Consider the following 57,671-nt stretch of genomic DNA (forward strand, 5'->3'; position numbering starts at 1 on the left):
GATGAGCATAGACAATGAGAACGAAGAAGTGAATTAAGGGCATTTGGTGGATGCCTTGGCATGCACAGGCGAAGAAGGACGTGATACGCTGCGAAAAGCCGTGGGGAGCTGCGAATAAGCTTTGATCCATGGATCTCCGAATGGGGCAACCCACCTCAGATATCTAGAAAATCTGTTTTGCTAAACACCTTGATTGTTTTGAACGGTCTGATGGGCTTCCCATACAGACCGCTAGGTCGTCGCCGATCGTTCGGCGCGCCGTCCGCAGGCCTTCGGCCGTGAGGACAGAACAAAACCCGGTATGTCCGGGTTCGAGGGTTCAGCGAAAGAGGTTTCTAGATATCGCAATGAGGTATCTGCACCTGAATACATAGGGTGTAAGAAGCGAACGCAGGGAACTGAAACATCTAAGTACCTGCAGGAAAGGACATCAACCGAGACTCCGCAAGTAGTGGCGAGCGAACGCGGACCAGGCCAGTGGCAATGATGAATAAAGCGGAACGATCTGGAAAGGTCGGCCATAGAGGGTGATAGCCCCTTACGCGTAGAACAGTCATTGTCCTTGAGTAGGGCGGGACACGTGAAATCCTGTCTGAACATGGGGAGACCACTCTCCAAGCCTAAGTACTCGTGCATGACCGATAGCGAACAAGTACCGTGAGGGAAAGGTGAAAAGCACCCCGACGAGGGGAGTGAAATAGAACCTGAAACCGGATGCCTACAAACAGTCGGAGCCCGCAAGGGTGACGGCGTACCTTTTGTATAATGGGTCAACGACTTAGTGTAACTAGCAAGCTTAAGCCGGTAGGTGTAGGCGCAGCGAAAGCGAGTCTGAATAGGGCGATTGAGTTAGTTGCATTAGACCCGAAACCGAGTGATCTAGCCATGAGCAGGCTGAAGGTTGGGTAACACCAACTGGAGGGCCGAACCCATAACTGTTGCAATAGTTCGGGATGACTTGTGGCTAGGGGTGAAAGGCCAATCAAACTCGGAAATAGCTGGTTCTCCGCGAAATCTATTTAGGTAGAGCGTCGACCGAATACCCTCGGGGGTAGAGCACTGGATGGGCTATGGGGACTCACCGTCTTACTGATCCTAACCAAACTCCGAATACCGAGGAGTACTAGTCGGCAGACACACGGCGGGTGCTAACGTCCGTCGTGAAAAGGGCAACAACCCTGACCTCCAGCTAAGGTCCCCAAGTCATGGCTAAGTGGGAAAGGATGTGAGGATCCCAAAACAACCAGGATGTTGGCTTAGAAGCAGCCATCATTTAAAGAAAGCGTAACAGCTCACTGGTCTAAATAAGGGTCTTTGCGCCGAAAATGTAACGGGGCTAAAGCCATGCACCGAAGCTGAGGATTTGCGAGTAATCGCAAGTGGTAGCGGAGCGTTCCGTAAGTCTGTGAAGGCGGACCCGTGAGGGCTGCTGGAGATATCGGAAGTGCGAATGTTGACATGAGTAACGATAAAGGGAGTGAGAGACTCCCTCGCCGAAAGACCAAGGGTTCCTGCTTAAAGTTAATCTGAGCAGGGTTAGCCGGCCCCTAAGACGAGGCGGACACGCGTAGTCGATGGGAACCACGTTAATATTCGTGGGCCTGGTGGTAGTGACGGATCTCGTGTGTTGTTCAACCTTACTGGATTGGTTGGGCGGCGAAGAGGTTCCAGGAAATAGCTCCACCGTATAGACCGTACCCGAAACCGACACAGGTGGTCAGGTAGAGTATACCAAGGCGCTTGAGAGAACTATGTTGAAGGAACTCGGCAAATTGCACGCGTAACTTCGGAAGAAGCGTGACCCTTTTGTACGCAAGTATGATGGGGTGGCACAGACCAGGGGGTAGCGACTGTTTATCAAAAACACAGGGCTCTGCGAAGTAGCAATACGACGTATAGGGTCTGACGCCTGCCCGGTGCTGGAAGGTTAAAGGGAGGGGTGCAAGCTCTGAACTGAAGCCCCAGTAAACGGCGGCCGTAACTATAACGGTCCTAAGGTAGCGAAATTCCTTGTCGGGTAAGTTCCGACCTGCACGAATGGCGTAACGACTTCCCCGCTGTCTCCAACATAGACTCAGTGAAATTGAATTCCCCGTGAAGATGCGGGGTTCCTGCGGTCAGACGGAAAGACCCCGTGCACCTTTACTATAGCTTTACACTGGCATTCGCCAAGGCATGTGTAGGATAGGTGGTAGGCTTTGAAGCAGGGACGCCAGTTTCTGTGGAGCCATCCTTGAAATACCACCCTTATCTTCGTGGATGTCTAACCGCGGTCCGTTATCCGGATCCGGGACAGTGTATGGTGGGTAGTTTGACTGGGGCGGTCGCCTCCGAAAGAGTAACGGAGGCGCGCGATGGTTAGCTCAGACCGGTCGGAAATCGGTCGTCGAGTGCAATGGCATAAGCTAGCCTGACTGCGAGACTGACAAGTCGAGCAGAGACGAAAGTCGGTCATAGTGATCCGGTGGTCCCGTGTGGAAGGGCCATCGCTCAACGGATAAAAGGTACGCCGGGGATAACAGGCTGATGACCCCCAAGAGTCCATATCGACGGGGTTGTTTGGCACCTCGATGTCGACTCATCGCATCCTGGGGCTGGAGCAGGTCCCAAGGGTATGGCTGTTCGCCATTTAAAGCGGTACGTGAGTTGGGTTCAGAACGTCGTGAGACAGTTCGGTCCCTATCTGCCGTGGGTGTAGGAATATTGACAGGATCTGTCCCTAGTACGAGAGGACCGGGATGGACGTATCTCTGGTGGATCTGTTGTCCTGCCAAGGGCATAGCAGAGTAGCTATATACGGAATGGATAACCGCTGAAGGCATCTAAGCGGGAAACCAACCTGAAAACGAGTGTTCCCTATCAGAGCCGTGGAAGACGACCACGTTGATAGGACGGGTGTGGAAGCACAGCAATGTGTGAAGCTTACCGTTACTAATAGCTCGATCGACTTCTTCGTTCCCATTGAATATGTTCATCGAACAAAGTTCGATGACATCATCTTCTGTCCTCACGGGCCAAAGGCCCTGCGGACGGCGCGCGCCATAAGGCGCGACGGACTAGCGTCCTGTATGGCTGCCTCGCTCGGTCTCGAGCAAAGGTGGAATGCGGATCGGTCACAGAAAGACGTGTAAATTAAAACGAAGCGCAAGCTTCCCAGCTTCTCGAAAACAACAGTTTCCATGTGAAAACATGGTCTGTGATCGCTTGGATCAGACGTTGCCTCATATGCGAGGTGACCGTATGGCCAATTGGTGTCCCCTGTGAGCGAAAGCGAACAGGATAAGGTACACCAATCAACAAGCAATCATATGATCCATGCGAAACGCATGGATCATATGTTGCGTTTTGCCGACCTGGTGGTTATCGCGGGGCGGCTGCACCCGTTCCCATTCCGAACACGGCCGTGAAACGCCCCAGCGCCAATGGTACTTCGTCTCAAGACGCGGGAGAGTAGGTCGCTGCCAGGTCTGCAAAACGCAACTCAAAATCTTCTCAATCACTAAAGGGCAAAAATGCCCAAATCAAAAGGCCGCAAATGCGGCCTTTATGCTATAATAAAACAAGTCAACGCGGGGTGGAGCAGCCCGGTAGCTCGTCAGGCTCATAACCTGAAGGCCGCAGGTTCAAATCCTGCCCCCGCAACCACTGAGACTTGAATATTTGACCATTCAAGCCGCTTCACAGAAAGCTCCTCCGCGTAAGCGTCGAGGAGCTTTTTGCGTTTCTGCTCCGTATCGAGTTCACCGGCGCGAAGCTTCTCCAGATAATCGTGCTGCTTCAGTGCCTCGAACTGCTTCTCCAGGATCGTTGCGGCTTCCATCGCCGCGAGGATCGAGGCGATGCGGCCGTGGACTTCGAGGGATGCCGGCTGGTGGCCCGGGGTCTTGCCGATCACCACCTTCTGGATGAACTGGCGCACGAGGTTGATGAAGGGCTGCTTTGTCCCGGTATCGGCGTGTTCGCGCAGGTAATAGAATGCCGAGTTGATGATCAGCTCGACAGCTTCGGGGCTGACTTCCGCCTTCAGCTTCCTGATCTTCTCCCCGAAATCCTCCTCGGTCGGCGCCTGCTTCAGCCGAGCCTCGAGGCCGGCGCGGCGCTCCTCCAGCGTGTCGAGCATATCGTCGAGCGCAGCCAGACGAGGGCGCCCTTCGGCTGCGCGATCGCTGATCTGCTGGATGATCTGGCGCTGTTCCTGTTCGGCAGCCTTCAACTCCCTGCAAATCTGCTGGCGCTCGTCCGGTTCCTTCTTCATCGAGGCAGCAAGGTTCTGGCGCGCCTGTCCGGCGACATCGTCGAACACGCCCATGCCGAAGAAGGCGGCAGGGAGGCAGGACAGCACCCGATCCTCCAGGTTCTTGCGGAGAATGGTCTTCTGGTTGGAGCAGCAGGTACCACCGAGCCCGTCGATTGGCAGCTTGTTCTTGTGGTTCGAGCAGCCGTAACGCTCCTTGGCCATGATGGCGTATTAACCACCGCATTCGGCGCATTCCAGCATTCCGCTCAGCAGGTAGCTCGGTCGGTGTGTCCTGTTCAGCCGATTGGTGGTCGTCCGGGAAAAGTTCTCGAGCGTCGTCAGTTGCCGTTCTTTTACGCGCGCCCAGAGTTCGTCGCTGATGATGCGCATGGACGGCACTTCCGTCACGACCCATTCGCTTTTGTCGTTGAGGCGAGCGGTTCGGCGTTCGGTCTCCGGGTTCTTGCGGTAGTTCTGCTTGTTCCAGACGATCCGGCCGACATAGAGCTCGTTGTAGAGGATGCCGGCCTGCCGCTTGCCGTCACCACGGATCGTATCGTCGCGCCAGTACTTGTGCTGCGGTGCAGGGATATGGCGCGCATTGAGGCTCGCGGCGATCGCCGCGGGACTGACCCCATTCGCATATTGCTCGAAGATCCAGCGCACGATCTCGGCCTGGGCCGGGTCGATCTCGCGCAGGCCCTTGATCCGGTCACCGTTGGCGTCGCGCTGCTGGCCGAGACGGTAGCCGTAAGAGAGGCGAGTGGTTGCGATACCCTTGCGCGCCGCCGTCTTCATGCCTTCTCTTGTGCGGTAGCGGATCTGCTCGACCAGTTCGTGACTGAGCGTGGAGCGCATATGCAGCTCCATATGGCTGATCTCCTGACCAGCCTGCACGGTCCAGATCGCCGTGTCGTGGTAGTTGAGTTCCTTGAGGATTTTTGAGCTGTGCTCGACGTCGCGCGACAGTCGGTCGACGGTGACACAGAGCACGACATCAATCCGCTCGCGCTTTACATGCGCCAGTAGTTGTTGGATGCCGGGACGCGATGTGAAGGAGGTTCCGCTGATTGCGGAGTCGGCATAGGTCTCGACCAGCTTCCAGCCCCTGTCGGCGACAAACGTCTTGCCGAGTTCGATCTGTGTTTCGATCGACACTTCGTTCTGGCGGTCGGTCGAGTAGCGGGCGTAGAACAATACGGTCTTGGTCATCGGGTCTCTCGTATCGAGATGAATTTAGGGGCATCGTAACCGGCGGCGGGGTGCTTGGGAGCCCCGCAGCGATGCCAGATCATCATGGTCTGGCGGTTGGCAGGTACTGGCGGCAATAATTGCCGCAATAAGGAGCCGCTCCTCAGCGCTGGTCAGTAACCCATCGTGGCGCGGTAGGCCGCGGCCGCATCGGTGTTGCCGCCAATCCAACCATGTTGCTGAAGCTTGAGAAGGCTATCGACGACGCCATCGCGCGCGCCGCACCACGTCCAGCCGGTATCGACGGGGCGGATAATGAAGACTTCGGTGGCTGTCACCTTGATCCGCGTCGCGCCTGTCTCTGCCTTGACGGCTTCGCGAAACAGGCGGTCCAATTCCTTGATCCGGCGTTTCTGTTCGACCGTCAGGTTTGCTGACTGGACGCGCTGAAGAGTCTTCGGTGGGATGGGCGTCGTGGGGATACGGTGGGTGAGGACGAACACGCCGTGAACCTGCTTGCGACGCCAGGGTGCCCTGTCGATATCGACCATAAGGCCGCCATTGGTCACGTCGCAAAACAAACCACCACTGATGGCGACGCGATGGTTGTTCAGAAACACGATGCACGGGTGGCCCTGCTGGATGCCCGTGCGGGCTTTTAGGTATGCAGCGAGGGTCGGACGACCTTTGACGTCGTGCCGTTCTCCAGCATAGCCCAGCAATCGCAGGGTGCTCTCGATCTCGTCGTCGTGCATCTTTGTGATCGCAGGAGCGCGACGACGGTCTACCCAGCCAGCCCCATGACGATTGAGCCGCACGGCATCGCGAACGCGGGACATCGGCTCACCCGTGACGGAAGCCATGGCTGCTGTGCCGGAATGCAGCCGGCATTTGGTGTCGTTGTCGACATCGTGGAGGTGATGGGTTTTAACTGCAACGATGGCAGACGGATGCGGGATAATAATCGACATGGAATCTCCTTATAGTCGTGGATCGTCGTCGCTTGCGACGGCGATCCACGCGGAGAACTTCCTCGCGCATGCGGCCGGTGCAGATTCCAAGACCGGAATCGTCCTTGCACTCGATGTCCCGGGACGGCTGGAGCGTGGCGCCGTCGACATGGAAAACGTGAACCATGGGCGCCTCCTTTCCGTTGCGGGCTGGCCTGTTGAACACTTGTCGGTGCCAATAGCGCACAAAGCCCGGCCTTTCTCAAGTGTCCTTAATTGTATGGCTTTCGATGCCAGTTTGCTGAAAGTTACTGGAATTCCCGAAATGGTACGGCTGGAATCGTTGATCTGCGGGGAAACGCCATCAGCGACCCAAACGGCTGTAAGCCATTGTTAAGTATAGAGTTATGAAAACTGTTGCGGATGTGCAACGCACTTGTTGCCGGGGCCTGTCCGTCAATCGTGGATCGAGTGTCGGCCCACGTCCCCCGTGAAAATGCTCGAAACATTCGATTCAGGATAAACGGCGTTTAACCGAGTAATGGGGGGAGGTGTCGCAGAGATTGCAAACGCCGTTAGGCGTTCCCATGGCAGCGTTGGGATGACCAGCGGCCGGAACCGCAGTTGGCAGGTCGAACGAAACTGCTCAGTCGCCCTCGTCGGCACCGTCAGGATAAAGCAGATGGGGCTTGCGGCGGAAGGGCCAGTCGCCGTCTGCGTACTTCTCGACGAGCTCATCGACGACGGTGCGGGATGCGCGTTCATCGAAACCCTGCCGAACAAGCATCTCGATGACGAGAGACCGAAAGGCTTCCAGCGCATCGTGGCTCCCCTTCGCCACCATGCTCGAAATCGACATGAACAGTGCCGTGCGGGCCACATCGTCTCGTCCGGGGCGCTTGGCCTTTCTGTCGGCATCACGCAGCTTCTGCTGTCGCTCGCGCTGTTTGCTGTTACGGATCTCCTCGGACTTTGCTGGCATGCACTCTTCCCCGTCAGGTCTCCGGCTACCGATGCCAGACCGTCGTCGCTGCGGCAACGCCGTTTGCATGGAATCGGAAATCCCGGTTTATGAATCGTTTTTTTTGGGTTCTGAATCAAATGAGCGCAATTTGAGATCAATTGCGGGCACGTTGAGACAGGTCGAGATAACCTGGCGAGGGACAAACGGCGGTCGTGAATCAAATGACCAGCGTTTGGAATCAAAAATATCGGACCTTGAATCAAATGAGCGCAATTTGTCTCGACGTGCGGACACGTTGAAACGACTTGTGGGCAAGCTGACGGAAATCACAAGCGGCTTCCTGTCGCGCTTGCGCCTGCAGGACCATCTCCATTCCGGAATATGAGGCGGCGAACCGAAATCGTCCCGGCCGTTTGCGCGGAATGTGCCATCTCCGGGTGGGAATCAGGCGTTGCCCTTGACGGCGAGACGCTGGCTTCGTGTTTACTTCGTCGCGTGTTCCCGTGACGGAAAAACTACTTCGTGAAGGCCTTAAATGTGGGAGGTCGGCTATCCTGCTCCGGATTCTGGATTTTGCGGTGAAATAAATACGATCAAATCTGAAGTGAAATTTTTTAATAAATATCGTATATATCGATATTGATTGATTAATACGTCGTTTATATTTAAATATAATTGCTGAAAACCACAGAGAAATAAAGATTATAATCGAATATATACTATGAAGATATTTTACTTGAATTTGCATTACATCCGTATTGGCGCGATCATATAGTCATCCGATGCGTTGTTCGTCGGATACATTGTAAACGCGACACACGGAGACTTCCATGCGCACCAGAAATACCAAGAACACTGCGACCGCCGCCCTCTCCTATAACTATGAAGAGGAGGGGATCGGGCACACAACGCGCGATCTGCTCGAAAGCAGTGCTGCCCATATCTTCGACCTCGGGCGCCGCACCACCGAGCAGACTTTCGAGCTCGGCGACCACTTGAGCCGTGCTGCCGACCTGCTGGCCGACGGCCGGTTCGATCATTGGGTAAAGATGCGCTGCGGTCTCGCACCGCGCAGCGCCCGCAATTATACTGCGGTGTACCGCAACCTGACACCCTACCGTGATGAACTGGTCGACCTCTCGGTCGGCGCGACGGTGTTGTTCCACCTGAGTTCGGCAACCGACGATCAGGTCAAGGCGGCTATCGCCTTTGCCGAGGAGAACGGGCGCCTTCAGGTCGTCGACGTAAAGACCATTCTTTCCGGTGGTGAGGAGGGTGGCGACAAGGTCGAGAAGGACGATCAGTTCTGGGTCGGCGGTGTGGCTGGACTGAAAGTGTTGATTGCGGCCAAGATCCGCGATGGAGTGAAGGCGTTCATCGAGCACGTCGTGACGATCTGCAAGGCGGTCGAGGCTGCGCTCAGCAGAAGCCGCGTGATCAAGGAGGCGCTGGCGAAGGAGATCCAGGATATCGCCCGCGTCGCGCGTCAGGAACTGGAAAGCCTGGCCTTGTTCATCGAGCCGGAACTCGATTATGGTCGCAACACCAAGCCCACGAAATTCCCGAAGAAGACCGGCTGGATGGAGGTCAACGACACGCTCTACACATTGGGTGGCGTCGATGGCTGGCCGAAGTCGAAAGACATGCGTGACTGGCTTGCGCTGCATGTGCTCCCGGTGCTCGGCTGGGCGGTGTCCAAAGAGCGGAAGCCGGAATGGCCGCTCGCGGCGCCAACTGCTCCGGCTTCGGAACCGGCGGTTCCGGCAGAGGCGGACAGCGTCGGCGATCGTCACGATGCCGAGCCGGTAATGTCGGACGAGGTCTCTGACGATGCCGATGTCACGGATGAGGTGATCGACCGGTTTGGCGCGGCGCTGGAGGAGGCGACCGGCGGCTTCATGACGGTGAGCCGTGAGGCGCCGCGAAACCGCAGGCAGTTTGCCGAGGTGCCGGCGCTTGGCGATGACAGCGTCGCCGAGGCTGAACTCGTACCCGCCGTCACGCCGTAAGATGCAGTTTGCACGAAGGCCAGTGAAGCGGCCTTCCCGCCAAACTCGAAAGGGCCGCATGTCGGCCCTTTTCCTTTTTCCTGATGATGGCGAGTGAAAACGCGCAGGCCGACCGCTGCGATCACCGGACGCGTTCATCGGCCCGGGCTTCGTGAGCCCGCCGTTAACTATGTACCGGCTTTGTTCTTTTTTGCTCTCCCGGGTCCTTGAGCCCGGCTCCCGGTCCTGCCAGGTTGGGGTCGTTCGGGAGACCGGACACAAAACGGCCCAAGGCAGCGCGCCAACGCTACCAAGGGCCTGACCCTCAGCCTTCTTACGAAAGGAATCGGGCTATGACCACGTTTACCTCTATGACCCCCACAGGGGAAGTTCTCCGTTCGACCGCAGCAGCGGCATCGATGTTCTCCCACCACTCATTCGGTATCGGTGCCTACAGCATCGGCGAGCCGCCCGCATTGCGCCGCCATCCCCACATCGTTCGCTTCCGTGACGTCGAGGCCGATCTCGATCTGCTGATCGACCGCGCCATTGCGGCAATCGCTGAAGGCGAACCCGTCGAGGACGAGATCCTCGGCCACTACGTTCATATCGCCTCACTCGTCCGCGCCGTCTCGTTCCGCGAAGGCAAGCTGCTGGAGCAAGCGGTTGATCGTCTGGCGAAAACCAATCCAAACATCACCGTGCTGACGCAGTCGCTGAAACTGCCGTTGGTCAAGGCGGCGCTCGAAGCCGTCGCCGGAAACGACTGGTCGTCCCTTGACGGCGTGAAGCTCGATTGCGAGGCACCGGCCAAGGGTAGTTACACGCCGGACCTGATCGTCGTAAACCGCGCGCGGCACACGGCCTACATTCTCGACGTCAAGCGTTCGCTCGCCTCGTACGGTGACACCAGCCGCCTCGAAGAGCTGAAGTTCAAGATGATGGCCGGCGCCATGGTGCTGCCCGACTGGCTCTATAAAAACCAGAAGCGCCTGATGGTCGACACTGTCGAGATTGCCATTGTGGATGGCGCCAGCCGCCCGAGCGATCATGCCAACGGCATCTGGGCGCTTTCCGAGATCGACGACCTGCTCGAGATCGACGGTGTCGCCGCCTGCATGGCCGAACTGCGTCTGCGCTTCGGCCGCCGCGTGCAGCAGCTTCTCGAGGCGGAAGCCCGTAAGGCGCTGGGTGTGGTGGCAATTGCCAACTCGGATACGGCGCCCGCCGCTGCCATTATCGCAAACCGGCTGATCGCTCTGAACGGTCCGGCCCGCACTTACGAAGAGGAGCGGGCCATGGCTGCTGATGAAGAGGACGACGGTCACGACCATCTCGGTTGCTTCGACGATCAGGACGAAGAGCCCGAACCGGTCCGTATCCGGGTCGGCTTTGCCCGCCGTCCGCGCCGGCACTGACGCGCCGCTAGCCTAACGGCACTGATCGCGGCCGCGCGTGAAGTGCGTGGCCGGCTTCTCCAGTCCTTTCCATTCCATGAACGCCGGATGCGATGCGCTCCGGCGAGGAGACAGTCATGTCCATCGATACCCACAGCCCGTCTGTGGCCGGCTTCCGTTGCGAAGCGGTCACGACCGACACCATCGCTTTGCCTTGCCTTCACAGCAGGCTCGTCAATATCCCTCTTGTACACTCCGATGACGTGGACCACGGTTCGAGCGATGGCGACGATCCCGCCGTTCTGATCGGGCTGGCTCTCGCCTTCGTCCGGCAAGGTTCTTTGCTGGATGGCCTTCTGCCGGAGCCTCTGATGCTGCGGTTGCGCGCACTTGCCGAGGGCGGCAATGCGGCATGCCGCCTGCTGCTCGACTGGCTGCGAAGCCGCAACCGGGATCTCGGTCGGTCCCGGAACGAACACCTGAGCCTGTCTGGCTCGATCGGTTCGTCGGCTGACGGGCATCCGCCGCGTCGTTCGCCGCGCGAGCGTGTGTTGGCGCGGATCCCGAAGCCCGGTGCCATCGACGGGCGGCGGCGTGGTCGCACGCGTCCGCGGGATCCTATGCCGAACGCCCAAACGGCAATTATTGCCGCGGAGACGGGAGGTCGGATTGATGGATAAGCTTGCTCGTCTGTTTATCCGCCGCCTTCGTCATCTTGCCCGCCGCGAGGCACGCCGGATCGCCCTGCGCAACGGTCTTCTGGAAAGCAAGATCGTCGATGTCGATGGTCATCTCACCTGCCGCTACAGCCCGGCTTTTGACACGACACGACTGACCGGCGATCCGATCCGTGACGATACCTGGTTCCGGCGGAATTTTGCCGATTGGCTTGTCGCACCGAAAGAGACCGGCAATCCCGGGGCGGGTTCCGGTGGCGATGGTGTCGTGACCGCCGGGATCGTTCATCCGCCGCTCGCCTCGCAACTCGTGGCCCTGCCTCGGGCGCGTCGCGGTACAATCGCACATGACGGAGTGCTGGGTAACGGAGTCGATCGGCGTACCTACGCCGTCGGGCTCGTGGATCGGGCAGTCACTCAGCCACTGGTCAGTCACATTGTTGCAACCCTGGTTCTGGCGCGCGCGGCGCGGAGCAGCGGGCGGTCGCTTCGGGAGATCGTTTATACGCTGACCCGTGTGACACCGGTCGTCACCCTCCATGCGCCACTTGCGGGCTTCGAGGGGCAAGTGCTGCGACTCCTGGAGAAATCCCGGCTGGTGCCGGGCGGCCCGTTTGCGATCGTCGATGCGGACCACATGTTCAACGACGATCACTTCGATGTCTTCGAAGGTGAGGCACGCAGGCGCCTGATGACCTTCTCGGGCGCCGGCGTGCATCGTGTCACGGGCAATGCCCTGCGCCGGCGGATGCTCAGTGCGCTGTCGCGTGACTTGTCGATCCTCGCCATCGCGGAAAAGCGATCGGACATTCCCTCGCTCTTGCAGATCTCCGCCGACCTGTCGCTGGAAACGGGAAAGCTCGATCGCAGGTTCGTCACTGATCTGGTCGAGGTGCTTTACCCTGACGAGGCAATCGAGATACTTGGCCTGCCGTCGGATTCCGATGCGCGCTGGTTGTCGCTGGAGGATCTGGTTCTTGCCTTTCGTCCGGGGCGGCATGTTCGCGACGTGCTGCACGTCCTTGCCACGCTCATCGAGCGCAATCGCAGTGACTTCGAGGAAGAGGAGGACGGTGGTGGCGGGAGCGACGACAAGGCATCCGGTTCGGCATCGTCGAGCACATCCACCGAGAAGCCCCAAGGCTCGCACGAAAAGCCGAAATCGTCCGACACCGATAGCAACGGTCGCTGGAAGAAGGACAAGCCGTCGGGCGCTGAGGTGATCCAGCCGGAGCCTTTGCCGACGGTGGGCGAGATCGGCCACAAGCCGCCAATGACCGTCGAAACGCTATCCGGATATGGCAAGGCGAAGGACTGGGCGCTCGATCTCAAGGCAGATCTGGATGATTACCGGGCGAGCATCCTCTCCTGGTCGGAGATGAGCACCAGGCTTTTGCTGTCCGGTCCGCCCGGGACCGGCAAGACCACCTTTGCCCGGGCGCTGTGCAACAGCCTGCAGATCCCGTTGGTCGTCACCTCCGTCTCGACCTGGCTGCAGGGCGGTCATCTCAACGACGTCATCGACAGGATGAGCAAGACATTTGTCGAAGCGCGGGCCATGGCGCCGGCGATCCTGTTCATCGATGAGATCGATGGTATTGGCAAGAGGCAGCCGGCGGAGCGGGAATATGCCGACTATTGGAATACCGTCGTCAACAAGGCGCTGGAACTGCTCGACGGCGCCGTCAAAAACGAAGGGCTGATTGTCGTCGGCGCGACCAACCGGCCCGATCATATCGACGAGGCCATCAAGCGCTCCGGACGATTGGAGACCCATATCGAAATCCCGAAACCTGACGTGCCGACGCTGGCCGAAATCCTGGCTCATCATCTCGGCGACGATGTGACATCGCTGATCCGGGAGCCATTACCAGAAAGCTGGTCGGAAGCCGGGGACGGATTCTCGCTGAAGAGGATCGTTGCCGACTATCTGGAGGAAGACGCAGAAAGTGAACGGAAGGGCGCCAGCCGATGACGGAGCCACAGAATAGCGACTCGGCGGTAGCCACCGCACAGCCGGACCACTCCGTCGACGAAGTCCTGAGGCGACTCGCCACGCGGGCCATGGGGCTGACGGGTGCGGATATCGAGCGCATCGTCCGCGAGGCGCGTTTGAAGGCGCGCCGCAGAAAGCGGGCGATCCGCTATGAGGATATCGAAGAGGGCATCCGCGGTTATCGTCCGCCCGTGCCCCATAATCTGCGATGGCGCTTCGCCTTCCACGAGGCAGGGCATGCGGTCGTGCATCATGCGCTCGATCTCGGCCCCGTTCGCGGTCTCAATATCGATTCCGGCGAGGGCGGCTACAATCTCGTCGGCTTCCACGTCTGGGCGACTGATACCCGCGACTGGTACGAAAACATGCTGACCATGCTCATGGCCGGGCGGGCTGCCGAGCAACTGGTGCTCAAACGTGTCTCGAGCGGTTCCGGAGGCAGTGACGATAGCGATCTGGCGCGGGCCACGCGGCTTGCCTTCGATATGGAGCGCACCCTTGGCTTCGGGAGCGAGCATCCGCTGCTCTATCGGCCCCATCGCGATCCGGGCGCGGTGCTCGACCGTGAACCCGAACTGGCGGCTCGGGTTCATGGAAAACTGGATGCGGCACTCGACCGGGCGGCGGCGATCCTCAGGAGGCGCAGGCCCACCTTCAACGCCCTGGCCAAGGCGCTGTTCGTTGCTCAGGCATTGGATGAAGAGGCCGTGCTAGGAATCATGACGTCTTGAATCGTTCGGGCGATGAGGGGCGGAGGGGCCGCCGTCATGGCAGCGTTATTGAAGGCGCGCGAGCCGCACGAAGTCATGGTAAGCGATCTGGTCAAAGATAAGATCAGCTCTACCGCAATAGGTCGGGAGGTGAGGGCACGCGCCATGCTCGTTCAGCAAAAAAACGCGACGTCCAGTCCAGTGCGAGATTGCAGTCGACCTCAAGGGTCAATTTACTTGCGCGGCTAAGCCGCGCCGCGTTGTTTCCTGTGGGAGCTCATCGATGAAGGTTACAGAGACTTATTTCTTCTGCTACCTCTGATTTTACATGGGGGTTGGGGAACTCGTTTTATGAACGACGTACATTTTTCGGTTAATACACGACTGACAAGACTTCTGGGTGAAACCTATCGATCGAGTGAAGCAGCCCTAAAGGAACTGGTCGACAACGCATGGGACGCTGACGCCAAAAATGTTTGGATCACATTGCCGGCGCCTATGTCGTCTGATCCGATTATCGTCCGCGACGACGGTTCGGGAATGACATCTCTGGAAATGAGGAACGAATACCTGAACATCGCCAGCGATAAGCGGGCACGTACAGGCGAACGGACGCCTCTTCTCAAGCGGAAGGTCAAGGGTCGCAAGGGCATCGGTAAGTTCGCTGGCCTGTCATTGGCAAGTCGGATGGATGTTTCAGCGGTCGCGCGAGGTCGGAAATGCAGCCTGACCATCGACAAACTCGTCCTGGCCGAGAACGAGAACGACTTGGAGGCAGTGCCGCTACCATTCATCGAGGAGGATGGAGGCGAAGCTCCTGCAGGCACTACAATCATTCTGTCCGGTCTCGATAGCCGTTTGAATTTCCCAACGCCGGACCGATTTCGAGAAATCCTCGTGCATGAGTACGGCCGGGAGGAGTCTTTCAAAGTATTTGTGAACGAGGCGCAGCTATCCGTCGACGATGTTCCTGGTGTATCGCGGGAAGTTGAGCAGATGCTTACGGAGAGCGGCTCAGTTCGACTGAAGTTCACAATCGCGGACGGGAAAAAGGCCCCTAAGGCTCCGGGCATAGTGCTGAAGGTGGACGGGAAGGTCGTCGGGAAGCCAATGATGTTTGGCCTAGATGATGACGAGGAAATTCCCTTTAAGTTGTCGAAACGAGTCTACGGAGAGGTGGAACTCGAGGGTAGCGACCACTTCGTAACTGCCGATTGGGGCGGCGTGGTTGAAAATAGCAAGGCGTTCCAGGAAATCCAATCCTATGTAAAATCGATCGTCAAAGAAGGGCTTAGGGAGAGCCACTCTCGCGATATGAACCTTCAGCTAGCTCGATTGAAGAAGCAGTTGGACGCTAGGCTGAAAGACCTCCCCGAACACCGCCGACGCTACGCAGAGGAAGCCCTCCACCGGATTTTGCAGCGTTTCTATCGGGAAAGCGAAGACCGCATTTCGACGATCGCAGAAGTCGCGCTCGACGCCATGGAGCATGACGCCTACTGGGCCGTACTGGAGCGGATAAATGCCACCGATCGGACAGATGTCAGTTCCTTTGCAGCGGCGCTTGAAGATTTTGGGATGGTTGAGCTCTCTGGGATCGCTGCTCAAGCGACCAGGCGAGTGAGATTTCTGGACTACCTCGAGGAGCTTATCGACAACGAAGCGACCCTCGAAAAGGACGTCCATAAGGCCTTCGAGACGAATTTGTGGCTTCTCGGCCGCCAATACGCTCTGATGTCATCGAACTTGACCCTGAAACGGGTCATCGCGAACTATAGTGATAAGGAATTTACGGGCGAGCGGGCCTCGAAACGACCTGATCTTTTGTTGTCGCAGGATTTAGCTGACAGTTATCTTCTGATTGAATTCAAACGCCCCAACCATCCAATTTCTCGGGAAGACATTGCTCAGGCCGAGCAATATCGCGATGACTTGTCAGGGACCATCACCTCAAGCAGTCCGTTAAGGATCTTGATGATCGGTAAGGGCTCTGCAGCCTCTATGGACAAGAGGTATGGGACTGACATGACGACGGTTAGTTCTTACGCAAGCGTGCTTTCGTCCGCTCGCACGGAACTCAACTGGCTGATTTCATCGCTAACCTTCGAATAGGAATTGTCGATGTCACAAACGAAATCCGCGCTATCGTCGCGGCCGGGGCTTGGGACTGTTGTCTGGAGGACTTGGCACACGGCAGCATTTTGAAGTTACAGCCCTGGACGATTCTGTCCGCTCCAGGCCCCGTTCGGCCGTTCTCCATATGACAAACGGACGTTTTCCGCTGAGCAGTTTCAGCGCGCTAGTTCTTGAATAACAGGGCCGGAGGTTCATATCCCATCAAGAGCGCGGTTTGCCTCCTGAAATTGCTTCTCCGCGGCGACGGAGGGGTTCGCGACACAGCCGATGTCGCAGAGATTGGCTTCCCGAGATATTGCACCGGTCCAGCCGCACCTGCCAACTTGGTCGCCCGTCATGCATCGGATATGAACCAGCCTGTTACTTGCGGTGGTGTCGCGGTTTATCCCGACGACATTATTTTCGGTGACAGCGAGGCCGTCATCGTCATTCCTCGAAAATCCGTTGCCGAGATTGCTGACGAGGCTGTCTCGATGGAAGAGCAGGAAGTGTTTCTGAAGGCCGAAATCGAAGCCGGTAGGTCTACCCTCGGCGATTATCCTCCAAATGCGGAAACGCTTACCCGTTTCGACGTATGGCGAGAAAAGTCTTCCATTGGAGCAAGTATCGAACATCCTACGAAGACTGGCGGTGGAGGAAACTGCGCAGCCAGTCTTAACATTGCGAGCATCGCACGTTCAATGAGCGTAGGAGTGCCTCGAACATCGGGACAATCAAAATCTCAGGCACACCTCGGAAAATGGGCAATGATTGCGGGCGGGGTCCGCTAATAATGCGGCACCCACAGCACAACAGCGGTACACGCTCTATGTCGTGCTCGGCGAGACACTTCTGGTTGGTCTCCCGATCGACGTTTGCCGCTCCCATTCCGCAGTCCGGAATGTTTGGCGCAAATGAAGCAGGTCTTTGCGCGAAACCAGTCCGACGAGTATCCGAGTCGACGCACTGACAATTGCGACCCGACCCGTATTCTCGCTCAGCATCAGATCGGCGATATGTCCGACCGGATCGTTCTCATAGCCAACGGTGAAGCTCCTCTGGCCAAGAATTTTTGCAAGCGTCAGACTGGGCTCAAGATCGCTTTGCTGCCAGAGTAGGATATCAGCGCGAGAGACCATTCCGATCAGCTTTCCATCAGCTTCGGTGACCGGATAGCTTCGGTGCTTGTCGGCCGTGGACGTAAAGAACTCGATTGCATCAACGACAGCCATTGATGCAGGCAGGGTATCGACGTTTCGGATCATGATTTCGCCCGCGCGCATGTGTTCAAACATATCGATCCCGTATTCGCGGGTGATATGCTGGCCCCGACGAGCAATCTTTTCCGTGAGGATTGAGCGACGCATCATCAACACGGTGACAGAATATGCGCTTACGGTTCCAATGAGCAGAGGAACCGCCATGGTGAGATCACCCGTGATCTCGACGGCAAAGAATATTCCGGTCAGCGGTGCGCGCATTGTTCCGCCCATCATTGCCGCCATTCCAATCAGAGCCCATATGCCAGGCTCGCCTGGAAGTATCAGACCAACCAGATATCCGAGTGCGCCTCCAAGTATCAAGAGAGGCGCCAGCACACCCCCGGAGGTGCCGGATGACAATGCCACCAACCATATGCCGGATTTTACCAGCAGGATCGCAATGACGGCCTTCGCCACGATGTGATTACCAAGCATATCAGCGATGATGTCGTAGCCCACACCGAGAGCACGTGGCTCGATCAGGCCACCTAGACCAACTACGAGGCCACCGAGCGCGGGCCACCACATCCAGTGAATCGGTAGGGTCTCGAACAGATCTTCAATCTTGTAGAGTAACTTCGTCATGAGCCCTGATTGCAGACCGGAAACGATCCCAAGCACGACACAGAGCAAAAGGCTCCACCAAGGCAAATCAAATCCGAATTGGGTCGGAAAAAGCGGACCCGCATCGAAATAATACGGGCGCCACGTGACCGAAACCGCAGCGGCGACTGCAACAGGGATAAAACTGCGCGGTTTCCATTCGAAGAGAAGAAGTTCGACTGCCAGCATGACTGCCGCGATCGGAGAGCCAAAGATTGCGGTCATCCCTGCAGCAGCACCTGCGACAAGAAGCGTCTTGCGTTCAGCAGAACTCATTTGGAAACACTGGGCAAATAGGGAACCAATGGCACCACCTGTCATGATGATTGGACCTTCCGCACCAAAGGGTCCGCCGCTGCCAATCGAGATCGCAGAAGAAAGCGGTTTCAGGATCGCCACTTTGGGAGACATCCTACTGCCACCGATGAGAATGGCCTCGATAGCCTCAGGGATACCGTGACCTCGGATCTTCTCCGACCCGAACCGAGCCATAAGCCCAATCACAATTCCCCCTAGAATTGGAGCAGCGACCATCCAAACCGATGGCTGAATATTTGCGAAGCTCACTTCGTCAGTACTAACGCGTCCCATCCAGACTACGTTCGTCACGAGTTGAATGAGGCTGACAAGGATCCAGGCAGCGAAAGCGCCTGCAGAGCCGATTAGAACGGCCATCGCGATGAGAATAAGAACTCGTCTGTCCGTGGTGAAGTCACCGGATTGGCGCCGGGATAGGCCGCCGACGAAGTCGTGAGACGCGAAGTTAGGTTCTGGTTCTTTCATCGCCGAATGTCCTTGAAATGAGTTTTCAATGCGAAGGTCGTGGCCATTTACATCGTATTACGATATAAATCAATGAGGGCCGCTGAGTTGCTCGCAGCTTCAAACCAGGCATTGCATTCACCACCCCAAACCATAAAGAAATGGAAGAGATTCAAAAGAAAGGTCGTGTGTCGTGGATAAACCAACCCAGTCGGAATATGAAACGCTTGCGATTTTTCGACATACGCTCCGGAAGTTTTCCGAGTTTAGCACCTCCGCAGCCCAGACTCAGGGTCTGCCGCCACAGCAGCATCAGGCACTCTTGGCGATCAAAGGCCTTGCGCTCGGGGAGGTTATGACTGTGGGCCTCCTTGCGGAACGTTTGATCATCGCGCCGCATACGGCGACAGAGCTTTCTAATCGCCTTGTTTCGGGAGGCTACGTTGTCCGCGAAACAGACCCGAACGACCGTCGACGCCAGACGTTACATCTCACTAAAAAAGCGGACGACATAATGAGGGACCTGAGCGTTATCCACTTGAAAGAGATCAGGGAGATGGCCCCCCAATTAATAAGGATACTAGAGAGGCTGATGCCTGACACTCGGACCTAAATCTAAGGGCCAACACGCATCGCTGTGGCGGTGTGCTTGTTCACGACGGCTGGTGCGAAAACTTGGTTTCTTATGATGCATGTAGAGGACCATACAGCCTACTACCTGTACTCATGTTGAGGGGAAGGGGCCGCATATCCCGCACGCGAATAGATCTATTTTATCCATATATATATATATCAAATTGGTAACAAGAATTAGCTTAGGGAAGAATACATTCTTGCGAGTCATTGTACTTTTCCACCTACAAACGACGCGCCTCCCCCAGTGGGATGCGACTTGACCCGGACAGATTTCGTCACAACTTTCCCTGTGGCATCGAAGTAGAACGCTCTGGCTTTGCACCGTCAGACTATAGGTGAAGAATTGACTTACACAGCGCTTTTTCAAGCCTCACAGCTTGTCAACTTGGACGTCTTTGAACGGCGCCCGATGGTGGCCAAATGCTCACTTGCACGGGTGGCGACAAGTAAGTCCCCGATCATTTCGCAAGTGCTGTTTCAAACTCGGCCACAATCGCCTTGATCAGCTTTCCGGTGATCCTGTCCTTCTGCCAGAGTGCCGTCATCTCCACAGGTGACGTGTCCCAATCCGGCAGAACCCGCGCGAGCCTGCCCGTCGCCAACTCTGTCTCGATCATGAAGTTCGGTAGGTTTGCTACGCCAAGACCTGCAAGGACGGCATCGATCAGGATCGTCTGTCGGTTAGCTGCAAATCCGATCTTGGGATGTGCCGTTGCAGTCTGCCCCGCCGCGTTACGCAAATCCCATTCCACCAGATCACGGCGAATGGACACTGCGGGTACATTCGCGAGATCTTCAGGTCGATTGATATTCGGATGGCTGGCTAGGAAGGCGGGATTGGCTACCAAGGTTCTTGGCAGACTAGCGATCTTTTTAGACATGAGACCTGAATCGGCGAGGGGTGAATAGCCCCGAGTTTCGTAGACACCCTCGGGTTAGATTTTCTGCTGCTTCTCGAACTCGACGGGCGACAGCATCCCGTTCCTGACGTGTTTGCGTTTCGGGTTGTAGAACATTTCGATGTAGTCGAACACGTCCTGGCGTGCTTCATCGCGTGAACGGTAGACTTTGCGCCGTATCCGCTCTCGCTTCAGAAGATTGAAGAAGCTCTCGGCCACCGCATTGTCATGGCAGTTGCCGCGTCGGCTCATCGAGTGAACCAGATTGTGGTGCCTGAGGAACGAGGCCCAGTCCATGCTGGTAAACTGCGAGCCCTGATCCGAGTGGATCAGCACCTTGTCTTTCGGTTTGCGTCGCCACACCGCCATGAGCAGAGCCTGCAATACGACGTCCGTGGTCTGTCGGCTCTGCATCGCCCAGCCGATGACCCGGCGAGAATAGAGGTCGATGACAACCGCAAGGTAAGCGAAACCTTCGCAGGTTCGAATGTAAGTGATGTCCGTGACCCAGGCCTTGTCCGGAGCTGCTACGTCGAATTGCCGGTCGAGCTTATTATCGACGACGACAGACGGTCTGCCGCCATAGATGCCGGGACGGCGTTTGTAGCCGATCTGCGCCTTTATCCCGGCGAGACGCGTCAGGCGCGCGACCCGGTTCGGGCAGCACATCTCTCCCTGATCGAGAAGGTCGTCGTGCAGCTTGCGATAACCGTAGACCTTGCCGCTCTCCCCATGCCTTCAGGAGGAGATCGGTCTGTCGCTTGTCCTCATTGGCTCGCCTGCTCAGCGGGTTCTTCAGCCAGGTGTAAAATCCACTCGGGTGAACCCGCAGAAGGCGGCACATCGTCCGCACCGAAAACTGCAAGCGATGCAAAGCAATGAACGCGTACTTCACTTTGCATCCCTGGCGAAATACGCGGCCGCTTTTTTTAGGATATCGCGTTCCTCAGTGACGCGAGCCAGTTCCTTCTTCAGCCGCCTGATCTCCTCGGCCTCGTCGTTGCCCTTGGAGTCCGACCCAGCAAACTTCTTCTTCCATTCATACAGCGAATGCTGGCTGACGCCGAGACGCTGCGACACCTCAGCCACCGGATAGCCACGCTCCGTGATCTGCCGCACCGCGTCACGCTTAAACTCTTCGCTGAAATTCGATTTGCCCATGATGCTCTTCTTGCCTCAAAATTAGGAAAGAAGGTGTCTACAAATCGCGGGGCTATTCATACCTCGCTTGGCTGAGGCTGACTAGACTTGCAATAAAAGACGAGGCGCATGGCTCTCAGCCCGGCGAGAGCACCCAGGCGTTGAGCGATGCCCTCAGCCGCGACAAAGACGCCGGGACACCCGATGAGATCGAAGACCTGATCGCAGAATACCAGCGCCAGCGCGGCCCGCAGGTGAACATCAGCTACTTCGCCTTCACGGTCACGCCGCGTAATGTCACGCTTGAGCGTTTTGGCTCGACCGGCACGGACGGCCTCCCGCATCCGTTTCACCTTTACTCCATGCGCCAAGCGATCGAGGAGGGTTTCATCCTCGACGTGCTTCAAAACTAATTGACTTACAAGGCGTATTACGCCCTGGAAAAAAGATCGACAACGATCCGGAACTGGATACGCGCCGCGCGCAGCGAAAAGTCGCCCGGTTTGCGGCCCTGCACCCGACCGCCCTGAGCCAGAAGGTCGAGGTGATGGTCGAGCATTTTCAGCGCCATGTCAGGCCGGAACTAGACGGCCAGGCGAAGGCTAACTGCTTCAAAGCTAGCTGGAATAACGACAGCAATTTTATTCTTTGACCCTTGAAGCGGACGGTTCGCTTCCGGCCCCAACTTGGTCATTTATTCCCTCACATGGCGATGTCCACTCTTGGCGGTTCATAGCCGACGAAGGGCGTCACCGAGAAGCGAGGCATTCTAAAAAAGCGCATTCCGCCAGGGATGCAAGGTGAAGTACGCATTTATTGCTTTGAATCGCTTGCAGCTTTCGGCGCGGACGATGTGTCGCCTTCTGCTCGATCAGGGATAGACGTGCTGCCCGAAACGGGTTACGCGTCTGATCCGTCTCGCCAGGATCAAGGCGCAGATCGGCTACAAACGCCGCCCCGGCATTTATGGTGGTAGGCCTACCGTCGTCATAAATCTCTATTCCCATCGTGTGATCGGCTGGCGATGCAGAGCGGCCAGACGACTGACGTCGTATTGCAGGCTCTGCTAATGGCTGAGTGGCGGCGCAAACCGAAGGACAGGGTGCCGACCCACTCGGACCAAGGCTGCCATTTCACCAGCATGGACTAGGCATCATTCCTCAGACACCCCAATCTGGTTCATTCGATTAGCCGACGCGGCAACTGCCATGACAATGCGGTCCCGAAGCGCAAACACGTCAGTAACGGGGTACTGTCGCCCGTCGATTTTGAAAAACGGCTGAAAATCTAGCCCGAGAGTGTCTACGCAACTCGTGGCTATTCAATCTGCGTCTATTGCCAAGAACGTCTGAGCTGCTGCTTAGCCGGCCGCCGATCAATAAAGATAGGTATTCGCATCCTTCTGAGTTTATCTTTGTCCCACCTGCCAATTTACCACTGATGCTGACTATCGTCTGTCGCTCACAGCGAAGAGCTTAACAATTGCTGGTGGTCAAAGGAACATCCTACTCCTCACGAAAGGCTTTCATAACCTGGTCTGTGAATGGCTTCGTCAGGTACGACCACGCGGAGCGCTCAGCCGTGTGAACGAAGACCTCGATTGGCATGCCCGGCATGAGTTTGAGGTCTCTGATGACTTCCTGTTGGTCAATCATATCAACTGTCGCAAGATAGTAGGGCTGACCAGTGGTCTTGTCGACCACGGTTGCTGCCGCGACGAACTCGACAATCCCAAACACCTCGGGAGTGGTTGCACTGTTAAACGCAGTCAGCCGCATCCGGGCGGCCTGTCCTGGCGTGACACGATCAACATCTGCGGGCGGGATCCGGAATTCGACCTTCATGTCGTCAGTTTTGGGAACGACGGACATAATAGTCGCTCCAGCTCCTATGACGCCGTTGATGGTATGGATCTGCAGATCATAGACAAAGCCATCAACAGGTGCGCGTACTTCCATTCGCGACAGTCGGTCATGCGCTGCGATCTCTCGCTCTCCCAGTTCGGCGAGCTTGGATTCAATCGAGACAATCTCTTTTTGAGTTTCAGAGCGCGTCGTCTGGTCGATTGAAAGAAGCTTGATCCGCAATTCACTAATCTCTCCTTCAGCCTCCGCCACCCTGGCCGCCACTTCACCTGTTGTCCCATCGATACGGGCTACCTGCTTCTGGAGGTCGCGAAATTCCGATAACTTGATCAACCCGCCTTTGGCGAGCCTCTCGCTGACGCTGATCTCTTCGGTGATGATCTTCTTTTCAGCTTCGTTCGCTTTTCTCTGCGAGATCAAACCGTCAATCTGGTCTTCGAGCTGAGAGATTTGCATTTCCAACTGCTGTTTCTGATTGAGGATCATTCGGCGGTTTTCCTGAAACAGCTTCGTTTCGTTATGCGCCAGCTCAGGGACGATGGAACCGTCAGAAAATGCAATAGTGTCCTTACCGTCGCGCTCAGCCTCCAGGCGGATTTTCATCGCCCTGAGCTGGGCGAGTTGGCTTCGGATGATCGTCAGTTCAACCCGGGTCTGTGTCTCGTCAAACCTCAGAAGCACATCACCAGCCTTTACTGTGTCTCCATTGGCGACAGGAATGTCAGCGACAATCCCGCCATCACGGTGCTGGATAGTCTTGACCTGATCGGGGACGACGAGCTGACCTTGCGCGATAACCGCACCGGCAAGTTTTGCCTGAACTGCCCATCCACCGACACCAAACACTAGGAATCCTGCCAGAATGCCTGAAACGATGACGCGTGGCGCGATGCCGAACGATTGTGCATTGGATTGCACCTGAGTGTTTGTGTTTTTGTTTTCATACATCATCTCAGCAGACTCCCCGATATGGCTTTTCGCCCTTTTTGTTACGCCCGTGCCAATCCTGCGTCCTCATCGCGAGCCGCAAGAATGAAATCATCTTCTGTCAATGTCTGATGGCTGTAGATCAGCAGCTCGAGATCGTCTTGTTCGCCCGCTAGATCGATGACGGCGCGAACAATGGCTGTCTCGCCGTCGGCAAACTCGCTGTAAAGGCGAATTCGCCGCACATCCTGCTGGTCATCGATCTCGCCCATGATGCGGTCGAACATCAGCCCGCCGATTTCATCTGCGAGATCGGAAAGATCGATCCGATCGCCGATCTGGAAGTCTAGTATCTTGTCTGTTCCTTGCCCGTTGTTGGACACGGTTTCCACCGAGCGGAAAATGAAGACGTCGTTGCCCGCGCCACCCGTCAAAAAATTGATATCCGAATTGGCGACCAGTACGTCGTCGCCGAGCCCTGCAATGGCGACTTCGAAGCCCTCCAGTTGATCCGTCCCTATCTCAACACCTGTTGCTGTGCCACCTTCAAGGTCAATGATGACTGCCGTAATTGTCGCGGAAGCGTCGTAGGTATCGATCCCTTCACCGCCGGAATATTTGTCATCGCCATCGCTTGATCCGTCGCTCGTGTAGAGAACGACTACCGTATCATCGCCAGCGCCACCATTGACGATATCGCTGCCGCTGCCTGCGGTTAGTCGATCGTCGCCAGTTCCTCCGATCAGGAAATTATTCCCGTCATCGCCGGTCAACGTGTCGTTTCCACTGCCGCCGATTGCAGCCTCGAATCCAACGACCTGATCTGTTCCAATCTCAGAACCCGATGCAGTCTCGGCGGCAAGGTCAATGACCACTGCTTCAGAAGCCGACGATGCGTCATACGTGTCGAAGCCATCACCGCCAGAATATGTGTCGTTACCATCGCTAACGGCATTGAGCTGTACTGGTGCTCGCGCCTCCTCGTGTCCAGGGCCAACGACGATGGTGTCGTTGCCGGCTCCAGCGACTACCGCGTCGTTGCCGAGACCGCCCGACAGCATGTCGTTGCCGTCACCGCCATCGAGCAGGTCATTTCCTGCATCTCCGGAAAGGCGGTCGTTGCCTGCGTCTCCGAAGATATGGTCATTGCCGGATCCCCCACTGACAATGTCATCGCCATCACCGCCGGACACAACGTCAGCGCCTTCTTCGCCGTAAATCTCGTCGTTTCCTTCACCACCAAAAATGACGTCGTCGCCCTCGCCACCGAAAATACGGTCGTGGCCGCTCTCGCCGTAGATTGTGTCGTTTCCAGTGCCTCCGATTAGCGTGTCGTTTCCATCGCCGCCATAAATGACGTCGTTCTTTTCGCGTCCGTGGACAATATCGTCCCCATCGAGGGCTGCAATTATGTCTTCCTCGGGGGTTCCCAGTAGGACATCATCGTCATCGGTACCTTCAACGGCGTGTGGCGCCGCTTTTACGAGGTCCAGCATCGCCGTCCCCAGCACAGCTCCGGTTCCATCGCTAATGCCATATGTGAAGGTGACTTCACCTGTGTAGCCACGCTCAGGTGTGTACAGCCATTTACCGTCGCCATAGCTCTGTATGACGCCAGACGAAACCTGCAGGTTTCGGATCGACAAGGTGTCGCCATCCGGGTCGGTTGCAGCCGATGCCAAATTATCAAGAAGGATCAGTGCAGAAAGGTTCATCAAGCCACTATCGAGCAGCACCCGTCCGGCCACCACGGGCAATCTGTTCGGGCGTGTATTGCTTGTAGGAGGCGAACTGCCTCCAGTTGACGGCAGGTCGTGGCCTTTCGGATTTTCATCTGAACGCGGTGCATCAGTTGAAATGCCGCCACGTTCCCAACGGTCGCTTTCGTGCCAGACGATAGGGGTTTCGTTGCCCAAAGCGCCGAGTCGCGTCAAAGGCTCAAAGTGACCGCTGACCTGATGATTGTCGTTTGCGGAAAGCGATTGAAGGAACGAACGAAAGGTGTGATTTTCGAGATTGAGGTCGACCCTTGCGTGGAAGGTGGAGGGTAACTGGATGCCTTCCGCAAAATACCTTACCTTCCGTTCGGCACGGCCAGCTTCCTCTGCAACCTGGCGAAGATACGCGGCGACTTCCTCAATAATGTCGATGTTTGTCGAAGCATCGTTCGAACTCGCGACGGTTTCGGCAGTGGAGTCTTGAATTTGTCGTTCATCCGGCGAATCCGGCGCCTCGACGTGCGTTTCGGAATGAAGCTTTCCAAAAAAAGCGCCGATCGCGGCAAATGCGATTGCCGGGCTCACAATGCTCCAGTAGCGCGGGGCTGGTTTCTCCTGAACCTCAAAGCGGTTCTTTGGCGCTATGGAGGCTGCTACGTCAGGCAGCCCAAGAACAAGTTTGTCTTCCATTGTCTGTTCTCCTCCTGTTGCCTCTATGCGTTGCAACGGAACAAATTCATTCTGCCGGAGTATTGCCTGACGACGCCTGGACGCGTGTATGTTCTGAGCGAAGCAACTGTGGTTGTGGGCCTTTCACAACTTCGTCCTTTGGACCGAACGCTACGAGCTTGCCGTTCTGGACAACGCCGACCATGTCGGCAGATTGCAGTGCGCTAGGGCGGTGGGCGACGACCACCACGATCCCGCCGCGACAGCGCACTGCGGCAATCGCTTTCATCAGTGCTTCTTCACCTTCGGCATCGAGATTGGAGTTCGGTTCGTCGAGTACGACAAGAAACGGGCTGCCATACAACGCCCTTGCAAGCCCGATACGTTGGCGCTGACCGGCGGAAAGCGACATGCCATTCGGTCCGAGCTCCGTCTGATAGCCATTCGGCAGGCGAACGATCATATCGTGGATGCCTGCTGCCCTTGCGGCCTGGAGGATCGTGCGCGCCTCCGGCGTTTCGGCAAAACGCGAAATGTTCTCTGCGATGGTTCCATCCATCAGACAGACGTCCTGGGGCAGATAGCCGACATGTTCGCTGAAGAAGGTTGAAGGCCATTGCTTGAGATCCGCACCGTCAATGCGCACTGAGCCGCGAAGTGTCGGCCAGATGCCGAGGATGGAGCGGGCAAGGGTCGTTTTCCCGCCACCGCTCGGGCCGATCAACGCAAGCGCCTGGCCAGCCTTCAGCTCAAAGCTAACATCACTCAACAGAACCGCACCGCTGTGGGGCGCGACGGTTGTGATACCTTCGACGGTCAATGTTTCCTTTGGAGCGGGAAGGTTCAAAAGTGCTGTCTTGTCGTCGAGAACAGCCAGCGTTTCTTTCAGGCGCGCATGACTGCGCCTAGCCGAGACCATTCCCTTCCACTGCGCGATTGCTTGATCGACCGGTGCAAGTGCGCGTGCGGTCACTATCGAAGATGCGATGATCGAACCAGCCGACAATTCACCTTTGATTGTGAGATATGCGCCAAGCCCGAGAATTGCGGATTGCAGCATCATTCTCAATACCTTCGACAGGCCTGAGAATGTCCCGGAGATATCGGATGTCTTGGTTTGCGTATCCAGATGACGCCGATTGGCGCGCTCAAAACGGCTGACGGCCCGATCAGCGATGCCCATTGAGTGCATGATATCGCTGTTTCGCGCATTGGAATCTATCACTGCATTTCGCAGGACCGTCGACTTCAGCATCTCTTTGGCGTGACGACGTGTCAGAAGTTCCGTGCACAGTGTCAAAAGACCGAGGACCACGGCTCCCCCAACTGTCAGCATGCCGAGCATCGGGTGAAGAAGCCAAACGAATACGAGGTAGATTGGCATCCAGGGCAGATCGAACAGCGCAATTAGTCCAGGGCTCGCTAGAAAGCCGCGGATCGTATCGACGTCACGGCCACGCTCTGTCGCTTCAGCCGTGGAGTAACCATAGCGCGGCATGTCAATGACGACTTTGTGGGCGAGTGGGGCCAGTTGAGTATCCAGTCTTGCCCCAAGCCTCACCAAGATCTGAGACCGAAGAATATCAAAGAGACCCTGGAAAAGATAAAGGCCGATTGCCAGGCCAGACAATGCAACAAGCGTCGACACGCTTCCGCTGGTCAACGCACGGTCATAGATCTGGAGCATGTAAAAGGCGCCGGTCAGGGCCAGAATATTGATGATGCCGGACAGGCCGAAGACAAACATCATCAAGCCACCTAAGCCATTTATTTGGTTTTCTTTTTTGTTGCAGGTGCCACTCATCTGAAATTCCCCCTGGAAACTTTGCCGACATTCGGCGTTAAGTTCGCGGCATGTCGTGGAGTGATTTGGTTGACCCAAGACATCCCATTTCAGTTGCAACGCCGGTGCCAGTCCTCACCGGCGTTGGGAATTTAAAGCGAACGGGGGATGTCCCCCGTTCGCTCTCGGTTGGTCAGGAAACTCCTGTGAAGTCGTTGTTGGTCAGATGGTGCTTTCCGGAAACCGCCAGTTCAAAGTCGGCGTTCCCATCTGCATCGGTGTGACCACGAATGACCGTAAAGTCCTCGCCGTCACGAACTTCATGCGTAATCGCAATACCTCCGGTCGCAGTCAGAGAGGCTGGACTGTTGATTGTGAAGGTCTGCTTACCCGCAACACCTGTGTTGGCATCGATTGCTGAGAAGTCGATCTTGTCGCCCGGCTGAAAGCCGTAAATGCTGTCGCCATTGGCGGCGCTCGTCGTTGTGAAGCGGAAGGTGTCGTTGCCAAGACCGCCATCCATCACGTTCGCAGCATTCGATGCAGTGATCACGTCATGACCTGAGCCACCCACGAAGTTCTCGAAGCCGTAGAACGTATCGTTACCAGTCGTGGCGCTGACTGCAGTTCCGTGTCCCATGAGGCCTGTACCGAGATCTACGGTCAGGTTGGTCGTTGCGACGGAGTAATCAAGGGTATCCTTGCCTCCGTCTCCCCAATACCGGTCATTTCCGTCGCTGGCTGTTGCAAGAACGATATCGTCCCCATCGCCACCCCAGGCCTGGTCGTCACCGGCACCACCTTCGATGGTGTCGTTGCCGGAATCTCCGAAGAGAAGATCGGCCCCGTTATTTCCAAAGAGTACATCGTGACCGGCGCCGCCGTGCAGCTCGTCATCGCCGATGCCACCACTTGCAACATCGTTTCCTGCAGCCGCGACAATCACGTCGTCGCCGTCTTCGCCCCTCAGGATGTCAGAACCGGCATCCCCAGACAGCACGTCCGAGCCTCCACCCGCAAGTATCGTGTCATCGCCTGCTTGCCCGGCGAGTACTTCACCTGCAGCGGTACCGATTAGGGCAAGGGCTGCAATCGGGACAGAGACAACGGGGCCATCGTCATCGTCGTCATCGTGCGAGCAGGTGTCATCGTCATCCTCGCCGCTGCCACTCTCGTTGTCATCGTCGCTATCCTCATCGTCGTTGTCTTCTTCGCCTTCGTCGTCCTCGTCTTCTCCCTGCTCATCGTCATTGTCGTTATCGTCGCCACCGTTGGCGCCGCCGTCATCATCGTCGTCATCGTTATTGTCGTCGTCGTCTTCCTCTTCTTCCTCGTTGTCTTGGACGTTCGGCGAGAAAATATCCTCGTCAAGGTTCGTCAGACCCGTGTTTCGCGCGATGATGTCGGCGAACTCCTGGCCGTCGATGAAGTTTTCGTAGAAATCGAAATCGTCGAAACGCTCCGTATAGTAGAAGCGATCAGCTTCCTGAAGGCGATCGAACTGTTCCTGCAGGACGACCCAGAATGTCTGACCGACCATGCCGCCGTTGATGTGTTTCTCGGCAAGGCCTCCAACCCACAGATCAACGCGATCTATGCCTTTGACAATGCCGGTTCCGTTCGGTTGCATCGCAATCTCGATATCCGGGTTGATCGCTTGGAACGCATCGATTTCACCGGCCTCGAGCACGAGGTCTGGATATGCCTGACGGAACTGGGCGATCACGGTATCAGAGAGACCGTTACGGCTCTGGAAATCTTCCCAGGACGTGTAGGCCGTCATTGCTCCTGCATATCCTAGCGCCTCTGCGACATAGGGGTCTGTGGATGCTGCGAGGTCCATGCGAACCTGGTTGAGCGTTCCAAGTCCGACGTCCCAGCCTCGTGCAACGTTGAAGGCGAACAGGTCGGCGTTGATACGCACAAGGTCGTTTCGTACGGCGTCGACAATGTTGAAGTCGACGGCTTCGGCAGGTTGTGTCGCGATCCCACCGAGGATGGCACTCACACCGGACTGCTCATAGCCTTCCTGTGGCACGTATCCGTATTGCGCAAGCGTGCTGAGCGGCAGTTTGAAGGCACTTGGATCGTTCGTGGGATTGAGGAAGGCATCGAACAATGCCACCTGGGTCGGGTTCCCATCTTCATCGAGGACCGTCATGGTTTGGCCGATCAGCGAATGACCAACCCGATAGACAGCAGCGGCGAATTCATGGCTGATCGCTGCCGTCGCGTTCGGATTGTATTCCGAAAAACCGTGGTCACCGTCTCCTCTAATGCCGCCGATCAGCTTGTCTGCAAACTCGGTGAAGACGACACGCTGATATTCCGCTTCATTGAGCATCTTTGCAGCCTGGAACAACTCCTCAGCAGTTCCGTCGAAGCCGGCTGCCTCAAGGCCTTCGACATGAAAATTATGGTTGCGGGCCCAGATGGTATGCATTGAGGTGAGGGCAATGTTCTCATTCGCCCGGCCATCGCCCGCTACATAGTGATCGAGCAGACTGATGTAGGGGTTGGTGTCGAGAAGCAGTGCGTGCGTGCTACCCATGAAGTCCGAAGCAAGCCCGGACACCATCGCCTCGTTGATCACTCCTGCCGTTACGAGACCCGGGAAATAGGATCTGAAGCTAGCCTGACCTCCTGCAAGCGACGGCGAGTGAAAAACCGTATCGTTTTGCCAGTGATGCAGGATAAGGTCACGCAATGTCGGCATCAACTTGAAGGTCGGGTTGGAGGGATCCGCACCGCCTTGAAGCAAATGTGCCCCCAGACCGCCCGATCCATCGCCTTCGCGCAGGAACTGTCCGACGAGATCATTCGAGCCGTAAGCCTGGTTCTGATCGACGAACGGCGACGTCTTGTTTATGTGCTGCGGAACGCCGTCGTCATAATAGGCGACGGTTGCGCGTGTCAGATCGGCCGGATTGCCGGAGCCGGGAGCACCGATTCCGGGAGCACCGATCTGGATCGTGCCGTTTCCGCCTTTGCCGAGAAAATCCAGGCCGTGGTCGAAATATTGTCCGAACGCCATGAAGAAGATGTTGGCATTGGCTTTAGGCAGGTTTGCTTCCTGCGCGCCCAGAATGTTGCTGATGTTTCGGGGATCGAGCCCGGCAAAGATCGGGTTGATCGCGGAATTTCCGAAGGCGTCCGGCTCGCCGTAGTGCGACTGGGTGATGCGGATAAATGGTGTATCCACAGCACCTGCGTCGGGATCTGCAGCATTATTGCCATGGCCCGAAAGGGTGCGGACACCTGTTGGGACAGGATCATCACCATCGTTGGGAGAAAGACCATTCACGAGTGCTTTCAGACCAGCCAGATCACTTGGTGTGTATTCGAAGTGACCGGAAATATCGTCGCCGTCCTCACCTGAAGTCGCTTCCTGGAAATGGGGCGCGACACTACCTGTGAAAGTGATCGAATGCGTGCCATTCGAAAATGACTTTGTTCCGTTGCCATTGTCCACAAGAGTGTAGCTGGAGAGTTGTTGTCCCGGCGCCAGTTCGACAACGTCCTGAGGACGAAGGGTCCCAACGATCGTATCGTCGCCACCATTGCTGCGGAAGAGAATACGATGTGCTGACATCAATCCGGAGATGTTGACAGTTTCATCATCTGCTCCACCGTTAATGGTGATCGTGTTGAAGCTGAGGTTGGTCGGCGAGAAGTCGCCGATTGCTAGGACCGTGTCGTTTCCCGCATTGGTGTTGATCACGATCTCTTCGATCTCGGTCAGTTCCGCTATGATTGTATTGTTGTTGGGACCATTCCTGGTGATTACGATCTCAGTACCAGCGGCAATCTGGGTAAGCCCTGCGCTGAAAGCTGCAGCACGGGTGTAAACGCGGAAAGTTTCTGCAAGCGGTGACCCATCAATAATGAAAATGTCACCATTTGGCCCCTCAGTGCCTCCATTGACTATATCGTGCCCATTCGGGGGAAGCGATTGGTAGTTAATGATATCATCACCCCCTAGAGCGTTGATCGTGTCGCTCCCCCGGCCCCCGGTTATTATATCTGCGCCGTTGGTTCCATTGACGATAACGCCGCCATTTGCAGCGTTGATGACATCACCTACAACCTGGGTTGCAGCCGATGTAACTTGCTCAGCAGAGCCAAAGCCATCGACGAAGCTAACGACGACACGCACTTGCCGACCTACGTGTGCCTGCAGAGGCGTAAAGTTCGGTGAGTTTGTGCCAGCGTTCGTCCACGTTATGCCATTGGCCGATGTCTGCCACTGGAAGCTGAACGTTCCCAGACCATTTGCGTCGGCAATTCCAGAGGTATTTGCCGTCAAGGTCTGCGTTTCAGTGGGTGAAGTGTCGCTGATAACAGGCGCACCAGTGGCTGCCCTGTTTACAAGGGCAACCTCGACACCGTCCGAAAACCGTGCGGCCTCAATGTTGCGTAGAGTATCGACACCGTCAGACACAAGATTGCGCTCGGTCAACGGATCCACGACATTGCTGACCGTGTTGTGGGTCACCGTGAAACTTCCATCACCATTTCTGACGATCGTGTAGTTTGCACGAATATCGTTGAACTCGGCGGTATCATCACCTGCAAGCGGCGTTGTTGATGAGACAATCTCCCTAACAATATGCAACTGGCTTGGTACGATGGTGCGAGAGATCATCAGCTCAAAGAGCGACTTTCCAGCCCAGGCCGGATTTTCGTCTTCGGTGAAGACGTGTTTGAGGCTGTCGACCGTAGCAATCTGGTTGCCATCCGTATTTTCCGCACCGGCAGGCGTGATGCGGATACGAACGTTGAGCCACGCGTCACCATCGAGGAAGTCATCTCCGCCATTGCCGCGCAGTGAGTCACTACCTGCTCCGCCGAGCAGAATGTTACCCCGATCGAAGGCGGTAATCGCCTCCAGGTTGCCGCTGGCCGGCGCTGCCGCGATAAGACTGCCAAGAAGTTCGCGCAGGCCTTCAATTCGATTGACGCCTGCTTGCGTCAAACCATCGTTGAAGAAGATACCTTCCGTCGTTGCGACGGTGTCGCCGGGTGCCACGTCGCCGAAGACACGATCGTCACCAAGCAATGTGTCGTTGTAGTTCCAACCGGAAAGCGCTTCAGTCTTGTCGAAACGATTGCGAAGGATGTCCTCCTGTTCCGTGGTGAATATCGGGATACGCATATCGGCGTAAGCATCCATCTCCACGTCCTTGAAGATTGCCCAGTCAAAACCGAACATGCCTTCATTACGCATGACGCTTTCGCCTTGCACCATGATGTCGTCGCCGGATTCGGCATCGAAATCGTGTTCCTCATTGCCGGCAAACATGACGTCGTGACCAACGATCGACGAATTGAAGAAAAGTTCGGAGTTGTCTCCAGCCGTGGTGTCAAAACCGCCACCTGCCTCGATCCAGTCGTCGCCCTCATTGCCCATAAGCATATCAACGCCGTCACCGCCGAGGATGAAGTCGTCACCATCGCCGCCGAACACTTCCGTATCGTCGACACCGACAAAGACGACATCTTTGCCAGTTCCGCCCATGACGATATCCATGCCGTTCGAATTGGCGATCACGTCGTCGCCTTCATCGCCCTTCACAAAGTCGCCGGTATCGCCCGAGTCCGTGATGATATCGTTGCCTGCACCGCCGTTAACGAGGTCGACCCCGGCGCCGCTTTCGATGCGGTCGTCGCCGGCGTCGCCCCAGATACCGTCGTCGCCGAAATCGGTGATAATGGTATCGTTGCCTATCGTGCCGCCGACCACGACGTGTTCACCACCGGTGAAGCGAAGGTAATGTCCCGTGGTACCGCTTTGATCGGCGCTGGTGTCAGCGACACTTTCGTCAACGTCAGCAGTGGAGAGATCATCGCGCTGAACTTTACCGAGCCCAAGAGCGGCCATGATCGGATCGTCGCCGACAGGGTCGTCGCCTACCTGGTTCGCCTTGTTGATCTCGAGTACGAAATCGTAATCGGCGAAGACATCGACGCCAAGGTGGCGGGCGATGACGTCGTCGGCGGTACCTCTGATACCGTCAGCGCCAGGCTGGGCAATATCGGTATTCGCCATGATCATCTTGGCAAATGAGTTCTGTTCCAGCATGTTGAGGAAATTCTGGCCCTGTGTACGGGTCAGATAATAGAACCGGTCGCCATCCTGCAGGTTTTCGAGCTGCATTTCGAAGATCGCATTGAATGTCGAGCCGAGCATGCCACCGAAGGGCATCTTCTTTTCGGCAAGGCCGCCAATCCAGAGATCGATCAGGTTGAGGCCCGTTTCCACACCTGCCCATGTCCCTGTGCTGGTGAGATAGGAAACGCGGTCCGCAGGAGCACCAGCCCCGCCCATGACGAGTGCTGTCGCAGCCGCACGTTTTCCGGCCAGCGTGGATTCGCCGGTGATTGTTCCGTGCGTTCCATAGGCTGCAATGAAGTTGATCACGGATGCGGAGTTTTTCAGATTGGCGGCAAAATCAACCCAGTTGTCATAGGGTTTCAGGAATGTGGAGCCGCTTGCCGCGTACAATTGCGCACGGGCGTCGTTGAGTGAAGGCACGCCCGTGTCGCGACCGCGAGCAATGTTGATCGCGCCGAGATCCAGCGGAAGACCAAGCAGATTGTTGCGCAGGGAGCTGACGATAAATTCGTCGATTTCATTCCCATGCTCGACGACCATGCCACGCACGATCGCGCCAGCTGCCTGATCCGCACTGATGGTGCTGTTGAGATCAAACGCGACCGGATTGAGGAAGGCCTCGATGAGATCCAGTTCGGGTTCGGTCGCTGGCGTCTCCGTACCATCCGCATTCAGGAAAACGCGTGGCATACCGTCGGTCAGCATAGAATGCCCGAAGCGGTAAACGGTATGGGCAAATTCCGCGAAGATCGACGGATTGACGTCCGTGACCGAGTTGAAAACAAAGACATCGATCGCGGGCTGAATCTTGCGCGCGAACTCTTCAAATACGAGGTGCTGGTACTGCATCTCGGTTGCGAACCGGGCTGCCTGGAACATGCGCTCGCCGTCCCAGTTCAGGCCTTGTGCATAGGCTAGTTGATCGATCGCGGGAAGATTTTCAAAGCCAGCCGGGAGGCCGCCGATATCGGTCGCCAGCCATTCGTTGATGAAAGCGATATTGCCACTTTGCAGGATCGTCAGCATCTGGGAGTCGACCTGACGATTGTGCTCGGAATGGAAAATGTGATGGACCGCCGTCAGGCCAATATTCTCGTTACCGCGGCCGTCACCCGTGATGAAATGCCGTTCGAGCAACTCATTATCATAAACACCGGATGCGAGGGGGCCGCTGTTGACGACACCGTCGGCGTCCGCAGTTTTCAGCGCGCCGGTCTGGCTGTTAAATGGGTTGGCGTTGTGCGCAATGTCGTCCAGGAAGGCATGGCCGGTACGTAGCGCCAGCGAGGCGAACGTGTTTATAGGCGTTGACGGTGTGCCGGAGACCACTGCATCGTCAGCGGTGTTTGGAATGCCGTCTGCACCGATACCCGTCACAACCTGCGCATAACCTGTCACCGGATGGGGGATGAAATTGCCGTATTGATCGGTGCGGATAAGAGGCAGGTTGACAACATCCGCATCACTCAACTGGATGCCGAGGTACTGAAGAGCGTTAGCCTTGATATCCGCCCATGTCGGAAGGCCACCATGTGTTCCTGCGGGAGAACCTGCAGGGGGAGGGCCATCAAGCAAACGTCCGGTCGCGACGGTGACGCCCCCAACCGTCGCGTATTCACGCAGGAAAACCTGATGCGACGGATGGGAGGTGTAGGTCTGGTTCTGATCAACGAACGGAGTTGTGGTGTTACGGGCCTCGTGATGTGTATCGTCGGCCGTCCCCATAATCCCGTCTGCACCGGGGCCATCGACAGGGTCCGCTCTGGTGATGACCATAAAGCGCAAGCTGGGGGGCAGGTCGTCGGGCGTACCGGCAATTCCATCGGCGCCGAGCACCAGAGGATCGTCCGCCTGCAGTGGAATGAAAACTGAGCCGTTGTTACCCTTGCTAATCAGGTCGAGACCATGGTCGAAGAACTGGCCAAAGAACGTCATCCACGCATTGAACGGCGCCGAGAGACCTTCATCAGGTGCAATGTTCGGGATCGAAGCAAGGTCGGCATTGGTGAGGTATACACCGTTCGTGCCAAGAGGTTCTCCGGGCGCCACGGGTACCATACCAGGGTTAGCCTCCTCCCATGCTGCGACCGCCAGAGGATTGTTGAACCAGGCCGATACCGCAGCCGGATTGTTGATGCTCATGTCGGAGATAAGGTTCGAGATGATGCGCGGATCTGCGTCGGCAACGTTCCCTGTATGGCCGCCATTTGTTCCGGAAGGTGCGCCGACGACACTGTAGTCGGTGTTCGTTACGACGGCCGGGCCTCCGAGTGACATCGTGTCGCCATCGGCATCGTTGCGGAAATTCGGATCAAGCGCACGCGGCATGGCCTGGTCGGCAGCCCCCCAAAGTTCCCGGCCCGCCACGATATTGTTGTAGGTACCGTCGACAGTGCGAAGTCCGACGGGCACATGGGGATCGGGAATGGCGCGAGGCGTTGACGGGTTTCCAAGGTAGACCCCGGTGACAGCATCGTATTGCGACCGGTCGGAAACAACTGTCCCATCAGGGTTGATCCGGATTTCAGTGAGCGGAACACCAGAAGCGTGAACTTCCGCGACCTTGATCTGATGAAGAACAAATGCCAGGTCAGCCTGGTTAAGTGTAAAAGCAGCCATTTTCCCCTCCGAAGCGCCAGCGCGCTAGAACGCGTTACATGGATGGAGGCTTTGAACGTTTCGATTGGCCATCAGGCACAATCCCAATCTCCTCCATTCGCCCGGAAGGAGATTCCCCTAGCCTTCATGCTCTCAGGTTGCAGGAATCGCTTGCGCAAGACCATTTCACATGGTCCAGTTCTTTCAGGCCCGTTGGTCGCAGGAGTTCATCAGACCTTGGTCTGAGAGTTTGTAGTCCAAGGTCGATGTGGCTTGCGGAAATAGGGTAAGCGCATTAAATTGCTGAAATAATTGTATAATTGCAGAAGCATCCAACATCCGAGATTTTTCAAAGATCAAGTCTGCGATGAAGTTCTGCTTCTGATAAGTCCGAATTCGACGAGCTTTGTGGATTAAATATCAGCGGGCTGGGACATGAAAGATTCGCCGTTTGACAACACTGGTGATGACGCAAAATCGCAAAATGGATCGCTTGGAAAATGGAAATCGTCCTCGCGACGATTGACCCACTGGTTCCGGGATCTGCACCTTTCGACACAATTCATGATCCTGATGTCACCGATCGTGATTGTCTTAATGTCGTGCCTGACGTTTTGGGCTACCGATCGGGTTGAACGCGCCATGCTCGAGGGAGCTGGGGGGGTAGGGGCTCTTTATCTCGAAACCTTTGTATCTCCGCTCATCCAAGAGGCTGATCTCAATAGCGATACGATTGACCCGGTCCTTGTATCACGCCTTGAGAATCTGCTCGGCACAGGGCCAATCGGTCAGCACGTTCGCACGATCAAGCTTTGGCGGGCCGATGGGAGTATATTCTATGCGACCAACAATCAGAAAATTGATCATCCAACCGTCTTCGATGAGCTGAAATCAGCTTTGTCAGGTCAGATCGTCGTGTCCCGTACGGAGGTGGACAAGCACGTCTATACCGGCGAGGAAAAACAAAACCTCCTCCTGGAGGTCTACGCGCCACTTCTCCGAGACAAGAATGGCAAAGTCATTCTTGTCGGAGAATTTTACGAAGAACCCAATTATCTTATCTCCGAACTCGGCTCAGCCCGGCGCGGAACATTCCTGATTGTAGCGAGCATCACTTTGCCGATGCTCGGGTTATTGTATCTCATGGCATTGGCGGCGAGCCGGTTGATTGTCCGTCAAAAGCGGGCGATCGAGGCCAACCTCCTCAACGCACTAGATCTGTGGGAACAAAACGACAAGCTGAGGAAGGCCGCCGACTACGCCAGGCTCGAAGCAGGTAAGCTGAACGAAAAGATACTCGATCAGATCGGTAACGACCTGCATGATGGCCCGGTGCAGGTTCTGACCCTTATCAGTCTTCGTCTGAGCGATATGATTGCAGAGCAGCGCGCCAGCGGTTTGAAGGTCAACGCCGATCTTGAAAAGCTTTTGAGTTTTGTTTCAAGCGTCCTTGCAGAGCTCCGGAAAATTTCCGCCGGTCTATCATTGCCGGAACTCGACGAACTGAGCTTGAGTGAAACAATAAAGCTCGCCGTCGCTCGCTATAGGGACCTTACGGCGTTTCCTGTTGAGATGGATGGGCTGATACCGCACGAGATGCATAAACCTCACCTGAATGTCTGCGTCTACAGGTTCATTCAGGAAGGGTTGATGAACGCGTTTCGTCACGCCGCCAACAATAGGCAGAAAATCCGATATCGGATTCACGACGACAAACTGATCATCGTCGTGGCTGACCTGGGGGAACGCGTCGTGCGCTCGGATCAAAAGGCCGCAGCGCGGGTGAAACTCGGTTTAACAAGTCAGAAGCGCAGGGTGAGGTCGTTCGGCGGTAAAATGCGGATATTCAGGCGAGCGTCGGGAACGATCGTCGTCGCGGTCTTGCCGATCAATCAGCTTTCAAACGATGGTGACAACTAGCATCGTCTGCCATGGCGTTCACCGTTGACCTCACGCTAGTTGAAGAGATCGCGAGGTCCGCCAATTTTTTGCGCCGCTAGAACGGCTTCAACGCGATTCCGCACGTCGAGCTTCTGCATGAGGATTGTCATGTAGTGCTTGACCGTTTTCTCGCTGATGTCGAGACTTCTGGCGATTTCGCGATTTGTCTGACCCCGCATCAGATAGGAGACAATCTGTTCTTCGCGAACGCTGAGGCGCTTCTGCTGTATAGCTTTCTGTCTCGCCTCCGCCGCCTTCATCGACATGATAACCTTCGTCGCGAAGCCTGGCGTCATGTATGTCTCACCGTTTCGCGCGGCAATAATTGCATCGTGAAGGTCGGTTGAACTGCTTCCCTTGAGAACGTAGCCGGAAACCCCACAATTGAGAGCTTTGATTGCAGTCTCGATACTGGAGGTCGCCGTGAAAATCACCACCTTCGTCCCCGGCATTGTTTGAACGATGACTTCTATCGCTGCCATTGAATCGCCGGGCATGCTGAGATCTACGACGATCACGTCCGGCGCAAGCTGCTCTGTGAGCTTGATTGCATCGACAGCATTGTGCCCCTGACCTACGATCCTCAAATCTTTCTTGCTCGAGTAAAGACTTACAAGCCCTTCGAGGAGAATAGGGTGATCGTCAACAAACGCGACTGAAACCGGTGCATTTACAGCTGATGGCATTGATCCAGCCTCACAGTTACTTGGGCTGAAAAAATAACATAATAGAATCTCTCTAAGCAACTCGCTATAAATGAAGATACCCTGCGAATTATGGGCACTAAAGTATTAGTTCGGACTAATCATTTATGATTACATAGATCGCACAGAGTAAGTTTTAGGGTCGTAACACCCTATAATATTTCAATATTTATTGAGAGATTCATTCAACATTTATTCATTTAAACATAAAGTAAAAATTGAAATAACCACTGGATTTAAGGGGGTTTTCAACTAGATTTGTCTCTGAGAGGAGAGGCAATGCCAGTTGACGTCTCACAATTTTATCGTTTGCTCGATCAGTTCCAGGATTCTGCTGTCGAACCTGAGCGTTGGCCGTTACTGATGGAGAGTATTTCTTCGGCCAGTGGCGCTGCAGGGGTGAATATTATGGCGCCTGCTGGGCGTAGCTCCGTCTGCGGCCTTCTGTTCACCGATAGTCTCGCAATGAATAGCCCCTAGATTTGTAGACGCCTTCTTTCCTAATTTTGAGGCAGGAAGAGCATCATGAGCAAAACGAATTTCACCGAAGAATTTAAGCGCGACGCTGTTCGCCAGATCACCGAGCGAGGTTATCCGGTTGCGGAGGTTTCGCAGCGCCTCGGCGTGAGCCAACATTCCCTGTATGAATGGAAGAAGAAGTTTGCTGTTGCTTCAACCGGTAATTTTGCAAGTCTCTGTGTGTTCACGCCCCCGCAACCAATATCTTCAAGACTATCAAGACTTTATCGGCCTCCTTCGGGAGGCCGAAGTCGTTTTTACCCCTAGCACAACGCTAGCACAAATCCCGCCCCCAATTTGGCACTGCCCGTATGCCGTAATTCCATCATGTTGAAATGACCTTGCCCCGTTGAAATAAACCATTTTGAAGTAAGCTCTGGCCCATTGTGATGCGCTCTCCGAATTTGGGCCAGCGGGAGCTGGAATTTTCCGGGGTTTTGGCTCAGTTCGGCGGGGGTGCCGATGAGCCGTTCATAAGCGAAATCGGCACCGTGTTGCCGATGGCGCTATGTGGCCGGAACTCGTTATAGTCTCTACGCCAATCCTCCATCTTCGATCGCGCGTCGTCAAGGCTCATGAACCAATGGGCGTTCAGGCACTCGGCCCGGAACTTGCCATTGAAACTCTCGATGTAGCTGTTGTCCGTCGGCTTGCCAGGCCGCGAGAAGTCGAGCACGACACCCTTGTGATAAGCCCAGAAGTCAAGGTCCCGGGAGATAAATTCACTGCCATTATCGACGCGGATAGCGGCGGGATAACCGACCTGCCGGCATACCCGCTCCAGCGTCTGTACCACGTCTTCGCCCTTGTAGTTGAAGCGGGCGTCGACTGCCGGCGAGAACCGCGAGAAGGTGTCGACTACCGTCAGCGCCCTAATCTTGCGACCCGTTGCCAACTGGTCATGAACGAAGTCCATGGCCCAGACATGGTTGGAATGGGTGGCTTCCGTGCGATCCGCCCGCAACTTCGCCTTGACCCGTCGTTTGGGAACCTTGTTGCGGAGCTGGAGGTCCATCTCCTTGTAAAGGCGATAGATTCGCTTCGGATTGACGGGCCACCCGTCGCGCTTGAGCAGGACATGAACACGACGATAACCGTAACGCACTCGCGTCTGGCAGATGTCCCTGATCTTCAGCTTCAACTCGGCCTGCTCGCCGCGCCTGGACTTGGAGACATAAAGCGACCGATCGATCTTCAATACCGCACATGCGCGCCGGATCGAAACCTTCCAGTCCACTTTGACCGTGTCGACAAGCTTGCGCTTGCGGGCAGGCCTTAGAGCTTTTTTGACAGCACGTCCTGGAGCATGGCCTTGTCCAATGACAGATCCGCGACGATCCGCTTCAGCTTGGCATTCTCGTCCTCGAGCTGGCGAAGACGCTTCATCTCCGAGGGCATCAAGCCCGCGTATTTTTTGCGCCAATTGTAAAACGTCGCGTCCGAAATTCCTGCCTTGCGGCAGACCTCGCCGATCGGCGTGCCATCCTCTGCCTGCTTCAACACGAATGCGATCTGCGCTTCCGAAAACTTCGAGGCCTTCATCGAATTCTCCTCTTCTTCCCACCAGGGATCATAAGTGGAAAATTCCAGTTCTAAATGGCCAAATTTATTGGGGGCACGTCACATTGAGAGAGCCAGGGAATGAAGCGCAATCGTTTTACAGACGAACAGATCATCGGCATTCTGAAGGAGTACGTGGCTGGCACGCCGGTCTTGGAGCTTTGCCGCAAGCACGGCGTAAGCGATGCCAGCATCTATAAGTGGAAAGCCCAGTTCGGCGGCATGGACGTACCCGAAGCCAAGCGCTTGAAGACGCTGGAAGACGAAAACACGAAGCTGAAACGGCTCCTGACCGATGCGATGCTGGACAATGCGGCTTTGAAACCTTGTGGGAAAAAATGTATGGTCCGCCTCGTCCGTGCAAGGGTACGCGACATCGTAAATGACGATTCCAGTTGCATAAATGTATCCGGCCTCTCGCGAGTGGGCTGCGGTTGCAGCCAGGCCATGATGAGATCCGCACATGCCGTTCCCAATAAATGGTTCGGGCACGAAGCCCGCTTTTTTGCACAGGACTTACGGCATGTTGATCCACTGTTTCGTCATCACTATTCTCGAGCCTTGCAATCGAGCCAGGAGCGTCAGGTGAAGGCAGGGTCCCTGCGTTCGTAGAGCGCTCCAGGCTTGGTCAGGACGACCCAGACAATCCGGGCCATTTTAGCGGCAAGTGCGACTACAGCTTTGTTGGGGTGCATTCGTGCCTGAAGGCCATTCAGCCAGTTCCCCAATCGATCTCGTGTTCGGTCGAGGTGCCGAAAGCAGGATCGTGCTCCATGAACAAGGAGCTTGCGCACATAGCGGTTTCCCCGCTTACTGATGCCGAGAAGCTTCTGCTTTCCTCCGGTCGAGTATTCCCGTGGCACAAGGCCAAGCCACGCTGCCAGATCGCGAGCTTTCTGGAATTGTCGGCCGTTGCCAACCGCGGCAAGAAGTGCGGTGGCTCCCAACGCTCCGATCCCAGGGATCGTCATGAGCCGTCGTGCGACATCCTCGCGACTGGCGATCGCCTCGATCTCGCGTGTGACGTCACCAATGCGCTGTTCCAATTGGCGCAGATCGGCAAACAGGTCTGCGAGCAGCTTACGCATTGCCGACGAGAGATCGTTGGATTGATCTTCGACAGCGTGCGGCAGGTCGACCTTGAATAGGCCTGCGCCTTGGCGCAGGGCGATCCCGTATTCGAGGCAGAAAGCTCGCATCTGATTGATCAGACGCGTTCGCGTTCCGATCATCTGATCCCGGATCCTGTGCAAAGCCTGAAGATCGGCTTGTTCCTCGCTCTTGAGTGCAGCAAATCGCATTGTTGGACGTGTGGCAGCTTCAGCGATCGCTTCCGCGTCGATGATGTCGCTCTTGTTCGACTTCACGTAGGGCTTCACGAACTGCGCGGGGATCAAGCGCACCTTATGTCCAAGCGCCTGTATCTTCCTGGCAATCCACTGAGATCCGGCGCACGACTCCATACCCACGATCGCCGGTGCTGCGCGCTCGAAGAACTGTAGCAGCGTGTCGCGTCGGAAACGAACCTTTTGCACTGGCACGCCATCGCTCCCGAGGCCGACAACGTGAAAGATGTTCTTGCCAATATCAATTCCGTAGACAGCCGCTGGGCGCGGCATATTGCGCTGTGGCATTGCAACCTCCTTCGGTTTGGCCGCCTCATGATGCGGCAGGAGGACGAGGCGGACCATCCCATTAGTGGTGACCCCCGCAGCAAGGCGAAAAGCTGTCGCGCATCTGATTGATGACCACCAGATGAGCGAACGGCGGGCGTGTAAAGCCATCGGCTTTTGCTGAATGACGGTTCGTTGGGAAACGAGGCGCAGCGATGACCATGACCTTCGCGAGCGGATGAGGGCGCTGGAGCATGAGCACCGCCACTTCGGTTACCGCCGCATCCACGTGCTGCTCAAACGCGAGGGACACCGTGCGAACCACAAGAAGCTCTTCTGGCTGTATCGGAAGGAGAAGCTGATGGTGCGCAAGCGCGTCGGTCGGAAACGAGCGATAGGCACACGAGCACCGATGCTGATCCCGCTTGCCGCCCATGGTCGCTGGTCACTGGACTTGGTGTCGGATCAGCTCATCGATGGTCGCAGGTTCCGGGTGCTTACGGTAGACGACGATTGCACCAGGGAGTGCTTGGCTCTCGTCGCCGATACATCGCTTTCCGGTATGCGGGTTGCCCGTGAGCTGGACCGGATCATCGAGGGACGAGGCAAGCCGAAGATGACCGTCAGCGACAATGGTAGCGAGTTCACCAGCAACGCGATCTTGCAATGGACGGATCGTACCAAGGTGGAATGGCGCTACATCGCACCGGGCAAGCCTTTCCAGAACGCCTTCATCGAAAGCTTCAATGGGCGGCTGCGAGACGAGTTGACCTGAGACCCAATCTCCCTCCAGTTTTCGGGAGAGTCCTGGGTTTTCAAACTGGCGCTACGATTACAACGATCACCGCCCACACTCTGGCCTCGGCTGGCTGACACCCGCCGAGTTCGCTCGGACAATCAAACCGCGACGTGATGCGGTGCTGCGCAGCCGAAATGGCTCCGCACCGCACCCCGCCACTACCGCCCCGAATACAGAAACCCAAAACCGCTGGAGCGCGCTCAAAACTGGATAAAACTTGCGGGCAAGGTCACCGTTGTTCGGCTTCCGTTGACGAGCCTCAAAGCGGACTTTGATGCGACTTTGCTGTGCATTGCGCGGCAGGTAGGAACGTGGCCTGTTGACGGTTCAGGGTGTGTCTGTGCATTACTCAGCACCACCGTTGCAAGATGGCTAACAAACATCGGCGGACATGCTTTGGCCTAGTGTGTGCATGGCAAGCTTGGCTCTTATCAAATTACGCCTTCTGTTGAAGCAGCTGCTTAATAGTCTCGACGATCTGCTCTTCCCGGTAAGGCTTGGCGAAAAATACCGTTTCAGCAGGAATCCGGTCGCCAGGGTCCTGGATATGCCCAGAAACAACGATCACCTTGATCGGCGGCCACCTATCACGAATGATGGCCGCAAGGCGCATGCCGTCGAGGCCGCGCGGCATATCGACGTCGGTAAACACAATGCGAATATCGTCGCGTTCCTCCAGAATAGCCACGGCTTCTGTCGCATCTGCCGCGGCAACCGCTTGATATCCTGCCGCCTCAACGAGGTCGACGGCAGCCAGACGCAACAGCGGTTCGTCTTCGACTACCAGGATGATCGCAACTTTGTTCGTAATGTCAGCCATCATCATGAGTGCCTCAGTTGCGAAACCAATGCCTGCATCGTCACTCGCAATCCTTCCGGATCGTAATTGATTTCGACACCGCCTGTTCCCATCAATCCAAGTCGGATGAGTTTCGATCCAAAACCTTTACCTGATGGCGTAACCACCGCGGGGCCATCATGCTCCTTCCAGTCAAGATGAAGCGCAGTATCTCCGTTGCACTCCTGCGTTGTCCAACGAACGGTAACGGTACCCACGTCGTTCGACCATGCTCCATATTTCAGGGCGTTGGTGCCAAGTTCATGCATCAAAAGAGCTAGAGAAAGAGCCGAGCGCGGTCCAAGCTCCAAGTCTTTACCTGACATCGAGTAACGGTCGGGTAGTGACAGCTGGCGCAAAACAGAATCAATGACGGCCTCCATACGCGCGGAAGACCAATCCTGCACGAGAAGGACCTCGTGGGCTTTGGAGAGCGCGTGGAGACGGTTGGTAAAGGCCTCGACTGGTCCTCGATCTGTCACCGGACGCAAGGTCTGCGTTGCAATCGCCTGGACCATGGCCATCGTGTTCTTCAGGCGATGACTGATCTCGTGGTTCAACACCTGCTGTTCCTGTTCGGCTAGTATCCTGGAGATGGCTTCGCGCGTGCGGTCGGCAATTGTGCGGACAAAATCGCGCTCTTCCGTCGTGAAGTGATGGGGTCTGTCGTAGTGAACGAACATAACTCCCACAAACGCGCCGTGCTCAACGATCGGAACATTGACGAGAACCGAGATTCCGATCGAATGAAACAGCTCGGCCGAGTCTGACGTCCGGGGATCTTTTTCCACGTCTGGGATAATCACCGTCTCGCCGCGCTTAAGATCCTCGATATATGATCCATAGTTACGAAACTGATGTAGGCCAGCGACGGTCGAGACCCCTTCTGCTCGCCAGTCTGGCAGCATTTCAACGGTCTCGGCGATGGGGTCCACAAGGCCGTAGCCTGCTCTTGTGGCGCCAGCCAGGTTTCGCGCCATAATCTCGGCTGCAGCAAATGCTACATCTGTGACATCGTCCAGTTCACGAATTTTGTCACCTAGCTCCAGAAATGCCAGCTGTCGGTCTTCCGCAACTTTTTGCGCCGTAGCATTCCGTGCGACCTTGATGAACCCGGAAATCGGTGAAGCACCTCGGCTTGGAAGCGGGCGAAGGGTCCCGTCGAGAAACACTTTTGATCCGTCCGCTGTCTGGTGCCATCGCCGATCGACTGCGAGGCCTTCTGCTGCGGCTTTCCGCACTTCCCTAGCCGGAACGTCTGCCGCGCGATCCTCAACCGTAAAGAGCTCTGCGAACGGCCGGCCGAGCATCTCCGCTTCCGACCAGCCAAACGTTTCCTGTGCCCCGCCAAACCAGCTGGTAATGCGGTGCTCGTTATCCACTGTCAGAATTGTGTAGTCTTTCGCCCCCTCGACGATGAGCCGCAGTTTTGTCTCGCTCTCCTGAAGTGCCTCCAGCGCCCGCATTCGGTCCGTCACCTCGACAAAGATGATGACAAACTTGTCATTACCGGTGGCTTGTACGTAGCCATCGAACCAGCGGCCAAGCGAGCCAACTTTCCGGGTAAACCGTATATTCCGGCCGGTTTCGACCACGTCTGCGACGTCGGAAACCCACTCCTGTTCAAAACTCGGGAAAATCTCACGCATTGTACGGCCTGACACGTTTTGGTCAGGATAGCCTACCAGTTCACTCCAAGCGGGATTGACCGTTTCATACCGCCAGTCGACGATCTTGCCATCGATATCCCGAACAACTGAGCCGACGATAATGCCTTCCTCGAGCTGCTCGAAAAGCGAACTCCATCGACGCTCGGATAGAAAAGTGGCGATCTGGTTCGAAACCAGCTTGCCGATCCGACTGAGCAACTCGAGCTCGCTCTCCGTCCAAGTACGTGGCTCACCATCGATCGCAGCCAACGCCCCGATCACCATTCCGTCCGGCAACGTAACTGGAACCCCCATGTAGGAGATCACGCCAAGATCCGTGATGGCCAGATTGTTCCGGACAAGATCGTGGATCGTTGCGTCACCTATGATCAGAGGCTGTTTATCGCGGACGACATGTTGACAGAATGAGTGCGTCAGGGGGGTCTCAGCCGCCTCGGCCCATTTTTCCGGCAAGCCGAGGTGAGCGATGAAAACCTGACGATCTTCATCGAGTATCGACACAAGCGCCACAGGACAGTTCAGCCCCGCTTTGACGACCTCGATAATGTCCTGGAATTCCGACTGAACCGGAGCTTCAAGCAGACCTGAATCTCGAACAGCGCCGATGCGCTCCGATGGTGAACTCACTGGGTTTCCTTAACCGCGCGGACGCGAAGTTGATCGTGAAGCTAGAGCCGCAAGGACGGCGGGCGAAAGGACAAGGCTCGGCGGAACTACGGACGTGGGGCCTCCATCGACAAAACTTTGAAGAAACTGCATGGCGTTCTGCAACCCGTTCATTGTGTAAGGCTTCTCGATCGCCCCGAGTCCTCCGGCAAAATCGTCTGGTATACGCTTGAGATTACCTGACACGAAAACGAAGGGTATTGTTTTCTCCGACAGGTAGCGGCCGACATCGATGCCTGTCGGGCCGTCGAGCAACTGAATATCGACAAAAGCAAATTGCGGCGAGGTCGCTTCAGCGAGTTCGATTGCTTCCCGGCTGTCAGCGGCCGTCCCGACGACATGATGGCCGGCATCTTCCACTTCGCTTTCCAGCTCCATAGCCAGGAGGACCTCGTCCTCGACAATCAGAATATTCAAGACAAATCCTCTCAGTCTTTCACCGACAGTTCGACGCTAACGTCTGTTTTGTGACCGGTAATCTTCCGGTCCATCTTGGCGCGAAGTTGCAGGAGACACGCCTCAAGCATCTTCTGGCTGAAAGCCTCCTCTTCTTTGTCTACCTCCACTGGCGAAACGGTGTCGATGACCCGCATCAAGAAGTGCCCGTTCAGCCGCCTTATCTCGAGATGGATTTTGCCACCGCCGTCACTCAGACCCCTGCGGATAGCGTCGCCGACGAGCTCGTTTATGATCAGGGCCAGCGGAGATGCCTTAGTCGCTGGGACTACGACTTCGTGAAGATCTGTCGTGAGCTGGATGTCGGGGCGCTTAAGCGCACCTATCTTGTCAAGCATAAGGGTGTTTGCGAAATCTGCGACGTCGAAATAGCCGACCTCTTCGTCGTTCAAGAGTTTACGCTGAACCGTGCTTAGAGCTTCGACCCGATTGAGCACTGACATGAGTGTTCGCTCAACGACATCATTCTCAGTCATACGCGCTTGAAGTTTCACGATCGACGCAATCGTCAGCAGGTTGTTTTTCACCCTATGATCGACCTCGTGAACCAAGGCCGTTTTCGCTCGAAGGGCATCTGTCAGAGCCGCGGTTCGCAACGCAACTTCTTCTTCGGCAGTATGACGTGCCTGGGCGAGCTTCGCTTCCTTGCTCTTGATATTTGTGAAGTCGAGTTGCGAGGCAAAGAAATAGATGACCGTTCCTGAGGCATCCCGAACCGGACTGACGAAGAGGGCGTTCCAGAATTCTGATCCATCTTTCCGGTAATTTAGGATGTCGATTGACAGATCCTGCTCTGCCGCAATGGCTTCGCGAAGCTTCTGCACAGCTTTCGGATCGGTATTCGGTCCCTGAAGGAGACGGCAGTTCTTTCCGATTAGCTCCTCGTTGGAATAGCCAGTCAACTTAGAGAACGCCGTATTACAGAAGATAATCGGGTTGTCAGGTTGACGCGGATCGGTGATGAGCATGGGCATACGCGTGGCTTTGAACGCCGCCGCGAATGGATCTTCAGAAGCATGACCAGCAACGAGACGGTTCCCTGCATCTCTGGCGTCTTGTCGGGTCTGAGGGTCATCTGTCATGAGGATTCCTGATTTTGCGGCAACTAATAATGTGCGGCTCCCATATTGGTTCCATGGCAGGAGCTCGTTTGGCAGGAAAGCGTATCTTCATCCGCGCATCTGTTAAGGCGCTTCGTCAGACGATGTTCGAGGCTGGGTTGGACGACGCCGCAGAATGGCGGCGTGTCGATGGTGCGTTCAAGCTGCACCAGGCTTGAATCGGACATGTCCACTTCCTAGCTCACCCGGCGATCGGGGCTTGATGAGCCCGGTCGCTTTCCCACGTCTGTATGGAGTGAGACCAAATGGAAGAGGACATTAAGATCATCAAGGACGCTAGCATCGCCGAGAGGGAAGAGATTATTGTCGATTTTGCGCGATGGCTTGAGACCGCCTCGCAGGAGGCCCTTGTCTACGGTGAGGGGCGTTTTGCATTGATGTCTGCGAATATGGCGGAAGCCATCCGCGTAAACGCCGATGAACTGGCACGCGACACTCCCGAAACCGCCGAGCGGGTATTACAACAAGCTTGCGAGATGATCTCGCAGTTCAAGGCGGCTTATCCGCATCGTGTTCTCAGTCGATCGGTACATTGACAGCCGGACAGCGCGAATTCGGTAAATTTTTTCCGCAGCAGATCTTGAATCGGAAAATCACCAAAACCAAATCGTCTGCCGCCAGCCGCTTAAGACAGGGTTGGCATTGCCGGGACGCCGCTTTTGGCACTCCCGTACCCATGTTGCTTCAAGGAGGATATGGCTATGGCAACATCTTACGACTACGCACCACTCTACCGCTCGAGCGTTGGTTTCGACCGGATCTTCAATCTTCTGGAAAACGCTCAGCGTGCCCGTTCGACGAACGACTGGCCGCCCTATGACATCGTCAAAACAGGCGACGATTCATATCGGATCTCGATTGCGGTGGCGGGCTTTGCCCAAGACGATCTCGACGTCAGTTTCCAATCCAACCTGCTCACTGTTGCCGGCAAGAAGCAGGAGGCACCCTCGGATGACTACCTGCATCGCGGCATCGCTGGTCGCCCGTTCGAACATCGTTTCGAACTCGCCGACCATGTCCGTGTGAGCGGAGCGGGTTTGAATAACGGTCTCCTGTCGATCGAGCTTGTCCGCGAGATTCCCGAGGCATTGAAGCCGCGCAAGATCTCGATTCAGAGCACGCCCACGCTGGCGTCGGCGGCTCCGGCACAGATTGAAGCACAGAAGGCGGCTTGATCTGTAAGTTTGTCAACTAAGTCCAAGGGCGCCATTGAGATGGCGCCCGTCAACATGACGGGTTGGAAGGAGAGAACGATGAAACCCGATATGTTCAGCAAACCAGTTACTATTCTTGTCGGCTTGGGGTTCCCGACGGAAGTTCGTACCTTAATGGATGCTTACCGACACCTAGCCGAGTGGCCGGTGTCACTCAGAGACACGGCCCATTCCGTTGCCTTAAAAGCCTGTCAGGCAGCCCTTCGTGGCGAGATTGAGGCAGAAACGGCGCGTGGTCTGTTCACAGCGTTTGCGGAAAAGCATGAACTTCTTGCCCCTGAAACATCTGAGGTTTTGGCTTCTCGCAGGTATCGCGATAGAGATCCACACGTGGGGTGATGCAGCTCGAGAGGTTCACTTCGGACGAAGATAGTTCCACCAACTTAAGGTGGGCTGTATTCCGAGAGGTCCCATCGAGTAGAGGGCAAGACTACCCGATGCCAGACCTTCGGGCGAGTCGTCGATGTTAACCCTGAGCTTTGGCGTAGCTTCCATCGGTTCCGTCTCCCGGCCGTCCAACGTCGTCGGGACAACAGTTCATGTAAGCCAGCACGCGGGTTGAACCTGGTTGACTCCAGCAGGGATGGTTTTCGAACTCTACCTTCGTTCCCCGCAAAGGCTTGGCCTTCACGAGTATTTCGGCCCCATTCGCTGGTTCGCCGTCAATGCTATTGAGCATCGGTATGGAGCGCTGCTCTTTTTCGACACATGATCGCTGTTTCACCGCATGTCCACCATAGCGGACGCTCGACATATCGTTGGAAACCGAGCCTCCCTTAAAAGCAGTGTTGCCGGTTCGATTCCCATCAAGAGCGAGGACCGACCTTCAAGTTCAAACCGAAGCGTCCGCTCATTCTGCCCCGATCCATCCCTTGTGCGATTGCCTCACGAAATCGATAAATGCGCGCAATGGCGCGGGCACAAGGCGCCGCCCAGGGTAATAGAGGAACGGACCCGAAAACTGCAGCCACCATTCTTCCATAACCGGCATCAGATCTCCTCGATCAAAGTGTGGCCTTAGCCAGTCCTCAAAAATATAAATCATGCCAGAACCGGCAATGGCTGCGTCGATGCCAAGATCGGTGCCGCCGCCGAACTGGACCACGAGGTTACCTTTCGGATTTATGATGACTTCCTCCCCATCGCGTTCGAATTCCCAAGAGGGGAGTGCACGCCCCGAAAACCGCCCTAGAATACAATCATGCGAAAGCAGGTCTCGTGGATGTTGCGGTCCACCCCTCCTTGCGAGATAACGCGACGACGCGGCAAGGGCGTAGCGCTGCTGACGCGGGCCGATCGGCAAAGCCACCATATCCTGCTCGAGCCGTTCGTCATAACGGATGCCAGCATCGCAGCCGCTTTTTATGATGTCGACGAAATTCTCGTCGGTCACGATTTCCAGCCTTATGTCTGGATAAGCTGCCAAGAACGGCGGCACAATCGCAGGCAGGACCAGCCTTGCCGCGCTCATCGGGACATTTAGCCTGAGCTCCCCCGAGGGGCGGCCGCGGCTGCTTCTTACCTCGTCGAGTGCCGATGCAACTTCTGCAAACGCAGGTCCGGTGCGCTCCAGCAAGAGACGTCCGGCCTCCGTCGGGAGTACGCTGCGAGTGGTGCGATTGAATAGCCTTACCCCAATGTCCTCTTCCAGGCGTTTCACCGCATCGCTCAACGCGGAGGAACTGATGCCACTTTCGCGCGCGGCCTGCCGAAAACCTCTGGATCGAGCCACCAGCAGAAACGCATTGACGTCCGTAATGTCCGACATCCTGTTCTCCAAACCATGAGGCTGATTGTCCGTTAGAGCGGACAGCTTGTCCGGATTATAGCTTCTTGTGCCGCATATGCCAAACGTCTATTTCTGAGGACTACAAAGGAGATACAGCCATGAGCACTATCGAAAATACAGGAACCTTCAAGCTTGGCGATCGTACGGTGCGCCGGCTGGGTTATGGCGCGATGCAGCTTGCGGGCAAAGGCGTGTTCGGCCCGCCGCGCGATCGTCGGGAGGCCATCGCCGTTCTGCGCGAGGCTGTGGACAGTGGCGTCAATCACATCGACACCAGCGACTTCTACGGTCCGCATGTCACGAACGAGATCATACGCGAAGCCTTGCATCCCTATGGCAGCAACCTGGTGATTGTGACGAAAGTCGGCGTAGTCAGGGGAGCTGACGCCTCGTGGAACGCGTCATTTTCGCGCGCCGGCCTGACGCAGGCCGTTCATGACAACCTCCGCAATCTTGGGCTCGATGTGCTCGATGTAGTGAACCTCCGCGCCATGTTCGACGTGCATGGTCCCGCCGAAGGCTCGTTGGATGAGCCGCTTCAGGTTCTGGCGGAGCTGAAGCAACAAGGCCTGATCCGGCATATTGGACTGTCTAATGTCACGGCCAAGCAGGTTGAGGAAGCCGGCAAGATCACCGAGATCGTCTGTGTGCAGAACCAGTACAACCTTGCGCATCGCCGGGACGAAGCCTTAATCGACACGCTCGCCTCTCGAGGCGTGGCCTATGTCCCGTTCTTTCCTCTTGGCGGCTTCTCACCGCTGCAATCCTCGACCCTGTCGAGCCTCGCCGCCCGGCTCAACGCCACGCCGATGCAGGTGGCCCTTGCATGGCTTCTGCAACGATCGCCGAATATTCTCCTGATCCCTGGCACTTCATCACGAGTCCATCTGCGGGAAAACCTTGCAGCGGCCACGATAGAGCTTCCCTCGGAGGTACTGTCGGAACTGGATAATGTTGCTGCCTAATGCCGTTGTTTAGATCTGAGGAACCTGTGGAGGTTGATGGTCCAGGGGATGTTCCAGTTCGTCTCAAACAGCCTGCCCATTTCAGCAGTTTTCAATTGTGTGGATCTGGACCGGCGTTATGAGCGAGGGTGGTGGTCTTTCCTGTCGCCCAAAGAAAGCTGCAAGCGCACCAATGGCAGTCTGCACCTCGAAAGCGGGTCCTTGATCGATGATGATATCGATCAAGCCCTGTCGCAGCAACTGCCGTCTCTCGTCCGTCAATTCATGGGTGATAAACACTATTTCATTCGCTCGTCCTACAGCATCCACGGCATTCAGGACGGTTGATGCGCCAGCTGACGCATTGTAGATCCCGCGAATGGCGCTGTTGCGCTTCAAGGCGCTAAACACTAAGTCGCCAGCCAGTTCAGCCCGCTCATAGCTTTCAAGCACCTCGGTCACATGACAATCGGGATAGCGCTCGTTTAGCACGGCACGGAAACCGGCTTCACGCTCCTCATGTCCCATCATGCTGAGCATGCCAGAAATCACAATGACGTCTCCACCGTCTCGCCCGAGAAGGCGGCCCATCAGATCGCCGGCAATCCTGCCTGTCTTGACGTTGTCGGGACCAACATAGGCAAAGCGCTCCGAGCCTGCGATGTCAGTGACAAGCGTGATAACCGGCTTGCCCGACGTGCCAAATTCTCTCAATGCGGCAGCAATATCGGGATCCGCTGCGCTGACAATCACCATCCCATCGCATGTCTTGATGAGGCTGCCGATCAGGCCTGCTGTTGCACGAGGCTTTACCGGATCGATATGATGGATTTTGAACTGCAGATTGAACTGCGGAAAATCTCGCGCTGCCGCCTCGAAGTTTGCCTGGACTGAGGCGTGAAACGGGTTTTCGGGACGCTGAAGCAGAACGGCAATCCTGAGAGTTCGTGCGGCCCGCTGATTGAGCGCGCGATCAATCTTGAGCTTTCGAGCCCATTCGATAACGCGCCTTTCCTTCGCGTCGGTGACGCCGCCACGATTGTTAAGAACACGGTCAACGGTGGAAAGCGAAACGTTTGCTGCCTTGGCGATGTCCCTTGCCGTGATCTTTCCCATTCCAAGTGGCCCTATTTTGACGAAATCTCTTCAAGAATAGAATACCGCATCAAGAACCTAACGCTATCATCTTTCTCATTCGAACGTCATGGGCGTTTCGAAAAAGGGAGGTTACAAACATGATTGAGCTCGCCGTCTTTGGCGCAGGCCGTATTGGGCAGGTGCATGCCCTGAACGCGGCTGCTCACCCCTCAGCGCGCCTGAAATACATCGTTGACCCCGTACCAAGCGAGCATCTCGCAATCCAAACCCGAGCCGTGCTGTGCGAGCCGGAAGAAGTCTTTGCCGACCCAGATATCGCAGGCATCGTCATAGCGAGTTCCACTGATACCCATGCGGAACTGCTTTTGCGGGCGGCGCAGGCAGGCAAAGCCGTGTTCTGTGAAAAACCGGTCAGCCTTGATTTTGCAACCGTCGTAGATGTCACAAGCAAGGTTGAAAACGCCGGTGTGGCCTGCCTACTTGGATTTCAACGCCGATATGATCCGGATTATCGTCTGGTGCGTGACAGGATTGCGAGTGGTCAGGCAGGCCGCTTGGAGCACATCGTCATGCACACCCGCGACCCGTCGCCCCCGCCACGTTTCTACGTCGAGCGGTCGGGTGGCATGTTTCGAGACCAGGCGATCCATGATTTCGACATGGCCCGTTATCTTCTTGGAGAGGAAATCGCAATTGTCTACGCGGTTGGAAAAAGCCTGATCGACCCCGAAATCGAAGCGGCAGGCGATATCGACACGGCAATGATCACACTGACATCGGTTTCTGGTCGCTTCGTTCAGATGATAAATTGCCGGCGTGCGCCATTCGGTTACGATCAGAGGTTGGAGGCCCTGTGCTCGAGCGAGGTGCTCTACGTCGAAAACCGCCCGCAACGGGGCGTCATGATCGCCGACGCCAATGGTTTTCATTCGTCGATACCCATGAACTATTTCATCGAACGTTTTGCGGGTGCCTATCTCGCGGAAATGCACGCCTTCATCGATATGATCGAGAAGGGTACCAAACCCCTCGCCGGGATAAGAGATGGCTTGGAGGCGCAACGCCTTGCCGAGGCCGCGATCGTTTCGATGACAACCGGCTCACCCGTCCACATCAGTTCCGACTGGCATCCTTGAGAAAGGAAGGCAACAACTATGACAACCACCGATCTCCTGCCAGAAGGTGTCAGAATTGCCGTCAGCCCGTTGTCATGGGTAAATGACGTGCTTGAGGATCTCGGACGCGACATATCGCTTGAAACCTGCCTGAACGATGCGGCAGCAATCGGCTACCAAGGCGTAGAGCTGGGTCGCAAGTTCCCCCGAGACGCCGCCGTGCTTCGTCCGCTTCTGGACAGCCGCGACCTGCAACTCGCATCAGGCTGGTATTCCGGCGAACTTGCCGAGCGCGGTGTCGATGCGGAGATGGCAAGCGTCGCCGCGCACGCTGCCCTGCTGCGGGACATGGGCAGCAGTGTGCTTGTCTATGGCGAGGTGGCGATGATGACACCAGGCGCGCCGCTCGATGCCCCGATGTCAAAACGCCTGACCATGCCGGCGGGTGATATCGGCGGTTACGCCGCGAGACTGACAGAGTTCGGCAAGCGGCTTGGCGGAGAATACGGGCTGGTGCTCGCCTATCATCACCACCTGATGATGGTCGCAGAGACCTTCGACGAGATTTCGTCGCTCTTCGACAAGACGGGAGCGGAGGCTGGGCTTCTGCTCGATACCGGCCATGCCGCCGGTGGTGGTTTCGAGTACGCACGGCTGATCGAACGTTTCGGCGATCGCATCAACCACATTCATCTCAAGGATATGCGCACTCCGGTGATGACGGAGGTTCGCAGCCGCGACCTCAGCTTTAACGACGGTGTTCGTGCCGGCATGTTCACTGTTCCTGGCGATGGTAACGTCGATTTCAGTCCGATCGTGCGCTTTGTTCGCGGCGGCTACAAGGGCTGGCTCGTGGTGGAGGCTGAGCAGGATCCCGCCCAAGCGCTGCCGCGTCCTGCCGTCACTCGCGCCTTCCTTCACATGCACGACCTTTTCGCAGCTAGACCAGATTGAAAGGGAGAGAGGCCATGACCCAAAAAAAACTCAATATCGGCCTGATCGGTTCAGGCTTCATGGGCCAGGCCCATGCGGACGCCTACCGTCGTGCTGGCGTGCTGTATCGTGATCTGGCGGCCATCCCGCATCTCTATATGCTCGCCGATGCGAGCGATGAAATGGCTGCCGATGCCGCCGCCCGATATGGTTTCGAGAAAAGCACCGGAGACTGGCGGCGACTGGTTGAGGATCCCAATGTCGACATCGTCGACATCACCTCGCCAAACGTCATGCACCATGAAATGGCGCTTGCAGCGATAGAAGCAGGCAAGCACGTCTACTGCGAAAAGCCACTTTCCGTGACGCTGGCAGAGGCAGAGCAAATGGCTGCAGCTGCCCGAAAGAAAGGCGTCAAGACGATGGTCGCCTTCAACAACATCAAGACACCGGCGGCAATGTTGGCCAAGCAATTGATCGACAGAGGCGATATCGGACAGCCCATGCGCTTTCGCGGCTGGTTCGATCAAGGCTTTTTCAATGATCCCGATTTGCCATTTTCGTGGCGCTGTACGCGTCGCGATGCAGGATCAGGGGCGCTGGGCGATCTCGGCAGCCACGTTATTTCCGTTGCACAATATCTGCTGGGTCCGGTTGAAAGCGTCATCGCCCAAAGTCAGACGTTTTTTCCAACGAGGCCCGTGCCCCGGGCTGGTTCGGGTTACGGTGCAAAGGCGGGCAATGATGCGCCTCGCGCGATGGTCGAGAACGAGGATCAGATCCAGGCGCTGGTCCGCTTCAAATCGGGCGCAGGTGGCACCATTGAGGCATCCCGCGTAGCTGCCGGCAAGGTCTTTGGCGTCTACTGGGAAATATCCGGCACAGAGGGCACGATCATCATGGACGGAGAGCGCTTCAACGAGCTGAAGATATCGCGTTTCAACGACCCAAAGCCTGACCGTGGATTCAAGACGATCCTAGCGGGAAGCCAAGTACCGCAGTTTTCGGCATTTTTCGGCTTTGATTTCGCTGGCGGTGGCCTCGGCTACTTCGACGTCAAGGTTATCGAGGTACGTGACCTGATCGAAGGCATCATGCGCGATGCCGACTGTTACCCAAATTTCGAATTCGGGCTAGCCAACGAACAGATTATTGACGCCATGGAGCGGTCTCTGGCAACGGGCCAGTGGGAACAGACGGCGTCCTGAGCAATCGAGAGGCTTTTTGAGGAGATTTAAGATGACATTTCCAACCGCTCTTCCACCGTCCCGATTGCGAGCACCCCTGGACGCTCCTCCACTGCGCTGGGGCATTTTGGGGACTGGCTGGATAGCGGCAAAGTTCACAGAATCGGTAAAGGCACACACTCGGCAAGTAATCGCGGCCGTGGGTTCGAGATCGGAAGAAACTGCCAGGCGGTTTGCATCTGAGTGGGGTGTCGAGAACGCTTATGGAAGTTACGAGGCGCTCGTTCAATCACTCGATATCG

General features: G+C 56.2%; 38 protein-coding genes, 1 tRNA gene, 2 rRNA genes and 7 pseudogenes (1 of these 48 running past the window's edge). 27 read left to right on the top strand and 21 right to left on the bottom strand.

The features are described 5' to 3' along the window. Positions 1-22 precede the first annotated feature (22 nt). The 3 genes from AGR7B_RS20530 to AGR7B_RS20540 all read left to right on the top strand — a co-directional run bounded on the left by AGR7B_RS20530 (position 23) and on the right by AGR7B_RS20540 (position 3,645). Positions 23-2,956, top strand: a 23S ribosomal RNA gene (locus AGR7B_RS20530). A 396-nt stretch (positions 2,957-3,352) separates the two neighbouring features. Next, a 5S ribosomal RNA gene (gene rrf / locus AGR7B_RS20535) occupies positions 3,353-3,467 on the top strand. A gap of 101 nt (positions 3,468-3,568) precedes the next feature. Further along, positions 3,569-3,645: transfer RNA gene (locus tag AGR7B_RS20540), tRNA-Met, on the top strand. Between the two features lie 823 nt (positions 3,646-4,468). On the opposite strand, the gene AGR7B_RS26270 is transcribed toward AGR7B_RS20540, so the two are convergent. Both AGR7B_RS26270 and AGR7B_RS20550 read right to left on the bottom strand, forming a co-directional pair. Further along, positions 4,469-5,449, bottom strand: a complete 981-nt coding sequence (locus tag AGR7B_RS26270; protein WP_245317727.1) for a recombinase family protein — start codon at positions 5,447-5,449, stop codon at positions 4,469-4,471. A 152-nt stretch (positions 5,450-5,601) separates the two neighbouring features. Continuing rightward, positions 5,602-6,399, bottom strand: coding sequence for a hypothetical protein (locus AGR7B_RS20550; RefSeq protein WP_080857721.1), 798 nt, complete (start codon positions 6,397-6,399; stop codon positions 5,602-5,604). On the opposite strand from AGR7B_RS20550, the gene AGR7B_RS26015 reads away from it, so the two are divergent. After that, on the top strand, positions 6,398-6,775 hold the full coding sequence (locus tag AGR7B_RS26015; RefSeq protein WP_162934214.1) for a hypothetical protein: 378 nt from the start codon (positions 6,398-6,400) through the stop codon (positions 6,773-6,775). The genes AGR7B_RS20550 and AGR7B_RS26015 overlap by 2 nt on opposite strands. 249 nt (positions 6,776-7,024) lie before the next feature. On the opposite strand, the gene AGR7B_RS20555 is transcribed toward AGR7B_RS26015, so the two are convergent. Beyond that, a complete protein-coding gene (locus AGR7B_RS20555; protein ID WP_062654142.1) occupies positions 7,025-7,360 on the bottom strand; it encodes a hypothetical protein in 336 nt (111 codons plus the stop codon). A gap of 67 nt (positions 7,361-7,427) precedes the next feature. On the opposite strand from AGR7B_RS20555, the gene AGR7B_RS26020 reads away from it, so the two are divergent. From AGR7B_RS26020 to AGR7B_RS26275, 8 genes and pseudogenes are all read left to right on the top strand, one after another. Further along, positions 7,428-7,727 carry a hypothetical protein gene (locus AGR7B_RS26020; protein WP_162934215.1) on the top strand — a complete coding sequence of 100 codons (300 nt, stop codon included), beginning with the start codon at positions 7,428-7,430 and terminating at the stop codon, positions 7,725-7,727. Between the two features lie 445 nt (positions 7,728-8,172). Further along, complete coding sequence (locus AGR7B_RS20560; RefSeq protein ID WP_080857722.1) at positions 8,173-9,351, top strand: hypothetical protein; 1,179 nt, start codon at positions 8,173-8,175, stop codon at positions 9,349-9,351. A 332-nt stretch (positions 9,352-9,683) separates the two neighbouring features. Beyond that, positions 9,684-10,748 carry a hypothetical protein gene (locus AGR7B_RS20565; protein WP_080857723.1) on the top strand — a complete coding sequence of 355 codons (1,065 nt, stop codon included), beginning with the start codon at positions 9,684-9,686 and terminating at the stop codon, positions 10,746-10,748. Positions 10,749-10,864: 116 nt separating this feature from the next. Continuing rightward, the gene (locus tag AGR7B_RS20570) at positions 10,865-11,407 is read left to right on the top strand and encodes a hypothetical protein (RefSeq protein WP_080857724.1); all 543 of its coding nucleotides are present in this window, start codon (positions 10,865-10,867) and stop codon (positions 11,405-11,407) included. Continuing rightward, positions 11,400-13,379, top strand: coding sequence for an AAA family ATPase (locus AGR7B_RS20575; RefSeq protein ID WP_080857725.1), 1,980 nt, complete (start codon positions 11,400-11,402; stop codon positions 13,377-13,379). Before AGR7B_RS20570 ends, AGR7B_RS20575 begins: the two co-directional genes overlap by 8 nt. Continuing rightward, positions 13,376-14,131, top strand: coding sequence for an FtsH/Yme1/Tma family ATP-dependent metallopeptidase (locus AGR7B_RS20580; RefSeq protein WP_080857726.1), 756 nt, complete (start codon positions 13,376-13,378; stop codon positions 14,129-14,131). The genes AGR7B_RS20575 and AGR7B_RS20580 overlap by 4 nt, the downstream gene beginning before the upstream one ends. 330 nt (positions 14,132-14,461) lie before the next feature. Next, positions 14,462-16,222 (top strand): ATP-binding protein, encoded by a 1,761-nt coding sequence (locus tag AGR7B_RS20585; RefSeq protein WP_080857727.1) that lies wholly within the window; start codon positions 14,462-14,464, stop codon positions 16,220-16,222. A gap of 266 nt (positions 16,223-16,488) precedes the next feature. Continuing rightward, positions 16,489-16,830, top strand: a pseudogene (locus AGR7B_RS26275) (RraA family protein); the annotation flags it as partial. A gap of 222 nt (positions 16,831-17,052) precedes the next feature. Here the strand turns inward: AGR7B_RS26275 and AGR7B_RS20595 are convergent. Next, positions 17,053-18,873: a chloride channel protein gene (locus AGR7B_RS20595; protein WP_080857729.1), complete on the bottom strand. Its 1,821-nt coding sequence runs from the start codon at positions 18,871-18,873 to the stop codon at positions 17,053-17,055. Between the two features lie 172 nt (positions 18,874-19,045). Between AGR7B_RS20595 and AGR7B_RS20600 the strand changes: the two genes are divergently transcribed. Next, complete coding sequence (locus AGR7B_RS20600) at positions 19,046-19,465, top strand: MarR family winged helix-turn-helix transcriptional regulator (RefSeq protein WP_080857730.1); 420 nt, start codon at positions 19,046-19,048, stop codon at positions 19,463-19,465. A 481-nt stretch (positions 19,466-19,946) separates the two neighbouring features. Here AGR7B_RS20600 and AGR7B_RS20605 read toward each other — a convergent pair. Both AGR7B_RS20605 and AGR7B_RS20610 read right to left on the bottom strand, forming a co-directional pair. Then, positions 19,947-20,384 (bottom strand): annotated as a pseudogene (locus AGR7B_RS20605) (LysR substrate-binding domain-containing protein); the annotation flags it as partial. 39 nt (positions 20,385-20,423) lie between these two features. Continuing rightward, a pseudogene (locus AGR7B_RS20610) lies at positions 20,424-21,548 on the bottom strand (IS3 family transposase). A 140-nt stretch (positions 21,549-21,688) separates the two neighbouring features. Here AGR7B_RS20610 and AGR7B_RS26280 point away from each other — a divergent pair. After that, positions 21,689-21,940, top strand: coding sequence for a hypothetical protein (locus AGR7B_RS26280; protein ID WP_245317728.1), 252 nt, complete (start codon positions 21,689-21,691; stop codon positions 21,938-21,940). A 17-nt stretch (positions 21,941-21,957) separates the two neighbouring features. On the opposite strand, the gene AGR7B_RS26450 is transcribed toward AGR7B_RS26280, so the two are convergent. Beyond that, complete coding sequence (locus AGR7B_RS26450) at positions 21,958-22,086, bottom strand: hypothetical protein (RefSeq protein ID WP_280940465.1); 129 nt, start codon at positions 22,084-22,086, stop codon at positions 21,958-21,960. 189 nt (positions 22,087-22,275) lie between these two features. Here AGR7B_RS26450 and AGR7B_RS26285 point away from each other — a divergent pair. Further along, positions 22,276-22,818 (top strand): annotated as a pseudogene (locus tag AGR7B_RS26285) (DDE-type integrase/transposase/recombinase); the annotation flags it as partial. A 214-nt stretch (positions 22,819-23,032) separates the two neighbouring features. Here AGR7B_RS26285 and AGR7B_RS20625 read toward each other — a convergent pair. The 4 genes from AGR7B_RS20625 to AGR7B_RS20640 all read right to left on the bottom strand — a co-directional run bounded on the left by AGR7B_RS20625 (position 23,033) and on the right by AGR7B_RS20640 (position 37,223). Continuing rightward, the gene (locus tag AGR7B_RS20625; RefSeq protein WP_080857732.1) at positions 23,033-24,343 is read right to left on the bottom strand and encodes an HlyD family type I secretion periplasmic adaptor subunit; all 1,311 of its coding nucleotides are present in this window, start codon (positions 24,341-24,343) and stop codon (positions 23,033-23,035) included. Positions 24,344-24,381: 38 nt separating this feature from the next. Next, the gene (locus AGR7B_RS20630) at positions 24,382-26,727 is read right to left on the bottom strand and encodes a calcium-binding protein (protein ID WP_080857733.1); all 2,346 of its coding nucleotides are present in this window, start codon (positions 26,725-26,727) and stop codon (positions 24,382-24,384) included. Positions 26,728-26,773: 46 nt separating this feature from the next. Then, a complete protein-coding gene (locus tag AGR7B_RS20635) occupies positions 26,774-28,510 on the bottom strand; it encodes a type I secretion system permease/ATPase (protein WP_080857734.1) in 1,737 nt (578 codons plus the stop codon). A 172-nt stretch (positions 28,511-28,682) separates the two neighbouring features. Beyond that, a complete protein-coding gene (locus AGR7B_RS20640; protein ID WP_080857735.1) occupies positions 28,683-37,223 on the bottom strand; it encodes a peroxidase family protein in 8,541 nt (2,846 codons plus the stop codon). A gap of 414 nt (positions 37,224-37,637) precedes the next feature. Between AGR7B_RS20640 and AGR7B_RS20645 the strand changes: the two genes are divergently transcribed. Beyond that, positions 37,638-39,122, top strand: a complete 1,485-nt coding sequence (locus tag AGR7B_RS20645; protein ID WP_080857736.1) for a sensor histidine kinase — start codon at positions 37,638-37,640, stop codon at positions 39,120-39,122. 35 nt (positions 39,123-39,157) lie between these two features. Here the strand turns inward: AGR7B_RS20645 and AGR7B_RS20650 are convergent, their stop codons facing one another. Then, complete coding sequence (locus AGR7B_RS20650; RefSeq protein ID WP_080857737.1) at positions 39,158-39,829, bottom strand: response regulator; 672 nt, start codon at positions 39,827-39,829, stop codon at positions 39,158-39,160. A gap of 543 nt (positions 39,830-40,372) precedes the next feature. Between AGR7B_RS20650 and AGR7B_RS20655 the strand changes: the two are divergent. Then, a pseudogene (locus tag AGR7B_RS20655) lies at positions 40,373-40,516 on the top strand (transposase); the annotation flags it as partial. Positions 40,517-40,808: 292 nt separating this feature from the next. Here AGR7B_RS20655 and AGR7B_RS20660 read toward each other — a convergent pair. Continuing rightward, positions 40,809-41,908 (bottom strand): IS3 family transposase gene (locus AGR7B_RS20660; RefSeq protein WP_121490442.1). Its coding sequence is split into 2 segments (ribosomal slippage): positions 40,809-41,656 and positions 41,656-41,908, totalling 1,101 coding nucleotides; the frame shifts between segments, so codons are not numbered across the junction. 99 nt (positions 41,909-42,007) lie between these two features. Here AGR7B_RS20660 and AGR7B_RS20665 point away from each other — a divergent pair. Beyond that, positions 42,008-42,250 (top strand): annotated as a pseudogene (locus AGR7B_RS20665) (transposase); the annotation flags it as partial. A 257-nt stretch (positions 42,251-42,507) separates the two neighbouring features. On the opposite strand, the gene AGR7B_RS20670 reads toward AGR7B_RS20665, so the two are convergent. After that, a complete protein-coding gene (locus AGR7B_RS20670; protein WP_080858174.1) occupies positions 42,508-43,560 on the bottom strand; it encodes an IS110 family RNA-guided transposase in 1,053 nt (350 codons plus the stop codon). 64 nt (positions 43,561-43,624) lie between these two features. Here AGR7B_RS20670 and AGR7B_RS20675 point away from each other — a divergent pair. After that, positions 43,625-44,552, top strand: a pseudogene (locus AGR7B_RS20675) (IS3 family transposase); the annotation flags it as partial. A 222-nt stretch (positions 44,553-44,774) separates the two neighbouring features. Here the strand turns inward: AGR7B_RS20675 and AGR7B_RS20685 are convergent. The 5 genes from AGR7B_RS20685 to AGR7B_RS20705 are packed head-to-tail and all read right to left on the bottom strand — an operon-like array spanning position 44,775 to position 49,256. Next, a complete protein-coding gene (locus AGR7B_RS20685; RefSeq protein ID WP_121490443.1) occupies positions 44,775-45,164 on the bottom strand; it encodes a response regulator in 390 nt (129 codons plus the stop codon). Next, entirely contained in the window at positions 45,161-47,473 is a 2,313-nt protein-coding gene (locus AGR7B_RS20690; protein ID WP_080857738.1) for a GAF domain-containing protein, read from the bottom strand. The genes AGR7B_RS20685 and AGR7B_RS20690 overlap by 4 nt, the downstream gene beginning before the upstream one ends. A gap of 9 nt (positions 47,474-47,482) precedes the next feature. Further along, a complete protein-coding gene (locus AGR7B_RS20695) occupies positions 47,483-47,929 on the bottom strand; it encodes a response regulator (protein WP_065654879.1) in 447 nt (148 codons plus the stop codon). Positions 47,930-47,940: 11 nt separating this feature from the next. Next, positions 47,941-49,050: a PAS domain-containing protein gene (locus AGR7B_RS20700; RefSeq protein WP_080857739.1), complete on the bottom strand. Its 1,110-nt coding sequence runs from the start codon at positions 49,048-49,050 to the stop codon at positions 47,941-47,943. Between the two features lie 23 nt (positions 49,051-49,073). Further along, positions 49,074-49,256, bottom strand: a complete 183-nt coding sequence (locus AGR7B_RS20705) for a hypothetical protein (RefSeq protein ID WP_080857740.1) — start codon at positions 49,254-49,256, stop codon at positions 49,074-49,076. A 78-nt stretch (positions 49,257-49,334) separates the two neighbouring features. Here AGR7B_RS20705 and AGR7B_RS20710 point away from each other — a divergent pair, with 78 nt between their 5' ends. From AGR7B_RS20710 to AGR7B_RS20720, 3 genes are all read left to right on the top strand, one after another. Next, positions 49,335-49,625, top strand: a complete 291-nt coding sequence (locus tag AGR7B_RS20710) for a hypothetical protein (protein ID WP_065654882.1) — start codon at positions 49,335-49,337, stop codon at positions 49,623-49,625. 165 nt (positions 49,626-49,790) lie between these two features. Next, a complete protein-coding gene (locus tag AGR7B_RS20715; protein ID WP_080857741.1) occupies positions 49,791-50,264 on the top strand; it encodes an Hsp20 family protein in 474 nt (157 codons plus the stop codon). A gap of 78 nt (positions 50,265-50,342) precedes the next feature. Next, positions 50,343-50,642, top strand: a complete 300-nt coding sequence (locus AGR7B_RS20720; RefSeq protein ID WP_080858191.1) for a DUF982 domain-containing protein — start codon at positions 50,343-50,345, stop codon at positions 50,640-50,642. A 511-nt stretch (positions 50,643-51,153) separates the two neighbouring features. Here the strand turns inward: AGR7B_RS20720 and AGR7B_RS20725 are convergent. Next, complete coding sequence (locus AGR7B_RS20725) at positions 51,154-52,071, bottom strand: LysR family transcriptional regulator (RefSeq protein ID WP_080857742.1); 918 nt, start codon at positions 52,069-52,071, stop codon at positions 51,154-51,156. 119 nt (positions 52,072-52,190) lie between these two features. On the opposite strand from AGR7B_RS20725, the gene AGR7B_RS20730 reads away from it, so the two are divergent. Next, entirely contained in the window at positions 52,191-53,057 is an 867-nt protein-coding gene (locus AGR7B_RS20730; RefSeq protein WP_080857743.1) for an aldo/keto reductase family oxidoreductase, read from the top strand. A gap of 81 nt (positions 53,058-53,138) precedes the next feature. Here the strand turns inward: AGR7B_RS20730 and AGR7B_RS20735 are convergent, their stop codons facing one another. Further along, positions 53,139-54,152 (bottom strand): LacI family DNA-binding transcriptional regulator, encoded by a 1,014-nt coding sequence (locus AGR7B_RS20735; RefSeq protein WP_080857744.1) that lies wholly within the window; start codon positions 54,150-54,152, stop codon positions 53,139-53,141. A 119-nt stretch (positions 54,153-54,271) separates the two neighbouring features. On the opposite strand from AGR7B_RS20735, the gene iolG reads away from it, so the two are divergent. The 4 genes in view from iolG to AGR7B_RS20755 are tightly spaced (at most 31 nt apart) and all read left to right on the top strand, a layout consistent with a single transcriptional unit that may run on beyond the window. Further along, positions 54,272-55,270: an inositol 2-dehydrogenase gene (gene iolG, locus AGR7B_RS20740; protein ID WP_080857745.1), complete on the top strand. Its 999-nt coding sequence runs from the start codon at positions 54,272-54,274 to the stop codon at positions 55,268-55,270. A gap of 18 nt (positions 55,271-55,288) precedes the next feature. After that, entirely contained in the window at positions 55,289-56,203 is a 915-nt protein-coding gene (gene iolE / locus AGR7B_RS20745; protein ID WP_080857746.1) for a myo-inosose-2 dehydratase, read from the top strand. A 14-nt stretch (positions 56,204-56,217) separates the two neighbouring features. Next, positions 56,218-57,390 carry a Gfo/Idh/MocA family protein gene (locus tag AGR7B_RS20750; protein WP_080857747.1) on the top strand — a complete coding sequence of 391 codons (1,173 nt, stop codon included), beginning with the start codon at positions 56,218-56,220 and terminating at the stop codon, positions 57,388-57,390. A 31-nt stretch (positions 57,391-57,421) separates the two neighbouring features. Further along, positions 57,422-57,671, top strand: partial view of a Gfo/Idh/MocA family protein gene (locus tag AGR7B_RS20755; RefSeq protein WP_080857748.1) — the 5' portion only. The gene runs 797 nt beyond the window's last position; only the first 250 of its 1,047 coding nucleotides appear in the window; the start codon lies at positions 57,422-57,424; the stop codon falls past the right edge of the window.

The organism is Agrobacterium deltaense RV3 (assembly GCF_900013505.1).
Taxonomy (GTDB): domain Bacteria; phylum Pseudomonadota; class Alphaproteobacteria; order Rhizobiales; family Rhizobiaceae; genus Agrobacterium; species Agrobacterium leguminum.

Excerpts from the sequence above, each read along its gene's own strand:
- AGR7B_RS20730 (WP_080857743.1), top strand. The coding sequence starts at position 52,191 with ATGAGCACTATCGAAAATACAGGAACCTTCAAGCTTGGCGATCGTACG.
- AGR7B_RS20560 (WP_080857722.1), top strand. The coding sequence starts at position 8,173 with ATGCGCACCAGAAATACCAAGAACACTGCGACCGCCGCCCTCTCCTAT.
- AGR7B_RS20585 (WP_080857727.1), top strand. The coding sequence starts at position 14,462 with ATGAACGACGTACATTTTTCGGTTAATACACGACTGACAAGACTTCTG.
- AGR7B_RS20580 (WP_080857726.1), top strand. The coding sequence starts at position 13,376 with ATGACGGAGCCACAGAATAGCGACTCGGCGGTAGCCACCGCACAGCCG.
- AGR7B_RS20645 (WP_080857736.1), top strand. The coding sequence starts at position 37,638 with ATGAAAGATTCGCCGTTTGACAACACTGGTGATGACGCAAAATCGCAA.
- AGR7B_RS20670 (WP_080858174.1), bottom strand. The coding sequence starts at position 43,560 with ATGCCACAGCGCAATATGCCGCGCCCAGCGGCTGTCTACGGAATTGAT.
- AGR7B_RS20555 (WP_062654142.1), bottom strand. The coding sequence starts at position 7,360 with ATGCCAGCAAAGTCCGAGGAGATCCGTAACAGCAAACAGCGCGAGCGA.
- AGR7B_RS20720 (WP_080858191.1), top strand. The coding sequence starts at position 50,343 with ATGAAACCCGATATGTTCAGCAAACCAGTTACTATTCTTGTCGGCTTG.
- iolE (WP_080857746.1), top strand. The coding sequence starts at position 55,289 with ATGACAACCACCGATCTCCTGCCAGAAGGTGTCAGAATTGCCGTCAGC.
- AGR7B_RS26270 (WP_245317727.1), bottom strand. The coding sequence starts at position 5,449 with ATGACCAAGACCGTATTGTTCTACGCCCGCTACTCGACCGACCGCCAG.
- AGR7B_RS20635 (WP_080857734.1), bottom strand. The coding sequence starts at position 28,510 with ATGAGTGGCACCTGCAACAAAAAAGAAAACCAAATAAATGGCTTAGGT.
- AGR7B_RS20725 (WP_080857742.1), bottom strand. The coding sequence starts at position 52,071 with ATGTCGGACATTACGGACGTCAATGCGTTTCTGCTGGTGGCTCGATCC.
- AGR7B_RS20705 (WP_080857740.1), bottom strand. The coding sequence starts at position 49,256 with ATGTCCGATTCAAGCCTGGTGCAGCTTGAACGCACCATCGACACGCCG.
- AGR7B_RS20640 (WP_080857735.1), bottom strand. The coding sequence starts at position 37,223 with ATGGCTGCTTTTACACTTAACCAGGCTGACCTGGCATTTGTTCTTCAT.
- AGR7B_RS20685 (WP_121490443.1), bottom strand. The coding sequence starts at position 45,164 with ATGATGATGGCTGACATTACGAACAAAGTTGCGATCATCCTGGTAGTC.
- AGR7B_RS20565 (WP_080857723.1), top strand. The coding sequence starts at position 9,684 with ATGACCACGTTTACCTCTATGACCCCCACAGGGGAAGTTCTCCGTTCG.
- AGR7B_RS20715 (WP_080857741.1), top strand. The coding sequence starts at position 49,791 with ATGGCAACATCTTACGACTACGCACCACTCTACCGCTCGAGCGTTGGT.
- AGR7B_RS20550 (WP_080857721.1), bottom strand. The coding sequence starts at position 6,399 with ATGTCGATTATTATCCCGCATCCGTCTGCCATCGTTGCAGTTAAAACC.
- AGR7B_RS20650 (WP_080857737.1), bottom strand. The coding sequence starts at position 39,829 with ATGCCATCAGCTGTAAATGCACCGGTTTCAGTCGCGTTTGTTGACGAT.
- AGR7B_RS20630 (WP_080857733.1), bottom strand. The coding sequence starts at position 26,727 with ATGGAAGACAAACTTGTTCTTGGGCTGCCTGACGTAGCAGCCTCCATA.
- AGR7B_RS20570 (WP_080857724.1), top strand. The coding sequence starts at position 10,865 with ATGTCCATCGATACCCACAGCCCGTCTGTGGCCGGCTTCCGTTGCGAA.
- AGR7B_RS26450 (WP_280940465.1), bottom strand. The coding sequence starts at position 22,086 with ATGCTCGACCATCACCTCGACCTTCTGGCTCAGGGCGGTCGGGTGCAG.
- AGR7B_RS20710 (WP_065654882.1), top strand. The coding sequence starts at position 49,335 with ATGGAAGAGGACATTAAGATCATCAAGGACGCTAGCATCGCCGAGAGG.
- AGR7B_RS20735 (WP_080857744.1), bottom strand. The coding sequence starts at position 54,152 with ATGGGAAAGATCACGGCAAGGGACATCGCCAAGGCAGCAAACGTTTCG.
- AGR7B_RS26020 (WP_162934215.1), top strand. The coding sequence starts at position 7,428 with ATGGAATCGGAAATCCCGGTTTATGAATCGTTTTTTTTGGGTTCTGAA.
- iolG (WP_080857745.1), top strand. The coding sequence starts at position 54,272 with ATGATTGAGCTCGCCGTCTTTGGCGCAGGCCGTATTGGGCAGGTGCAT.
- AGR7B_RS20700 (WP_080857739.1), bottom strand. The coding sequence starts at position 49,050 with ATGACAGATGACCCTCAGACCCGACAAGACGCCAGAGATGCAGGGAAC.
- AGR7B_RS20750 (WP_080857747.1), top strand. The coding sequence starts at position 56,218 with ATGACCCAAAAAAAACTCAATATCGGCCTGATCGGTTCAGGCTTCATG.
- AGR7B_RS26015 (WP_162934214.1), top strand. The coding sequence starts at position 6,398 with ATGGAATCTCCTTATAGTCGTGGATCGTCGTCGCTTGCGACGGCGATC.
- AGR7B_RS20575 (WP_080857725.1), top strand. The coding sequence starts at position 11,400 with ATGGATAAGCTTGCTCGTCTGTTTATCCGCCGCCTTCGTCATCTTGCC.
- AGR7B_RS20625 (WP_080857732.1), bottom strand. The coding sequence starts at position 24,343 with ATGATGTATGAAAACAAAAACACAAACACTCAGGTGCAATCCAATGCA.
- AGR7B_RS20595 (WP_080857729.1), bottom strand. The coding sequence starts at position 18,873 with ATGAAAGAACCAGAACCTAACTTCGCGTCTCACGACTTCGTCGGCGGC.